The sequence below is a fragment of the Nannocystis bainbridge genome, from assembly GCF_028368995.1.
GTDB lineage: Bacteria > Myxococcota_A > Polyangia > Nannocystales > Nannocystaceae > Nannocystis > Nannocystis bainbridge.
This window is the reverse complement of record NZ_JAQNDL010000001.1, coordinates 803,253-860,256: the sequence shown is the minus strand read 5'-3', so window position 1 is coordinate 860,256 and position 57,004 is coordinate 803,253. Positions and strand designations below refer to the sequence as shown.

The 57,004-nt window shown below is 72.4% G+C and carries 50 protein-coding genes (2 of these 50 only partly in view); 18 read left to right on the top strand and 32 right to left on the bottom strand.

The features are described 5' to 3' along the window. Positions 1 to 2,155 carry the 5' portion of a serine/threonine-protein kinase gene (locus tag POL25_RS03415; RefSeq protein WP_272084359.1) on the bottom strand. The gene continues 1,652 nt to the left of window position 1, outside the view, so 2,155 of the gene's 3,807 nt are visible here — the first part of the coding sequence; its start codon is at positions 2,153 to 2,155; its stop codon lies off the left edge, out of view. Positions 2,156 to 2,381: 226 nt separating this feature from the next. Between POL25_RS03415 and POL25_RS03410 the strand changes: the two genes are divergently transcribed. The 3 genes from POL25_RS03410 (at position 2,382) to POL25_RS03400 (ending at position 5,322) form a co-directional block, all read left to right on the top strand. Next, on the top strand, positions 2,382 to 3,593 hold the full coding sequence (locus POL25_RS03410; RefSeq protein ID WP_272084358.1) for a thiolase family protein: 1,212 nt from the start codon (positions 2,382 to 2,384) through the stop codon (positions 3,591 to 3,593). Positions 3,594 to 3,689: 96 nt separating this feature from the next. Next, entirely contained in the window at positions 3,690 to 4,196 is a 507-nt protein-coding gene (locus POL25_RS03405; protein WP_272084357.1) for a hypothetical protein, read from the top strand. A 172-nt stretch (positions 4,197 to 4,368) separates the two neighbouring features. Then, complete coding sequence (locus POL25_RS03400; RefSeq protein ID WP_272084356.1) at positions 4,369 to 5,322, top strand: homocysteine S-methyltransferase family protein; 954 nt, start codon at positions 4,369 to 4,371, stop codon at positions 5,320 to 5,322. A gap of 91 nt (positions 5,323 to 5,413) precedes the next feature. On the opposite strand, the gene POL25_RS03395 is transcribed toward POL25_RS03400, so the two are convergent. Then, positions 5,414 to 6,175, bottom strand: coding sequence for an STAS domain-containing protein (locus POL25_RS03395; protein WP_272084355.1), 762 nt, complete (start codon positions 6,173 to 6,175; stop codon positions 5,414 to 5,416). Between the two features lie 236 nt (positions 6,176 to 6,411). Next, positions 6,412 to 7,185 carry a sulfite exporter TauE/SafE family protein gene (locus POL25_RS03390; protein WP_272084354.1) on the bottom strand — a complete coding sequence of 258 codons (774 nt, stop codon included), beginning with the start codon at positions 7,183 to 7,185 and terminating at the stop codon, positions 6,412 to 6,414. A 150-nt stretch (positions 7,186 to 7,335) separates the two neighbouring features. On the opposite strand from POL25_RS03390, the gene POL25_RS03385 reads away from it, so the two are divergent. Together POL25_RS03385 and POL25_RS03380 are read left to right on the top strand one after the other, a co-directional pair. Then, a complete protein-coding gene (locus tag POL25_RS03385; RefSeq protein ID WP_272084353.1) occupies positions 7,336 to 7,458 on the top strand; it encodes a hypothetical protein in 123 nt (40 codons plus the stop codon). Then, entirely contained in the window at positions 7,455 to 8,501 is a 1,047-nt protein-coding gene (locus POL25_RS03380) for a hypothetical protein (protein WP_272084352.1), read from the top strand. Before POL25_RS03385 ends, POL25_RS03380 begins: the two co-directional genes overlap by 4 nt. Positions 8,502 to 8,530: 29 nt before the next feature. On the opposite strand, the gene POL25_RS03375 is transcribed toward POL25_RS03380, so the two are convergent. After that, a complete protein-coding gene (locus POL25_RS03375) occupies positions 8,531 to 9,766 on the bottom strand; it encodes a hypothetical protein (RefSeq protein WP_272084351.1) in 1,236 nt (411 codons plus the stop codon). Between the two features lie 426 nt (positions 9,767 to 10,192). Between POL25_RS03375 and POL25_RS03370 the strand changes: the two genes are divergently transcribed. Then, a complete protein-coding gene (locus tag POL25_RS03370) occupies positions 10,193 to 13,801 on the top strand; it encodes a M36 family metallopeptidase (RefSeq protein ID WP_272084350.1) in 3,609 nt (1,202 codons plus the stop codon). A 147-nt stretch (positions 13,802 to 13,948) separates the two neighbouring features. Here POL25_RS03370 and POL25_RS03365 read toward each other — a convergent pair whose 3' ends face one another. Beyond that, a complete protein-coding gene (locus POL25_RS03365) occupies positions 13,949 to 15,151 on the bottom strand; it encodes an SDR family oxidoreductase (protein ID WP_272084349.1) in 1,203 nt (400 codons plus the stop codon). A 128-nt stretch (positions 15,152 to 15,279) separates the two neighbouring features. On the opposite strand from POL25_RS03365, the gene POL25_RS03360 reads away from it, so the two are divergent. Next, positions 15,280 to 16,620, top strand: coding sequence for an NTP/NDP exchange transporter (locus POL25_RS03360; protein WP_272084348.1), 1,341 nt, complete (start codon positions 15,280 to 15,282; stop codon positions 16,618 to 16,620). Here POL25_RS03360 and POL25_RS03355 read toward each other — a convergent pair. The 4 genes from POL25_RS03355 to rd form a co-directional block, all read right to left on the bottom strand. After that, the gene (locus POL25_RS03355; protein WP_272084347.1) at positions 16,599 to 17,669 is read right to left on the bottom strand and encodes a hypothetical protein; all 1,071 of its coding nucleotides are present in this window, start codon (positions 17,667 to 17,669) and stop codon (positions 16,599 to 16,601) included. The genes POL25_RS03360 and POL25_RS03355 overlap by 22 nt on opposite strands. Positions 17,670 to 17,976: 307 nt before the next feature. Then, entirely contained in the window at positions 17,977 to 19,341 is a 1,365-nt protein-coding gene (locus tag POL25_RS03350; RefSeq protein WP_272084346.1) for a glycine-rich protein, read from the bottom strand. A 142-nt stretch (positions 19,342 to 19,483) separates the two neighbouring features. Next, positions 19,484 to 19,900, bottom strand: a complete 417-nt coding sequence (locus POL25_RS03345; protein ID WP_272084345.1) for a response regulator — start codon at positions 19,898 to 19,900, stop codon at positions 19,484 to 19,486. A 314-nt stretch (positions 19,901 to 20,214) separates the two neighbouring features. Beyond that, on the bottom strand, positions 20,215 to 20,388 hold the full coding sequence (gene rd / locus POL25_RS03340) for a rubredoxin (protein ID WP_272084344.1): 174 nt from the start codon (positions 20,386 to 20,388) through the stop codon (positions 20,215 to 20,217). Positions 20,389 to 20,499: 111 nt separating this feature from the next. On the opposite strand from rd, the gene POL25_RS03335 reads away from it, so the two are divergent. Both POL25_RS03335 and POL25_RS03330 read left to right on the top strand, forming a co-directional pair. Further along, positions 20,500 to 20,697 (top strand): hypothetical protein, encoded by a 198-nt coding sequence (locus POL25_RS03335; RefSeq protein WP_272084343.1) that lies wholly within the window; start codon positions 20,500 to 20,502, stop codon positions 20,695 to 20,697. Between the two features lies 1 nt (position 20,698). Next, positions 20,699 to 21,232 carry a hypothetical protein gene (locus POL25_RS03330; RefSeq protein WP_272084342.1) on the top strand — a complete coding sequence of 178 codons (534 nt, stop codon included), beginning with the start codon at positions 20,699 to 20,701 and terminating at the stop codon, positions 21,230 to 21,232. A gap of 116 nt (positions 21,233 to 21,348) precedes the next feature. Here the strand turns inward: POL25_RS03330 and POL25_RS03325 are convergent, their stop codons facing one another. Both POL25_RS03325 and POL25_RS03320 read right to left on the bottom strand, forming a co-directional pair. Continuing rightward, positions 21,349 to 22,416 carry an MXAN_2562 family outer membrane beta-barrel protein gene (locus POL25_RS03325; protein ID WP_272084341.1) on the bottom strand — a complete coding sequence of 356 codons (1,068 nt, stop codon included), beginning with the start codon at positions 22,414 to 22,416 and terminating at the stop codon, positions 21,349 to 21,351. Beyond that, positions 22,413 to 24,527, bottom strand: coding sequence for a DUF4215 domain-containing protein (locus POL25_RS03320; protein ID WP_272084340.1), 2,115 nt, complete (start codon positions 24,525 to 24,527; stop codon positions 22,413 to 22,415). The genes POL25_RS03325 and POL25_RS03320 overlap by 4 nt, the downstream gene beginning before the upstream one ends. 191 nt (positions 24,528 to 24,718) lie before the next feature. Between POL25_RS03320 and POL25_RS03315 the strand changes: the two genes are divergently transcribed. After that, complete coding sequence (locus POL25_RS03315; protein ID WP_272084339.1) at positions 24,719 to 25,189, top strand: MarR family winged helix-turn-helix transcriptional regulator; 471 nt, start codon at positions 24,719 to 24,721, stop codon at positions 25,187 to 25,189. A 390-nt stretch (positions 25,190 to 25,579) separates the two neighbouring features. On the opposite strand, the gene POL25_RS03310 is transcribed toward POL25_RS03315, so the two are convergent. Together POL25_RS03310 and POL25_RS03305 are read right to left on the bottom strand one after the other, a co-directional pair. Beyond that, entirely contained in the window at positions 25,580 to 26,785 is a 1,206-nt protein-coding gene (locus POL25_RS03310; protein ID WP_272084338.1) for a DUF790 family protein, read from the bottom strand. A gap of 233 nt (positions 26,786 to 27,018) precedes the next feature. Next, complete coding sequence (locus POL25_RS03305; RefSeq protein ID WP_272084337.1) at positions 27,019 to 28,545, bottom strand: DEAD/DEAH box helicase family protein; 1,527 nt, start codon at positions 28,543 to 28,545, stop codon at positions 27,019 to 27,021. On the opposite strand from POL25_RS03305, the gene POL25_RS03300 reads away from it, so the two are divergent. Then, entirely contained in the window at positions 28,519 to 29,712 is a 1,194-nt protein-coding gene (locus POL25_RS03300; RefSeq protein ID WP_272084336.1) for a hypothetical protein, read from the top strand. The two genes, POL25_RS03305 and POL25_RS03300, sit on opposite strands and share 27 nt — an antisense overlap. Continuing rightward, entirely contained in the window at positions 29,709 to 30,857 is a 1,149-nt protein-coding gene (locus POL25_RS03295) for a hypothetical protein (RefSeq protein WP_272084335.1), read from the top strand. Before POL25_RS03300 ends, POL25_RS03295 begins: the two co-directional genes overlap by 4 nt. A gap of 40 nt (positions 30,858 to 30,897) precedes the next feature. Here the strand turns inward: POL25_RS03295 and POL25_RS03290 are convergent, their stop codons facing one another. The 7 genes from POL25_RS03290 to POL25_RS03260 form a co-directional block, all read right to left on the bottom strand. After that, the gene (locus tag POL25_RS03290) at positions 30,898 to 31,461 is read right to left on the bottom strand and encodes a GNAT family N-acetyltransferase (protein WP_272084334.1); all 564 of its coding nucleotides are present in this window, start codon (positions 31,459 to 31,461) and stop codon (positions 30,898 to 30,900) included. Positions 31,462 to 31,532: 71 nt separating this feature from the next. After that, positions 31,533 to 31,931, bottom strand: a complete 399-nt coding sequence (locus POL25_RS03285) for a hypothetical protein (protein WP_272084333.1) — start codon at positions 31,929 to 31,931, stop codon at positions 31,533 to 31,535. 4 nt (positions 31,932 to 31,935) lie between these two features. Beyond that, positions 31,936 to 32,790 (bottom strand): hypothetical protein, encoded by an 855-nt coding sequence (locus POL25_RS03280; protein ID WP_272084332.1) that lies wholly within the window; start codon positions 32,788 to 32,790, stop codon positions 31,936 to 31,938. Positions 32,791 to 32,930: 140 nt separating this feature from the next. After that, positions 32,931 to 33,581, bottom strand: coding sequence for an O-methyltransferase (locus POL25_RS03275; RefSeq protein ID WP_272084331.1), 651 nt, complete (start codon positions 33,579 to 33,581; stop codon positions 32,931 to 32,933). Continuing rightward, entirely contained in the window at positions 33,578 to 34,741 is a 1,164-nt protein-coding gene (locus POL25_RS03270; RefSeq protein WP_272084330.1) for a pyridoxal phosphate-dependent aminotransferase, read from the bottom strand. Before POL25_RS03270 ends, POL25_RS03275 begins: the two co-directional genes overlap by 4 nt. Before the next feature lie 149 nt (positions 34,742 to 34,890). Then, the gene (locus tag POL25_RS03265; RefSeq protein WP_272084328.1) at positions 34,891 to 35,946 is read right to left on the bottom strand and encodes an SPM autocatalytic domain-containing protein; all 1,056 of its coding nucleotides are present in this window, start codon (positions 35,944 to 35,946) and stop codon (positions 34,891 to 34,893) included. 265 nt (positions 35,947 to 36,211) lie between these two features. Further along, the gene (locus POL25_RS03260) at positions 36,212 to 37,273 is read right to left on the bottom strand and encodes a SprT-like domain-containing protein (protein WP_272084327.1); all 1,062 of its coding nucleotides are present in this window, start codon (positions 37,271 to 37,273) and stop codon (positions 36,212 to 36,214) included. A 66-nt stretch (positions 37,274 to 37,339) separates the two neighbouring features. Here POL25_RS03260 and POL25_RS03255 point away from each other — a divergent pair, with 66 nt between their 5' ends. Both POL25_RS03255 and POL25_RS03250 read left to right on the top strand, forming a co-directional pair. Next, on the top strand, positions 37,340 to 38,452 hold the full coding sequence (locus POL25_RS03255) for a hypothetical protein (RefSeq protein ID WP_272084326.1): 1,113 nt from the start codon (positions 37,340 to 37,342) through the stop codon (positions 38,450 to 38,452). Next, the gene (locus tag POL25_RS03250) at positions 38,449 to 40,806 is read left to right on the top strand and encodes a TonB-dependent receptor (RefSeq protein ID WP_272084325.1); all 2,358 of its coding nucleotides are present in this window, start codon (positions 38,449 to 38,451) and stop codon (positions 40,804 to 40,806) included. The genes POL25_RS03255 and POL25_RS03250 overlap by 4 nt, the downstream gene beginning before the upstream one ends. Here POL25_RS03250 and POL25_RS03245 read toward each other — a convergent pair. From POL25_RS03245 to POL25_RS03205, 9 genes are all read right to left on the bottom strand, one after another. Next, entirely contained in the window at positions 40,800 to 41,468 is a 669-nt protein-coding gene (locus POL25_RS03245; protein ID WP_272084324.1) for a HEAT repeat domain-containing protein, read from the bottom strand. The two genes, POL25_RS03250 and POL25_RS03245, sit on opposite strands and share 7 nt — an antisense overlap. Before the next feature lie 21 nt (positions 41,469 to 41,489). Then, positions 41,490 to 43,064: a hypothetical protein gene (locus POL25_RS03240; RefSeq protein ID WP_272084323.1), complete on the bottom strand. Its 1,575-nt coding sequence runs from the start codon at positions 43,062 to 43,064 to the stop codon at positions 41,490 to 41,492. A gap of 252 nt (positions 43,065 to 43,316) precedes the next feature. Then, positions 43,317 to 43,736, bottom strand: coding sequence for a hypothetical protein (locus POL25_RS03235; protein WP_272084322.1), 420 nt, complete (start codon positions 43,734 to 43,736; stop codon positions 43,317 to 43,319). Positions 43,737 to 43,947: 211 nt separating this feature from the next. Continuing rightward, the gene (locus POL25_RS03230) at positions 43,948 to 44,526 is read right to left on the bottom strand and encodes a hypothetical protein (RefSeq protein WP_272084321.1); all 579 of its coding nucleotides are present in this window, start codon (positions 44,524 to 44,526) and stop codon (positions 43,948 to 43,950) included. Positions 44,527 to 44,721: 195 nt separating this feature from the next. Beyond that, on the bottom strand, positions 44,722 to 46,638 hold the full coding sequence (cysN, locus tag POL25_RS03225) for a sulfate adenylyltransferase subunit CysN (protein ID WP_272084320.1): 1,917 nt from the start codon (positions 46,636 to 46,638) through the stop codon (positions 44,722 to 44,724). Positions 46,639 to 46,993: 355 nt separating this feature from the next. Next, on the bottom strand, positions 46,994 to 47,758 hold the full coding sequence (locus POL25_RS03220; RefSeq protein WP_272084319.1) for a PilN family protein: 765 nt from the start codon (positions 47,756 to 47,758) through the stop codon (positions 46,994 to 46,996). After that, positions 47,755 to 48,321, bottom strand: a complete 567-nt coding sequence (locus POL25_RS03215) for a MotA/TolQ/ExbB proton channel family protein (protein WP_272084318.1) — start codon at positions 48,319 to 48,321, stop codon at positions 47,755 to 47,757. The genes POL25_RS03220 and POL25_RS03215 overlap by 4 nt, the downstream gene beginning before the upstream one ends. Positions 48,322 to 48,324: 3 nt before the next feature. Continuing rightward, complete coding sequence (locus tag POL25_RS03210) at positions 48,325 to 48,702, bottom strand: hypothetical protein (RefSeq protein WP_272084317.1); 378 nt, start codon at positions 48,700 to 48,702, stop codon at positions 48,325 to 48,327. Positions 48,703 to 49,498: 796 nt separating this feature from the next. Further along, positions 49,499 to 49,798, bottom strand: a complete 300-nt coding sequence (locus tag POL25_RS03205; protein ID WP_272084316.1) for a hypothetical protein — start codon at positions 49,796 to 49,798, stop codon at positions 49,499 to 49,501. Positions 49,799 to 49,829: 31 nt separating this feature from the next. Here POL25_RS03205 and POL25_RS03200 point away from each other — a divergent pair, with 31 nt between their 5' ends. Beyond that, entirely contained in the window at positions 49,830 to 50,429 is a 600-nt protein-coding gene (locus tag POL25_RS03200; protein ID WP_272084315.1) for a hypothetical protein, read from the top strand. Between the two features lie 270 nt (positions 50,430 to 50,699). Here the strand turns inward: POL25_RS03200 and POL25_RS03195 are convergent, their stop codons facing one another. Next, positions 50,700 to 51,395, bottom strand: coding sequence for a hypothetical protein (locus POL25_RS03195; protein ID WP_272084314.1), 696 nt, complete (start codon positions 51,393 to 51,395; stop codon positions 50,700 to 50,702). A 291-nt stretch (positions 51,396 to 51,686) separates the two neighbouring features. On the opposite strand from POL25_RS03195, the gene POL25_RS03190 reads away from it, so the two are divergent. After that, the gene (locus POL25_RS03190; RefSeq protein WP_272084313.1) at positions 51,687 to 52,280 is read left to right on the top strand and encodes a hypothetical protein; all 594 of its coding nucleotides are present in this window, start codon (positions 51,687 to 51,689) and stop codon (positions 52,278 to 52,280) included. A 157-nt stretch (positions 52,281 to 52,437) separates the two neighbouring features. Here POL25_RS03190 and cysD read toward each other — a convergent pair whose 3' ends face one another. Together cysD and POL25_RS03180 are read right to left on the bottom strand one after the other, a co-directional pair. After that, positions 52,438 to 53,343, bottom strand: a complete 906-nt coding sequence (gene cysD, locus POL25_RS03185) for a sulfate adenylyltransferase subunit CysD (protein ID WP_272084312.1) — start codon at positions 53,341 to 53,343, stop codon at positions 52,438 to 52,440. Positions 53,344 to 53,353: 10 nt separating this feature from the next. Then, on the bottom strand, positions 53,354 to 54,331 hold the full coding sequence (locus tag POL25_RS03180; RefSeq protein ID WP_272084311.1) for an FAD-dependent oxidoreductase: 978 nt from the start codon (positions 54,329 to 54,331) through the stop codon (positions 53,354 to 53,356). 227 nt (positions 54,332 to 54,558) lie between these two features. On the opposite strand from POL25_RS03180, the gene POL25_RS03175 reads away from it, so the two are divergent. Both POL25_RS03175 and POL25_RS03170 read left to right on the top strand, forming a co-directional pair. Continuing rightward, complete coding sequence (locus POL25_RS03175) at positions 54,559 to 55,971, top strand: Ig-like domain-containing protein (RefSeq protein WP_272084310.1); 1,413 nt, start codon at positions 54,559 to 54,561, stop codon at positions 55,969 to 55,971. 325 nt (positions 55,972 to 56,296) lie between these two features. Continuing rightward, on the top strand, positions 56,297 to 57,004 hold the 5' end (the start) of the coding sequence (locus POL25_RS03170) for an Ig-like domain-containing protein (protein ID WP_272084309.1). 765 nt of this gene lie beyond the right edge of the window; the window shows 708 of its 1,473 coding nt (coding positions 1-708); its start codon is at positions 56,297 to 56,299; its stop codon lies beyond the right edge, outside the window.

Below are 57,004 nucleotides of genomic sequence, written 5' to 3'. Positions count from 1 at the left end.
CGCGCTCGCCGTGGTTCTCCATGGCGATGGCGAGGTCGCGGTGGCGGGCCTTGAGGTCGTCGGGCGGCAGCGCGGCGAGCACCAGCTCGCGCACGCGGTCGTGATAGGTCTCGATGATCTCGCTGTCGCCGCTGCGGGTCAGCACGAGGTGCTCGCTGCGCAGGGTGGCGAGCGCGGCGTGGGTCTCGGGCAGGCCGGCGGCGGCGCCGGCGAGGCGCAGATCGACGGGGCCGCCGGCGACGGCGGCGATCTCGAGCAGGCGCCGGGCGGGCGGAGGCAGGGCGTCGATGCGGGTGAGGAGGACGCGGTCGAGGGTGACCTCGCCGCGCTCGCCGGGGCGCTCGCCGGTGGCCAGCAGGTGGCGCACGAGCTCGCTGACGAACAGCGGGTTGCCCTGGGCCTCGCGCGCGAGCTGGCGGGCCCGCGAGCGCAGGTTGGCGGGCAGGAGCGACTGCGCGAGGTCCTCAGCGTCGACCTCGGACAGCGGGCCGATGTGCAGCTCGCGGAGATCGAGCTCGCCGCGGGCCGCCTCGCGCAGGGTCTTGAGCACCGCGCCGTTGTGGGCCTCGGTGCGGTAGCTGGCGATCAGCAGCAGGGCCGGCGCGTCGGGCGGGCGCAGCAGGTCGGCGAGCAGCGCGGCGCTGTCGCGGTCGCCCCACTGGAGGTCGTCGATGTGCAGCACCAGCGGGGCGCGGTCGGCCAGGCGCGCCAGCAGCTCCTTGAGCGCGGCGAAGGCCCGCCGCCGCAGCTCACGCGGATCGGGGATGTCGACCGAGCGGCGCGGGGCCTGCGTCACGGCCTTGACCCGCTGCAGCACCGGGAACACGCGGGCCAGCGCGTGGACGTCGCGCGGGATCAGCTCGGCGACCTTGGCCTCTTGCAGGCGCAGCAGGTGCTTGGCGAGCGCGTCGATCAGCGAGTCGAGGGCCTTGAACGACACCGACTCGCGCTCGTAGCAGCGACCGGCGAGCACCACCGCCGGGCCGCGCTGCAGGCGGGCCAAAAACTCGCGCACGAGGGCGCTCTTGCCCATGCCGCTGCGGCCGTAGACCTGGACCAGCGCGGCGCGGCCCTTCTGCGTGGCGGCGGCGGCGTCCTGCAGGGCGCGCAGCTGGCCCTCGCGGCCGACGAACAGGTCGCGCTCCTGGTTGGCGGCGGCGCGCGGGCGGATGCCGGTCGGGCCGCTGCCGACGCGCTGCAGCACCTCGGCGCTGCCGGGCCGGGCCTTGGGGTCGCGGTTCAGCAGCGCGAGGCACAGCTCCTCGAGATCCTTGGGCAGGCCCGAGACGATGCTCGAGGGGACCGGCGCGTCCCGCTCCTGCTTGGCGATCATGATCTTGAGGCCCCGGCCCTTGAACGGCAGCTCGCCGGTCAGCGCCTGGAAGACCATCACGCCGACGGCGTACCAGTCGGAGGCGGCCGACGCCGGCTGGCCGCCGGCCTGCTCGGGCGAGATGTACGCCGGCGTGCCGACCACGCCGCCGGCCTCGGTGCTGCGCACGGTCTCGGTGATCGAGTCGCTGACGAGGCCGAAGTCGAGGATGACGAGCCGACCCTCGCGGGTGATGAGGACGTTCGACGGCTTGATGTCGCGGTGCAGCTTGCCGGCGGCATGCAGCGCGCCGAGGCCGGCGGCCAGCTGGCGCAGCGCGGCCCGCAGGCGCTCCCAGCCCTGCTCGCGCTCGGCGGCCAGCGCCGCGGGATCGGCGTCGGTCGGGTCCTCGGCCTCGCCGCGCACGTACTCGACGAACTCGAGCCCGTCGATGTACTCCATCGTGAAGAAGATCTGCTCGCCCTCGAAGAACAGCTCGTGCAGCTGGATGACGTTCGGATGGGCGACGTCGGCGAGGGCCCGGAACTCGCGCTTGAACCGGTAGAGCGCGCCGGGGCTGACGTTGAGCAGGGTCTTGAGCGCGACCGGGTGGGCCCGCTCGCGATCGATGGCCTCGTACACCACGCCCATGCCGCCGGCGCCGACGCGACGGACGATGTTGAAGCGCTTGTCGGCGGCGAAGCTGACGAACTGGGCGCTCTCGCCCGGGTCGGGCTCGGGCGGGTGCGACGGCGGGTTCTCGCCGTCGCCCGTGAGGTCGTCGCCCGAGCGGAACGACATCGCCTCCTCGAGCGAGAGCTGCGTGTTGTCGTCGCGACTCACGACCCCGGGAGGGTAGCTCCGCCGCCGCCGCCGCGGAACCAAATCCGCCGCCGATGCGGCGCTCGGCCGCGGGCGCGGGCGTCACGGCGGGGGCGCGGCGAGCCGGGCGGGGCGTGGTTTCGCGGCGTGTGACCGTCCTCCGCACGGCGGGCGCGCGGTTCGCGTGAGCGAGCGCAACTGAAACGTGGCCTGAGCCCGCGGGCGGTCGTGATAACCCCCAAGGGACATGACCTCCGATGCTCGCACGCCCGTCATCGTCGCCGCCGTCCGCACGCCGATCGGACGGCTCCGCGGCGCGCTCGCGCCGGTACGGCCCGACGACCTCGCGTCTCACGTGGTCCGCCACCTCGCCGAGCACTACAGCCCGGCGATGGAGCAGCTCGAGGACGTGTACTTCGGCGCGGCCAACCAAGCCGGCGAGGACAACCGCAACGTCGCGCGCATGGCCCTGCTGCTGGCCGGGCTGCCGGTCGAGATCCCCGGCGTCACCGTCAATCGCCTGTGCGGCTCCGGCATGGAGGCCATCATCCAGGCGGCCAAGAGCATCATGGTCGGCGAGGGCTCGGTGTACATCGCCGGCGGCGTCGAGAGCATGACCCGCGCGCCGTACGTGATGCCGAAGGCGGGCGACGCGTTCGCCCGCGACGCCCAGCTGTTCGACACGTCGCTCGGCTGGCGCATGACCAACCCGGCGATGGAGCGCCTCTACGGCGCGGAGCCGCTCGGCATCACCGCCGAGAACGTGGCCGAGCGCTACCACGTCAGCCGCGCCGACCAGGACGCGTGGGCGCTCGGCAGCCACACCAAGGCCGCGGCGGCGCAGGACGAGGGTTGGTTCGACAACGAGATCGTGCCGGTCGAGATCCCGGGGCCCAAGGGCGCCGATCCGACGCGCGTCAGCGTCGACGAGAGCGTCCGCCGCGACACTACTCTGGCCGCGCTGGCCAAGCTCAAGCCGGTGTTCAAGGCCGGTGGCAGCGTGACCGCCGGCAACAGCTCGCCGCTCAACGACGGCGCCGCGGCGCTGCTGATCACCAGCGCCGAGCAGGCGCACAACCTCGGCCTGCGACCGATGGCCCGCATCGCCGCGTGGGGCCACGCCGGCGTGGCGCCCGGGGTCATGGGGATCGGTCCGGCGCCGGCCAGCCGCCGCGCGCTCAAGCGGGCCGGCCTGCAGGCGGCGGACCTCGGGGCGATCGAGCTCAACGAGGCGTTCGCGTCGCAGACGGTCGCCTCGATCCGCGCCCTCGACCTCGACCCGGCCAAGGTCAACCCCGGCGGCGGCGCCATCGCTCTCGGCCACCCGCTCGGCTGCTCCGGCGCTCGCATCACCACGACGCTGGCGCACGGCATGGCCCGCGCCCGCGTGCGCTGGGGGCTGGCGTCCATGTGCATCGGCGTCGGTCAGGGGATCGCGCTTGTGCTCGAGCGCACTTGAGCGAAAGCCGCCGCGCGCATGTTTGTTGGCGGCCTGCCCGCCGTGGCCTAACGTCCGGCTCCAATGCGCAAGAACATCGTAGCTGGCCTCGCCTGCATGCTCCTCGTCCTGCCCGCCTGCAACGGCGGCAGCGGCGACACCGACAACACGCCGAGCACCACCGAAAATCCGACGACCGACGGCACGGGCGCGCCGACCACCGGCGACACCGGCGGCATCGTCTGCGAGCCGGGCCAGGCCGGCGCGATCGGCGGGGTGATGGACGAGTTCGGGTTCCCGTGCAGCGCCGACGACGAGTGCGTGGCGGTCCTCGGCGAGGGCGGCGTGTGCCTCACCGACATCCTCGAGCTCTACGACCTGCCCTGCGGCTACTGCAGCAAGCTGTGCGAGCTGCCGCCGCAGACCGCCTACGTGCCCGACGACCCGATCTGCGGCGAGGGCGTGACCTGCATCGGCGCCGACATGTACTTCGAGGGCTGCGTCGTCGAGTGCACCGACAACGCGGACTGTCCGCGCGAGGGCTACGAGTGCCGCATCATGCCGACCATCGGCCAGCCGAACGACCCCAAGTTCTGCCTGATGAAGGACGAGTTCATGCGCTGAGCCGCCGGCCTTCGGCGCGCGGGCGCGGCGACGGCCGGGCGCGCGCGCGGAGGGGCGCAGGCCCCCGCGGCGAGTGGGCCCCGGGGACATGTCCTCTCGGGCATGCGCGAGGGGACATGTCTGTATGGGCATGTCTTTTAGGGCATGCGCGAGGGGACATGTCTGAAAGGGCATGTCCGTGAAGCCGTGGCCGACGCCGGCCCTGCTCGACGGGGCGATGGGCACCGAGCTGGAGCGCCGCGGCGCCCGCATGGACGCGCCGCTGTGGTCGGCGCACGCGCTGATCGAGGCGCCCGAGGTGGTGCGGCAGGTCCACCTCGACTACCTGCGCGCCGGGGCGCAGGTGATCACGACGAACACGTTCCGCACCCACGCGCGCAACCTGGCCGCGGGCGGACGGGCGCACGAGGCGGAGGCGCTGACCCGGCGGGCGGTGACGCTGGCCCGCGAGGCGCGCGAGCAGTTCGCGGCGGAGGACCCGACCGGCGCGAGCGCGGCGCGGATCGCCGGGTCGGTGAGCCCGCTCGAGGACTGCTTCCGCCCGGCCGAGTCGCCCGGCAGCCATGCGGGGCCGGAGCACCGGGTGATGGCCGAGACGCTGGCGGCGGCCGGCTGCGACCTGCTGCTGGTCGAGACGATGGGCCGGATCGACGAGGCGGTGGCCGCGGTGGCGGCCGGGCAAGGGCTCGGGCTGCCGGTGTGGCTGGCGGTGGTGTGCCGCGCCGACGGGCGCCTGCTGGCCGGCGAGTCGCTCGAAGCGCTGGTGGCCGGGCTGCGCGGGCTCGCGGTGCAGGCGCTGCTGATCAACTGCACGGAGCTGACGTACTTGCCGGCGGCGATCCCGGCGCTGGTGGCCGCGGCCGGTGCTTCGGACATGCTCCTCGGGACCTATCCGCACACCGGCCGCGCGGAGCCGGGGCGATTCGTGACGCACGCGGTCCCGGCCGCGGCGTTCGCCACCGAGGTGGCCGCGCTGGCGAGAGACGCGGGGCTGCACCTGGTCGGCTCGTGCTGCGGCTCGACGCCGGCGTGGACGGAGGCGCTGGGCGATGCGCTTTACGCAGGGGCAGGCGAGCGCGCGGCGGCCCGAGCGTCACTGGCGGCCGCGGTGCCACTTCGGGGGTGAGCGCCACGCACGGAGGGCGCGGGCTTGGGGAAAGGACATGTCTCTCGAGACATGTCCCTATAAAAACGCCCCGAAGGTGAAAGGCCGCGTCTCAGCCGGGCTGACGCACCTGGGCCAGCGCGTCCTCGAGGGTCGCGGCGGTCGTCAGGTGGGTGAGCGTGGCCGCGGAAGTGACGAGCAGCTGCGCGAGCGACGGGGACACGCCGGCCAGCACGCACTGCGCGCCGAGCAGGCGAGCGGCCGCGGCGGTGCGACCGAGGTAGTCGGCGACGCGCTCGTCGGCGTCGACGACCCCGGTGACGTCGAGGATCAGCGCGTGGGCCCGCTGCTCGCCGATCGCGGCCAGCACGCTCTGGTTGAGGCTCTGGACCCGGGCGGCGTGGTAGTGGCCGACGAGCGGCACCACCAGCACCCCGGCGGCGACCCGCAAGACCGGGGTCGGGTAGCTGCGCTCGACCCCGGCGGTGGTGGCGAGCCCGGCCGCGACGCTGGCCTGGGCGGTGAGATCGACGACGACGCCGATGCTGTAGCGGATGCCGGCGATCTGGGTGACGTGCACGGACATGTGGATCGGCGTGCGCTTGCCGGTCTCGAGGCCGATGGCGGAGAACTCGTAGTGCTCGGGCACGGGCTCGCCGGAGATCCGCCGGCGGTAGCGGTCGACGACGAACTCGCGGTCCTCGGGGGCGATGAAGCGGACGAAGTTCTGGCCCAGCGCGGCCTCCAGGGAGCACTCGCACAGGCGCAAGAACTTGTCGTTGCACCACTGCAGCACGCCGTCCCGCATCACGTACAGCGCGATCGGGAGGTGCTCAAGCAGCGCGAGGACCTGAGTCGCGTCCAGCGGGACCATGCCCGGACGTATAGCCGAGGCGCCCGCCGACGGCACCGCGTGGAACCGCGCAGCACCGCTTCGCGGCTCGGACCGCCCCCGAGGTCGCGGCCCACGGCGGTGGATGCGACTCCCGGTCACTGCTGCGGCGCACGCGGACCTTGACACCGGGCCTCGCGTGCGCGGCGTCCTTCAAGGACGTGGTGAGAAGGACATGTCCCGAGGGTCATGTACCTGGGTTCGAATCAACCTGTCCTTCAGACCAGCAAGGAAGCGCCGCTGACCAGCACCATCACCACGATCGTCCAGCGGACCAGCGGCGCGCCGGCGCGGATCTGCATGCGCGCGCCCAGCCAGCCGCCGAAGGTCATCCCGATCGCCAGCTGCCCCGCGCGCGGCCAGTCGATCTGGCCCGCGGCCGCGAACACGGCCACCACCAGCAGCGTGTACACGAACACCAGCGCCACCTTGGCCGCGTTGGCGCGCAGCAGGTCGTGGCCGAGGTGCGACACGAACAGGGCGATCAACGGAAAACCGACGCCGGCCTGCAGGAAGCCGCCGTAGACGCCGATGAGCAGCGCCAGCGCGTGGGCGGTGGTGCCGGGCGGGCGCGGCTCGGGCGGCGGCTTCGTCATGCTACCTGGCCGAAAGACCAGGAACAGCGCCCACGCGACAAGGACCCCGCCGATCAGCGGGCGCAGCACGGCGTCGCTGGTCTGCGTCGCCAGCCAGGCGCCGAGCAGGGCCCCGGCGCACATGGCAGGCGCCAGGCGAGCGACGAGACCGGTGTGCAGGGCGCGGTCGCGCGCGAAGGTGAGCGCCGCGGCCGAGCCGTGGGCGAGCACGCCGATCCGGCTGGTGGCGTTGGCGACCCCGGGCGGCAGGCCGAGGCCGATCAGGATCGGCAAGATGACGAAGGAGCCGCCGCCGGCGAGGGTGTTGAGCACGCCCGCGACCACGCCGGCGAGCACCAGCAGCGTCGGTCCGACCAGCGGGTCGGCCAGAAAGGCGCCGGTCGGCGAGGCGAGCACGCAGCGACGGTACGCGATCGCCCGCGCCGGCGCACCTCTCCGGGCCGCAAGGCGGTTTGGAGGAGAGCGAGCGGTCGCGTCGAACTCGGGCTCGCGTCGGCGCGCAGGCGCGTGCTTCCCGGTCGCGGGCGCGTGTGCCATCGTACCGGCATGACGCTGACCGCGCGCGTGGACATCCCGCCGGGCCCGCCGCCGAAGAAGGCCGGCTGCCACATCGCCGGCTGGCTGCTGGTGCTGGCGCTGTGGGCCGCGCGGCGGCGACGACGGGCATGACCACGAGCACGCTCCTCCACGGCCCGATCGGCGCGGCCGACTTCGTGCGGCGATGGTGGCTGCGCCGGCTCGGCCCCGTGGTGCGGCCGCTGATCCGTCGCCGCGATCTGCGGATCGCCGTGCTCGGCTCGACGATGGTGGGCACCGCGCTGGCGGCGACCTTGATCGCGCCGCTGTGGCTGCTGATCCTCGGGCCGCTGGTGTGGGGCGTGCCGCACCTCGTGGCTGACCTTCGGTACATGCTCGTTCGGCCAGGTTATCACCGGCGCCTGGCGCTGGTGGTCCTGGCCGGGCCGCCGCTCGCTTACGTCGCGCTCGGCGGCCACCTGCTGTGGGGCTTCCTCGCCGCCGGGCTGGCGGCCGCGGTCGCGCGGGCGAGCCCCGCTCGGCGCGTGCTCGGGGTCGTGATGGTCGCGGGCTTGGCCGGCAGCTTCGCCGCGCTCGGGCGCACCGGCGACGTCGTGTTCGCCCACCTCCACAACGCGATCGCCGTGCTGCTGTGGTGGGCGTGGCGGCCGCGGAAGTCGCGGCTGCACTGGCTGCCGCTGGCGCTGATGGCCCTGGCCAGCGCCTTCCTCGTCAGCGACGTCGCGCTGGCGGCCGTGCGCGCCAGCGGCGGGCTGCAGTGGTTCGGCGGCGGCATGGGCCCGCAGTACCAGGTGTGGCGGCTGTCGCCCGGGGTCGGCCCGGAGTGGGCGCTGCGGCTGGTGCTGCTGTTCTGCTTCGCGCAGACGATCCACTACGGCGTGTGGCTGGGCCTCTTGCCTGACGAGGACCGCGCGCGCGCGACCCCGCCGACCTACCGGGCCCGCTGGGCCGGGCTGGAGGCCGACATGGGCCGGCCGCTGCTGTGGGCCGCGATCGCCGTCGCCACCGCGCTGGCGCTGTGGGCCGCGCGCGACCTGATGGCGGCCTGCCACGGCTACTTCCGCATGGCCCGCTTCCACGGCCACCTCGAGCTGTGCGCCGCCGCGCTGCTGCTGATCGAGGGTGGCGCGAGGGACATGCCCCGGAGGTCAGGTCCCGAAGAACATGCGCCTTGAGACATGCCCCGGAGGGCATGTCCGATCGGTCACCCGGGGTTGACCGGGAAGCACTCGCAGCGGCCCCAGTCGCCGACGCAGCCCCACGGGGCCGCCTCGAGCTGGGTGAAGAACGCGTCGTAGTCGCTCTGGATCAGGGCCGGGTTGCCGACCGAGGAGAAGCCGCCCACGGCGCCGAGCTGCGGGGCGCCGGCCAGCGAGGCGAGCTGGTCGTTGTCGGCCAGCGCGAAGTGACCCACCGCGGCCAGGCTGTCCAGGCCGGCGAGGCTGGCCAGGTGATCGAGGCCGCCGTCGTCGCCGTGGGAGCAGTCGCCGAGGGTGAAGGTGCCGACGGTGACGAGCGACCCGAGGCCTTCGAGGTCGGTGAGCGCGGGCAAGGCGTTGAAGACGATCTGGCCGCCGCTGAGGAGGCCTGACAGCGGGGCGAGGTCGGTGAGCTTCGGCAGGCGCTCGAAGTGGAGGTCGGCCTGCAGCAGCGGCTCGAGGCCGACCAGCGAGGTCAGCTCGGGCAGGTCGAGCAGGGCGAGGTGGACCGTGCCGGCGCCGTTGTCGGCCAGGGGCCCGGCGAGCCCGGCGATGCTCGCCAGCGCCGCGTTGCTCTCGATGCGCAGCTCGAGCGGTCCGGCGGCGCCCCAATTGGCGGCGGCGTGGAGGTCGACGAGCGCGTCGTTGTCGCGCAGCACCAGCGAGGCGACGCCGGCGAACTCGGGGGCGAAGCTCGGCAGCGCGGTGATGCCGAGGCGCTCGAACTCGAGGCGCGGGGCGACGCGCAGGCGGGCCAGGGCGTCGAGATCGGCGAGCTGCGGCATGCCGGTCAGCTTCAGCGCCTCGATGTCGCGCAGGCAGGCGAGGCCCGACAGATCGGCGAGCGCGAGGTTACCGGCGATGGTCACCGCGCCCTCGACCCACTCGAGGTTGCCGAGGCTGGCGATCTCCTGCAGCGTCGCGTTGGCGCCGATGTAAAGGTCGCCGTCGATGTGGTTGACGCAGGCGAAGTTGGCCCCGCCGCCGCCGAGCGTCACGGTGCCTTCGTGCGCCGAGAAGTCGTCGCACGGCGGGCCGCAGGCGGCGGGCGGATCGAAGGTGGTCGAGCCGTCGCCGCCGCCGGTGCCGACGGACGTCGGGTCCACGGTGTCGCTGGTGGTCGGGGTAGAGTCGGGGTCGGTCGGCCCCAAAGTCGTCGTTGAAGCGTCGGACAGCCCAGTGGTGGCCCCCACGCTCGCGCTGCCGTCGCTGCTGGCGTCGGTGTCGAGGGGGCCGGGCACGGTGCTCTCGTCAGGACAGGCGCATATGACCAAAAGGCCAGGTAGGAATCGATAAGGGTGAAATCCAAGCACGCCGATCATGATGCCGCAGAACCGCCGCGGACGCGACGGTACCGCCAGTTGCACGCGCGGGCCGGGGTTGCGGGCGGTTAGGCGCGTTGTCCGCGGACGTGGGCAGGGCCGCGCGGCGGGCCGACTGTTCGGGCGTGGCGGTCGAGGCCACCGCGGCGACGCAGCGCGACCGTCGGGCGATGGGGTCACGCAGCATCTGTACGAACGGTCAGGTCGGTGCGCGTCGCAGCTCTGGCGCGCGGCCACGCCCGCGGCGGCTCGTACCGACGCGGCTCGACACGGGAGGTCCATTGGCTAAGCTCGGCGCCGATGCACCATCGATCGAGGATAGGCTTCGTCCCCTGCGGATATCTTTTGACACTGACGACCGCGCTCGCGCCCGTTTATGCGTCCGGGTCGCCGGCGCCGACGGTGGCCGGGCGGGTCGCCAGCGACGTGGTGGTCGCCTCGCGGCACGCCGGGGTGCCGTCGTTCGTGTGGGCGACGGGCCCGGCCCCGCGCGGGGCTTCGCCCGAGCAGGCCGCGCGCCACCACCTGGAGCGCCTGCGCCACGTCTATGCCGCGCCGCGGGCGGCCCTCGCCGATGTCCGCCTGGTCCACGTCCACGACACCGGCCGCGGCGGGATCGTGGTGATCCTGCGGCCGACGGTCGCCGGCGTCGATGTCCTTCACGGTGATATCAAGATCTTGCTGGGCCGCGACCTCGGCCTGCGCGCGATCGGGGGCAGCCCGCACCCGGCGGCGGTGGCCAGCAGCGCCCGCGCGGCGGCCGTGAGCGCGCCCGAGAGCGTGACGGCGGCCCTGCGCGACCTGTTCGGCGTATATGTCCCGGCGGACAGGTGGGTCGCGACCCGGGCGGCCGACGCCGCGGGGCGGGTGCCGTATACGCTGGCCAAGGCGCCGGCCGGGCTCACGCTGTCGCGGCCGGCCCGCGTGCGGCCGGTGTACTTCCCGGTCGGAGGATCGCTGGTGCCGGCCCACCGCGTCGAGGTCCAGGCCGCGACCGCGGGCGGCCAGCCGGAGGCGTTCCTCTACGTGATCGCGGCCGACGATGGGCGGGTGCTGGAGCGCCAGGACGCCAAGCAGCGCGACGCCTACGCGTACCGCGTGTGGGCCGACGACGACGGCGATCACCGCCCGCTCGACGGGCCGATGGAGGACTACACGCCGCACCCGCTCGGGGAGCCGACCGGCGCGCCGATGATCGGTCCGGCGCCGGTGCTGGTGACGATCGAGGGCCTCAACACCAACCCCGAGGGTGAGCCCGATCCGTGGCTGCCGCCCGGGGCCACCGAGACCGTCGGCAACAACGTCGACGCGTTCTGCAACCGCGCCGGCGACCAGAAGATCGGCGCCAAGGACTTCCGCGCGTCGGTCACCGCGCCCGGCGTGTTCGACCGCGCCTACGACCTGACGCAGGAGCCGGGCGCCAGCGAAGAGCAGTGCAAGGCCGCGGCCACGCAGCTGTTCTACGTCACCAACTACCTTCACGACTGGTGGTACGACTCGGGCTTCGACGAGGGCGCCGGCAACGCCCAGGCCGACAATTTCGGCCGCGGCGGGCAGGGCGGCGACCCGCTGCTGACGCTGGCCCAGGACGGCGTGTTCGACGGCCTGCGCGACAACGCGTACATGGTGACGCTCGAGGACGGCGAGCCGTCGCACATGCACATGTTCGTGTACAGCGCGGCCTCGACCGACCTGTCGCTGACGATCGAGGACGCGCCGTTCGAGGTCGGTCAGGCGGATTTCGGCCCCAAGATCTACGACGTCACCGCCGAGCTGGTGGTGGTCGACGACGGCGCCGGCAAGAGCCCGAGCGACGGCTGCGAGCCGCCGCAGAACGACCTCACCGGCAAGATCGCGCTGATCGATCGGGGCACCTGCGCCTTCGAGCTCAAGGCCAACCTCGCCGAGGCGGCCGGGGCGGTCGGCGTCATCTATCCCGACATCCTCGCCGACCAGCCGGCCTACCCGCCGGGGCCCGATCACATGATCGACGACCCGACGATCCCGGGCCAGGGCCTGTCGAAGAGCGACGGCGACGCGCTCAAGGCCCAGCTGCAAAACGGCCCGCTGACCGCCCACATGGTCGGCAACAGCCCGCCCGAGCGCGACGGCACGATCGAGAACCTGGTGGTGGCGCACGAGTGGGGCCACTTCATCCACAACCGCCTGGTCGAGTGCGTCAGCATGCAGTGCCGGGCCCAGGGCGAGGGCTGGGGCGATTTCCTGGCGATCCACATGGCCTTGCGGTCAGGTGACGATCTCGACGGGACCTACGCCGACGCCAACTACACCGGCCCCGACCCGACGCATTACTTCGGCGTGCGCCGGGTGCCGTATTCGGTCGACATCACCAAGAACGCGCTGACCTTCCGCCACATCGCCGACGGCGAGCCGCTGCCCGATCAGCACCCGATCAACGACGTGTTCGGCGCGCCCAACTACGAGGTCCACAACGCCGGCGAGGTGTGGGCGACGATGCTGTGGGAGGTCTACGTCGCGCTGCACAAGGTCAACGCGGGGCGCAAGAGCTTCGACGAGGTGCGGCGGGCGATGAGCGACTACGTCGTCACCGGCATGATGATGGCGCCGGTCGGGCCGACGTACACCGAGCAGCGCGACGCGCTGCTGGCGGCCATGGCGGTCGCCGACCCGGGCGACTTCGCGGCGGCGGCGACGGCGTTCGCCCGCCGCGGCGCGGGCACCTGCGCGGTCGCGCCGACGCGCGACTCGCTGCTGTTCGACGGGGTGATGGAGGACTTCGAGGTCCGGCCGCTCGGGGTGCTGGCGGCGGCGACGGTCGACGACGCGACGATGTCGTGCGACCAGGACGGGGTGGTCGACGTCGGCGAGCCCGGCCTGCTGACGATTGCCATCGAGAACCTCGGCGGCGCCGACCTGGCCGGGGCGCAGCTCACGATCTCGAGCTCGAGCCCGAGCGTGACGTTCGCCGGCGAGACGACGATCGCGCTCGACACCCTGGCGCCGCGCAGCTCGGCGACCCTGCAGCTCCCGTTCGCGCTGCCCGAGGCGCTGCCGGGGGTCGAGGCGGCGACGTTCTCGCTCAAGATGACGACGCCGGGCGGCTGCGAGGCCGAGGCGGTGCGCGAGCTGAAGGTGGTGCTGAACGGCGACCCGATGGCGGCCTCGTCGTCGGTCGACGACGTCGAGGCCGCGGACACGCTGTGGGCCGCGAGCGGGACCGGCGGCAAGGACCTGTGGGCGCGTCTGGCCAACGCTTCGAGCGGCACGGGCTGGCACGTCGACGACCCGGACGCCAAGTCCGACACCTGGCTGCTGTCGCCGACGATGAAGGTCGCGGCCGATCAGCCGCTCGTGATCTCGTTCGACCACGCGTACTACTTCGACTCGTCGCCCGACCAGGACGCCAACATCCTCGCGTGGGACGGCGGGGTGGTCGAGATCTCGAGCGACGGCGGCAAGACCTGGGAGGACCTGGCGAAGTACGGCGATCCCGCTTACTCGGGCACGATCGCCAGCAGCGACAACCCGCTGTCGAACCGGCCGGGCTATGTGCGCGTCAGCCCGTCGTACCCGCTGCTCGACCACGTCGAGGTCGACCTGGGCATGGCGTTCGCGGGCAAGGAGGTCCGCGTGCGCTTCCGTCAGGGCAGCGACTTCGCGACCGCGGCGCCCGGCTGGGACCTCGACAACCTCGGCTTCTCGGGCGTGACGAACACGCCGTTCCCCGGGTGGGTGGCCGATCCGGGCGACTGCGTCGGCGCGACGCCGACCACCAGCGACAGCGAGGGCAGCGCGAGCAGCACGACCGAGGCGACGGACAGCTCGAGCGGCGAGCCCGACTCGGGCACGACTTCGCCGCAGGCCGGGCAGGACGACGGCTGCGCCTGCCGCAGCGACGCGGGCGGCGGCTGGGCCGGGGCGGGGCTGCTGGCGCTGGTGGGGCTGATGCGCCGGCGCCGGCGCGGCGCCTGAGGCGAGGGCGGTGAGCCTCGCGCCGGCGACGACGCGAGGCGGTGAGCCGCGGCGACGCGGCTGGTCCTCAGGGCATGCTCGGATGGACATGCCCGGATGGACATGCCCCTTCGGTCATGTCTCTACGGGCATGCCCCGAGGGGCAGCCTACGCGGCTTTCTTCTTCTTGGCCTTGGGCTTGCCCGGGGCCGGGTGGGCGGCGTGCCAGGCGGCCAGCAGCTGGGCCTCGCGCTCGCGGGTGATGCCGGCCCGCATCTTGGCCCGGCGCGGCTCGGGCAGGGTGTTCCACCAGGCAACTGTAGAGGTCACGGTCTCGGCCAGCGGGCGGAACTTGAGGCCGATCGCGGTGGCGCGGTCGATGCGGAAGGTAGCCGCGCCCTCGAACCCGGGGTCGGGCGGGAGCCACACCGGCAGGTCGCTCCACGGCTCGACCTTGTTGTCGGCCAGGAACTGACGATCGACCCATGTGAACTCGGCGTTGCTGGCCAGCGCGGCCTTGCTGCCGGTCAGCAGCTCGCCCATCGGCAGCGGCGCGCCGTCGGCGTTGTAGACGCCGACGTGGCCGCCCTCGATCGCGGCGATGATGAACTCGGCGAGGTCGCGGACATCGATGAACTGCACCGGGGTGCTCGGATCGCCGGGCGCGAGCACCTCGCCGCCGGCGGCCACGCGCGCCGGCCAGTAGGTGAAGCGGTCGCTGCCGTCGCCCGGGCCGACGATGAGGCCGGGGCGAATGACGGTGGTGCGGCCGGGCACCGCGGCCTCGGCCGCCTGCTCACACAGGGCCTTGAGCGCGCCGTAGTGGGCCGGGATGTCCTCGGTCGTGGGATCGGGGGCGACGGCGACGGGGGCGTCCTCGTCGATGCCGAGCTTGCTGGTGTCGGCGTAGACGGAGATGGTGGAGACGAACACGTACTGGCGGACGTTCGGCGCCAGCAGCTCGGCCGAGGCCTTGACGATCCGCGGGACGTAGCCGGAGGTGTCGATGACGGTGTCCCAGGTGCGGCCCTGCAGCGCCTTGAGGTCGCCGTCACGGTCGCCGCGCAGCTTCTCGACGTCGGGGAACAGCTCGGGCCGGGTCTTGCCGCGGTTGAACAGGGTGACGCTGTGGCCGCGGGCCTGGGCGGCCTCGACGAGCTGCGGGCCGAGGAAGGCGGTGCCGCCGAGGATCAGGATCTTCTGCTTGGGCCCGCCGAGCAGGACAGGCTCGGGGCGCAGCGGCGGATCGGCGGGCGGCGGGGCGCCGTCCGAAGGGGGCGCGGCGGTCTGTTCACCGGGGCCGGGACGACAGGCGGCGAGGCCGAGGGCGGCGCTGGCGAGACGGAGGAAGCGACGACGTGCGAGGCTCATGCAGGGCTCGGTGGTGCTGGGACCCGCGGACCCGGGCACGGGTTTCGCATCGCCGACGTGAGGCGGTGACGGGCCCGCACGCTGCGCGGCCGGGGGCGGCGAGGGGGGCGTCCTCTACAATCGCGGCGATGGCAGATGTCGATGGCCGGGTGTGGCGGGTGGCGCGGGCGATCGCGCCGCTGCAGCGCGAGGAGTTGCCGGGGGCGCTGTGGTCGGCGGGGCTGCTGTTCTGCGCCCTGTGCTCGTTTTACATCCTGAGGCCGCTGCGCGACGAGATGGGCACGGCCGGCGGGGTCGACGGGCTGCCGTGGCTGTTCTCGGCGACCTTCGTGGTGATGCTGGCGGCGGTGCCGGCCTATTCGTGGGTGGTGGCGCGGTTCGGCCGGCGCACGATCGTGCCGCTGGTGTACCGCTTCTGCGCGCTGGTGCTGCTCGGGTTCGTCGGCCTGTTCGCGCTGGCCGACGGGCCCGTGCTGGTGTGGACGGCCCGCAGCTTCTTCGTGTGGGCGGCGGTCTACAACCTGCTGGTCGTGTCGGTGTTCTGGGAGCTGATGGCCGATCTGTGGCGGCGCGAACAGGGGGAGCGGCTGTTCGGGCTGGTGGCGGCGGGCGGCAGCGCGGGCGCGATCCTGGGCCCGCTGCTGACCGCGGCGCTGGTGCCCCACCTCGGCGCGCCGGCGCTGGTGCTGCTGGCAGCGCTGTTCCTCGAGGGCGCGATCGCGTGCGCGCGCGGGCTGATGCGGTCGCTTCGGACAGGTTCTTCGGAACATGTCCAGGAGGTCATGTCGATGGACGCCCGGCCGATCGGCGGCGGGGCGCTGGCGGCGTTCGTGCTGATCGCCCGCTCGCCGCGGTTGCGCGGGATCTCGCTGTGGATCCTGCTGCTGACCACGACGGCGACGTTCGCCTACTTCGAGCAGGCGCGCATCGTCAAGGCGGCGATCGCCGACCCGGCCGAGCGCACGGCGCTGTTCGCCAGGGCCGACCTGGCCGTCAACGCGATCAGCGTGGCGCTGCAAGGGCTGGCGGTCGGGCGCATCATCCCCAGGCTCGGGGTCGGCTGGACGCTGGCGCTGCTGCCGGTGATCTCGCTGATCGGCTTCGTGGTGCTGGCGACGTCGCCGGTGCTGGCGGTGCTGATCGGGTTCCAGGTGCTGCGCCGGGCGGCCGACTTCTCGCTGGCCAAGCCGGCCCGCGAGGTGCTGTTCACCCAGGCCGGGCGCGAGGCCAAGTACAAGGCCAAGCACCTGATCGACACCGCCGTGTACCGCGGCGGGGACGTGGCCGCGGGCTGGCTGTACAGCGGCCTGGGGGCGCTCGGGGCGGCGGCGCCGGGGGTGTGTGGGGTGGCGGCGGCGCTGTGCCTGCCGTGGGCTGTCCTTTCGCGCAGGCTCGAAAGAACAGGTGCGAACGAACAGGGCGAATCGGAAAGGTCCGAAGGGGCAGGTCACTCGCCGGCGAACACGTAGAGGCGCTCGCCGAGCATGGCGACGCCGCCGATCCGCTCGCCGGGCGGGGCGCCGGGGGCGGCGAACGGCGGGAACTGGGCGATCGGGCTCTGCGCGACCATCTCGAAGCAGAAGGCGAGGTCCTGGACGAACACGTCGGTCGGCGTCACCCAGGCGGCGTATTGGGTGAGAGGCAGGAGTTCGTCGACGCAGGTGGCGTAGAACTGGCCGCCCACCCACGAGAACGGCGGGGTGAGGTCGATGAAGAGGTCGCGCACCGCCGCGGGGGTGCCAGGGTTGACGAGCTGGGTGAACGAGCCGCAGCACGCGTCCTCGGTCGCGTACTCGGTCATGAAGCCGTCCGGCACGACGGCGAACGAGTAGAGCCGCGCGATCGGGTCACCGACGGCGTAGACGATGTAGTTATCGAAGTCGGGCTGGTAGACCGCGTACGACTGCAGCAGCGGGAACGGCAGCCCGGGGAACACGTCGGCCAGCGGCCCCGAGGCGAGCCAGCTGCCGTCGCTGCCGCGCAGCACGTGGTAGGTGGTCGCGGTGAGGACGAAGATCTGGTCGTGGGTGTGGAGATCGAAGGCGGCGATCGCCGGGGCCGCGGGGGCGTGGCGCGGGGGCGGCTGGGGCAGGGCGATCCGCTCCCAGCCGAGCTGGACTTCGTCGAAGTACCAGTAGGCGCACGAGGTGGGGTCGTCGAAGCACGCGTCGGCGCCCCAGGTGCAGTCGTCCTGACAGGTGCGACGCACGCGGCCGCACGTCTCGCACAGCGCCCCGGTGTCCATGACCTCGCCGGGGGTGCACTGCATCTCGCCGGGGCACAGCGGCGGCGCGGTGGTGCCGGTGGTGTCCGGGTCGGTGGTGGCGGTGTCGGGCTCGCCGCTGGTGGTGGTGGTCGGATCGATCGCGCCGGTGGTGCCCGTGGTGGGGCCGGTGCTGGTCGAGGTGCCAGGCTCGAGCGAGGCGGCGGTCTGGGTCAGGGCGGCGCCGTCGTCCCTGAAGCAGCCAGGCAGCAGCGGCAGGACGGCGAACGCAAGGGCGCGGCGGCGGACCGACATCGAGCGATGCTAACGCAGGCGATCCGCGCGAGGCGCCGCGCCGGCGTGCGCTCCCCCGCGAGCAGGGCCGCGAACGAGCTGGCCTTTCAGACAGGTAGAGCCGCGCGGAACTGCGCGGGCGGATCGAGGTCGAGCGGCCCGCGCGGATAAGATGTCCTGAAGGACATATCATCCCACGCGGGGATGTCCGCATGGACATGTCCATCAGGACATCCGCGGCGCGGCGACGGCCGGGTGGTCTCAGGATGTCCTGAAGGACATGGCTGTCAGGACATCCGTGCAGTCTGTCCTGGCGGACAGGATCGGCTCAGATCAGCGGGGTGACGACGATCTTGCCGTCGCCGGCCTGCAGGCCGGGGGTGGTGCTGGCGTTCGTGAGCGTGCCGAGGAACGACGAGCCGCCGCCGCCGTGGCCGTCCTGGCCGCCGCCGCCGCCGCCGAACCAGCCGCCGCCGCCGCCGCCCGCGTGCAGGCTCGTGGCCCCGTTGCCGCCGACGCCGGCGGCGCCGGCGGTGCCGTTCTGGTTGCCGGCGCCGAGGCCTCCGGCGCCGCCGGCGAGCTGCGTGCCGCCGGGGGCGTCGCCCGTGACGAAGTCCCCGCCCAACCCGGCCGCGCCCACGAGACCCCCGCCGGCGCCGCCGCCCTGGCCACCGCATGAGTGTTCGGCCCCGCCGCCGCCGCCCGCGACGAGGACGCGCGAGGCGAGGTCGGCCGCGGTGCGCACGTCGGAGGCGCCGCCGCCGCCCGAGCAGGTCGAGGGATCCCCGCAGCTGCCTCCGCCGCCGTTCCAGCCGGGTGCGTTGCCGAGGCCGCCGGCGCCGCCGACGTGGATCTTCAGCACGTCCCCGGGCGTGACGGTGAGCTCGCCGACGGCGTAGCCGCCCTTGCCGCCGTTGTCGGGGTTGCCGTTGCAGACGGCGAGGTTGTTGGTCGGGGTCGCGCCGGCGGCTCCCCAGGCCTCGAGCTTCACCTGGGTGACGCCGGGCGGCACGAGGTACTCCTGGATCGCGCCCGTGAACTCGAAGGTGACGGGCTCGATCGGCTCGAGCTGGCACTCGGGGTCGCAGCCGTCGCCGCCGTCGACGTTGCCGTCATCGCACTGTTCGTCGGGGCCGACGATGTTGTCGCCGCAGACCGGGAGCGCGCAGGCGTTGGTACAGGCGTCCTCGTCGATGGCGTTGCCGTCGTCGCACGCCTCGTCGCCGTTGACGATGGCGTCGCCGCAGACGGGGAAGATACACGCGTTGGTACAGGCGTCCTCGTCGACGTCGTTGCCGTCGTCGCACTCCTCGCCGCCGTCGACCACCCCGTCGCCGCACACGGCGTCGCCGGTGGTGGTGGTGGTGGTCGTCGTCTCGTCCGTGGTGGTGGACGTCGAAGTCTCGTCCGTGGTGGACGTGGTCTCGGTGGTGGTCGTGGAAGTCGTCTCGTCGGTAGTGGACGTGGTGATATCGGTCGTCGACTCGCCGTCGGTCGCCGTGCCGCCGGTGGTCGGATCGGTGGTGGTCGGCAGCGGCTCGCTCGTCGAGTCGTCGGTGGTGACGGTGGACGTGGTGCTCGTGCTCGTCGCGCCGTCGGTGACGGTCCCGACGCCGAGGTCGTCGCCGCAGGCGGCGAGCAGCAGGGAGAGGGCGCAAATTCGCGATGTGAACCGCAGGGCAGGCAAATGCATCCGCCGAGATTCATGGCGCGCGCCGCTCGCCACAAGCTCTATCTACACGGCGGCGAGCTCGCGGTCGCTCTTCGGATGTCTCTTGGGACATGCCAGGAGAGACATGTCCTTACAGGCAGCATGGGGACGGCCGCCCGGCCGGTCAGGTAGCGGCCTCGGGCTTGCGATCCTTGCGCGGCCACGACAGCAGCTGGCACAGGCGGTCGACGATGGTGTCGAGCGAGGCCGGCTTCTGGATGCAGCCCACGGCGCCCAGGTGGCCCTGGATCTCCATCAGTTGCTCGATCGGCATGCCGCTGAGGATGACCACCGGCAGGGTCTTGCCGCCGACGTTGGTGGCCCGCCGGACCATCTTCATGGCCGTGTCGCCCCGCATGTCCGGCAGGTTGAGGTCGAGCACCACCATGTCGGGCTGGAACCGCATGACGACGGCGACCAGCAGGAAGCCCTTGTCCAGGGTCTCGACGACGAACCCGGCCTCGGTCAGCGCGCCCTTGACCACCCTGGCCGTCGCCGCGTCGTCCTCAACAACCAAGACCCGTGGAGCACGTGTCGTCACGCCCTCCAGGGTGCAAGGTTTACGGTTCCTCGTCCAGAGCAAACTCGGACGGACGTGCGCCGCGTTGGGGTCTCGAAGCCTGTCGTGAAACCCTGCAGGCTGGCGAACGGCGGCCGTCCGCGATGGCTGGGGGAGTGTGGACCCATGCATCGGCGCGCGCCCGCGCAGGCGGCGCTCGGCTCGCCCGACGACGATCGAAGCGCGCCCCGGGGCGCGCCTGAACAGCGTGACGAGGGCCGCGCCCGCAGGTCTCGGCGAGCTCATCCGGACAGGTCCCAAGAGCCAGGTCCGGACGCGGGCGGCCTGCCCCGGACTCACCCCTCGATGGGCTCGAAGTCCGCCTTGGTGGCGCCGCAGTCCGGGCAGTACCAGTCCTCCGGGATGTCCTCGAACGCCGTCCCGGGGGCGATGTTGCTCCCGGGATCGCCTTCCACGGGGTCGTAAATGTGCTCGCAGACGAGGCAGCGGTACTTCTTGGGCGTGGCCACGGTGCGCCGAGCGTACACCCGCAGCGATGTGGCCGAAAGCACGGCGCGTCGCGCGGGTGGACCGGCGGGGCGGTCACGGTAGCGAGGCTTCGGCGCTATGATGCAGAGCCCATGTCCGCGGCGCCGCCCGAGCTCGGATCCACCGTCGAGACGCGACGCGGCGGCATGTCCGTGACCGCGCCGTCGGGCTCCGAGCGCACGCCCGGCGCCGCGCCCGGCGATGCGTCACGTTACACGTCCGTGACCTGCGCGCGCGTCGCGACGATGCGCGCCCCAGCCCCCGCCGATCCGGGCGGCGCCGCCGCGTGAGATGGAGACGCTCTTCATCGCCGCGGTGACGGTGCTGCTGGTCGGCTACGGGTTCATCCGCCTGCGCCGCGCCGACGCGGCGGCCCGCCGCTACCTCGAGTCGGGCCAGGACAAGCCGCTGCAGCTGGCCCACCTGAGCGAGACGCTGGCCCGCGTAGCCCGCGAGACGCGGACGCTGCGGATCTGGCTCGAGTCGCCGCTGCAAGCGGTGCGCGACCAACTGGCGACCGACCTGACCCGCACCGACGACGATGTCGAGGGGTTCGACGCGGTGCTGCTCGACGCCAGCCGCGAGGTCGGGCTGTGGCTGGCGATGATCGAGGGGCTGCAGCCGCACGAGCGCCAGGAGCTCGAGGCGCTCGGGGCCGGCGCTGGGGCGATCCGCGGGGCGATGGAGGCCGAGAACGGGGCGTTCGAGCGCGCCCGCTTGAAGCTGCCCGGACGGCCGACGCTGGATGTGCGCATCGAGGCGATCCTGCGCGAGCTGACGCGCATCGAGGCCGCGCTGCAAGCGCAAGGGCACGTGTACCGCTGAGGCGCGGTGCCGACAATGTCCCGAGGGACATGTAGGGCTATTGATTCAGGGGATGTGCATCAGGACATGTGCAAGAGGCCATGTCCTCATGCACATGTCCTGACGCGCAGGCCGGCTCAGAACTCGGTGGCGAGTCCGATCATCCAGGTGCTGTCGCCGAGGTTCATGCTGTCCTTGCGCCCGAAGTTCGAGAGCCGGGTCAGCTGCCACTCGCCGATGATGTAGGTGTGGTTGATGCCGGAGATCCGGTCGAAGGTGCGGGCGGTGCCGGGGTCGAGGAAATCGAGCCGCAGCATCATGCCGAGGTTGATCTGGTAGCCCCACACGCCGCCGCGGCCGCGGTCGACGACCTCGGTGCCGTCCTTGATGACGGCGATGTTGCCGTTGCCGTTCTTGGTCCACCAAAAGGCATAGGCGACGCCGGCCTTGACGTAGGGGACGAACGGGGCCCAGCGGACCTTGTCGGCCAGCAGTTCGAAGCGGTAGACCGCCTGGAAGGCGATCGGCATGACGGTGAAGCGCACGGTGTCGGCGCGGCTGCGGGTGGGGCCCTCGTCCGGGGGCTCGGCGAGCGGGGCCTGGGCCTTGTCGCGGGCCATGGTCCACTGAATACCGATGCCGATCGGGCCGGCCAGCTTCTTGGTGATCTGCCACTCGAAGGCGAGACCTCCGTAAATGCTCTTTTTCGGCGGGCCGATGGTGATGCCGCGCGAGTCGGTCTCGCCGAAGACCTTGGCGTAGGGGCCGAAGCCCTCGCCGCTCCAGTTGCGGTCGACGTCGGGCAGATACGGGCCCATCTTGACCTCGAGCGCGAACCGCTGCCGGCTCTCGCCGGTCGGTGGGGCCTGCTTCTTCTTGCTGAGGCTGTCGGTGAGGTCGGGGTTGCTCTGGCCAGTGACCGCCGACTCGCTCGGGACCGGCTGCTTGTCGTAAGTGGGGCCCTCGATCGGCCGCCAGACCTCGCCCTCGCGCTTCTCGCCGACGCGCGAGCCGTAGGGCGGGCCGAACAGCTCGCCCTGGCGGGTCTCGCCGGGGGTCGTGCCGGGCGAGCTGGACTCGGGGGCAGGCGCGGGCGGGACGCTCGCGCCCTGGGCCGGCGGCGGCGGAGGAGTGCCGGCGTCGCCGGTGATCGTCATGTCGGCCGGCGCGGGCGCGGCGACCAGGGTCAAGGCGAAGGCGATCACGCGCGGTTCCTTCTCCGGTTGGCGACGCCGAGGCCGCCGATGCCGAATGCTGCGAGGGCGGTGAACAGGGCCAGGCCGCCGCCCGATTCGTCGCTAACGTTGCAATAGCCGGAGGCGCCGCAGATGCCGCCGTCCTCCTCGCACTGCTCCCACAAGTCGTAGGTAGCGACGGGGATGGCGCGCACGATGTTGTCGACCGGCGCGGGGTTGCCGATCAGGTCGTACGGGACGAGCAGGAAGTTGTACTCCTTGCCGTTCTCGAGGCCGCGGATCCGGTAGCTCTTGGTGCTGAACGGGATGTGGTCGCTGCAGACGTAGCGCCAGTCGAGGTTCAACATCCCCGGGCTGGCGGTGAACTTGCAATCGGGGCTGCAGCTCGAGGTGGCGCTGTTGTTGACGCCGTTGTCGCACTCTTCGCCGGACTGGACGATGTTGTCGCCGCAGGCGGGCTCGCGGCAATTGTTGGCGCAATCGTCGTCGTCGATGTCGTTGCCGTCGTCGCACTGCTCGACGCCCGCCCACAAGAAGCCGTCGCCGCAGACGGCCCGCAGGCACTCTTTCGTGCAAGCGTCGGTGTCATCGTCGTTGCCGTCGTCGCACTCCTCCGGGATGCCGCCGTCCGGCGGGTCACTGAACACGAAGCCGTCGCCGCACACGTTCCACGTGCAGTCGTTTTTGCAGGTGGCGTGGTCGGAGTTCAGCGGGCCGTCATCGCAGTTGGGAGCGACCAGGACGCCGTCGCCGCATTCGGGGCAGCCGTTCATCATGCTGGCGCAGTCGACGACCTGGCACTCCGTGTTGCATGGGGACGCGCCGCCGTCGGCGTTGACAGCGCCCATGTCGCAGTTCTCCATGCCGACCCAGAGGCTGCCGTCGCCGCAGATGGCGTTCTTGCAGGCGTTCGTGCAGGCGTCGCCGTCCTCGTCGTTGCCGTCGTCGCACTCCTCGACGTCGGCCTGGACTCGACCGTCCCCGCAGCGACTGCGCGTGCAGTCGCTGCCGCACGCCGCGTCATCGGCGTTGGCATCGCCGTCGTCGCACTCTTCGCCGGCCTCGATGATCTCGTTGCCGCACTCGGTGTTCGGTTCGCTGCCGTCGGTGTCACCGGCGGAGTCGCCGACCGAGTCGGTGCCGCCAATGCCGTCGGTGTCGCTGTCGTCACCGTCGCTGGTGGTGCCGAGCGGGTTGTCCTCACCGGAGTTGAAGGTGCTGAAGGGGCCGTTCGGGCAGAGGTTGTCCTTGGTGAAGTAGAACTGACCGTTGGGGATGGTCTCGTACGGGTGGGCGAAGGGCTTCGCAAGACCCGCGACGGGCTGGCCGGTGGCGGCGTCCTCGCACAGGATGCGGAAGCCGTTGACGTCGCCCGAGCCAGCCTGCCAGCTGAGGACGACGGCGTTGTCACCCGGCTCGGCAGTGAAGTTCGTGATCTTGAGCAGCGGCGGCTGAAAGTCGTACTTGATGCCGCCGGTCCTGCTCGGCAGGTTGATGTTCTGCGCGCCCTGGACGAAGAACTCGTCGGCCTGGCAGTTGCCCATGTTGTTCATGTTGGGCGCGCACATCCACACGCCGGCCTCGCCGGTGACGTTGGCGTCGCACTTGCCGGCGGTGAACGCCTCGCCCGGATTGCGCGAGGGCGTGTCGGGATTGACGCCGTTGGCCAGCCAGATCGGGTGGAACGAGGTGGTGATGCCCTGCTGATAGGTGGACACCAGCTCGGCCCCGAACTGGGCGCAGCGGCGGAACTGGCCGGCGAGCGCGGTCTCGGCGGTCGAGCACTGGGTGCCGACGAAGCTCTGGAGCTGTTCGCCGGTGGAATAGGCCGCCATCGTCTTCTTGAGGCGGATGATGACGCCGATCTGCTGCCCGCACTGGCAGCGGGCCCGGTTGATGAACTGATTGAAGTACTTCTCCGTCAGCGGCCGGAGGAAGTTGCCCTTCTCGTTGACGAGCCAGTACTGGATCGTGAACGCGTCGGCCGGCGGGAACGAGGCCCCTGAACCGGTGCCGCCGCTCGGGGGCGGGGTCTGGGCGGTGGCTTCGGCGGACGGTCCGAGGGCGCACAGGCCGGCGAGGAGGAGAGCAGCAGGACGCGAAAGGTCGTGCGGACGCATAGGCGGTGGCAGCGCTCGACGGCTGTGCAACCAGGATGCCACACGTGAAGACCTCGCGGGAGTTTGACGTGGCGCGGCTTGCCACACGTGGACCGGTGCGTAAGCGTGACATTTTGTCAGCTCGCGCGCGCCGGCGGTGACGATCGGACGCGCAGCCTGCGGCGCCGCGGCTCTGGTAGAAAGCGCGGTCGATGGCGACGACCGGGTCCGAGCTGCGCCTGCGGCGGCTGCAAAGCGAGGCGTACCTCAACCTGTCGCGGATCCACCGCGAGCTCGAGCGCAAGGTGGCGGACCTGCTGGTCGAGTCGGGGCTCCAGGACGTGACGCCAGCGCAGCTCGGCGTGCTCATCCACCTGTTTCAAGAGCGCGCGCCGCAGACGGCCCGCCAGCTAGCGAACCTGATGGGCCTGTCGGAGGTGACGGTCGGCCGCTTCGTGCGCGCGCTCGAAGGCGTGGGCTGGGTCGAGCGCACGTCCGACCCGACCGACAGCCGTGCGATCCTGGTGCGACCGACCCGCCGCGCCTACGCGGCGCTGCCGAAGCTGCTCGAGGTGTCGAACGCGCTGCTCGACCGCGCGTTCGCCGGGTTCTCGCCGCAGGAGATCGAGGCGATCGCGCGCACGACCGAGATGGTGCGCGACAACCTCGACCCGCAAGCGTGAGCGCGCCAGGGTGAGCGCGCTAGCGCGGTCCGGGGCGAGATGGCCGATCGGGCATGTGCGCCAGGACCGACGAATCCGGGGTCTGGTGACGGCTCGCGGCGTCCTGCGGACTATGGAGCGACGACGACGAGCTCGGGGGCCTGGTGATGGGTCGCGGCGTCATGCGGACCCATCGAGCGACGACGACGAGCTCGGGGACTGGCGACTGCTCGCGGCGTCATGCGGACCATCGAGCGACGACGACGGGCTCGCGTGCCTGAGCGCGGCGCGGACCGCGAGGAGCTCGGCGATCCTTGAACATGTCCTATTGAACATGTCCTATTGAACATGTTCTAAACGACATGGGCGAATGTGCATGTCGTTTAGAACATGTCCCGAGGGGCATGGCGTTCAGAGCAGGCTGCCGAGCGGCTCTAGCAGCGGCTGCAGGCGCTTCCAGGTCGGAAACTTATTAAATGTGAAGACCTGGGGGGCGGCGGCGAGGCGGGCGGCGAGGGCCTCGTCCTTGGCGAGGGTGAGGTCGACGCCGACGAGGAAGAGCGGGTCGGGGCGGGCGGCGAGCTCCTCGAGGCGGCGCAGGAGGGCGTGGCGGTGCCAGCGGTGGAACAGCTCGACGGCGACGCACTTGCCGGTGGCGGCGTCGCGCAGGCCGAAGTCGGGCACGCACATGCCGGCGGCGCCGACGTGGCGCAGCTCGGGCATCGGCTCGAGGGTCCAGCGGGCGTCGCCGAGGCTCGCCATGCCGAGCTCGATCTCCGGCGGGATGTGGCCGAGCGGGCCGTCGTCGAGCGCCCGGAGCGGGTCTTTGTGATCGAGGTAGAGCCGGCCGCGAGACTGGCGCGGCAGGTCGATGTCGGCCTCGACGGTGAACTTGCCGAGCACCGGGACGGCGCCGAGGAAGGTAGCGAGCTGCAGGCCGTACTTCTTCTGCATGTCGAGCTGCGCGGCCGGGCCTTCGATCCGCAGGTGCCAGCCGTCGCCGTCGCGGCGCACGTCGGCGACCAGGCGTGAGAAGCGGAGCCAGCGCAGCAGCTTGCGCAGCTCGAGCGGGCCGGGGCTGGTGGTCCGGACGTCGAGGCTGCCGGCGTAGAGCACGAGGCCCTGGGCCAGCGCGAGGTTGTAGCGGGCCAGCAGCGCGGCCGGGGTCGGCAGCTTGGCGGACAGCAGGCGCCGGTGCTCGGCGAGGTCGTCGTAGAGGTGGGCCCGCACGTCGGCGAGCGGGCGCGGCAGGCCGGCGGCGATGGCGGCCAGGTAGTCGGACAGCGAGGACGCTTCGGACAGGTCGCGCAGGACCTCGGCGCTGCGGGCGAAGGCGACGGCGCGCAGGCTCATGGCGGTGTCGCCGGGGTCGTCCCACTCGCAGCGGTCGGTGAGCAGCTTGTAGAGGCCGCGCGCGACCTTGACCTTGCGCGCCTCGCCGCAGATGGCGTCGGCGGCCTCGTCGACGGCGCCGCGCGGCTCGCCGGCGCCGTGGCTGAGGAGCTCGATCAGGGCGCCGGCGGTGGCCAGGTGATCGTCGTCGTCAGGGTCGACGAAGGTGGGGCGCAGGCGCTCGCCCTTGACCCGGCGGAACACGAGGAGGTCGCGGGTCAGCATTCGGCCTCCGGGGTCTGGCGAGGCGAACCGGCGGCGAGGGGGTCTCGCGCGAGCGAGGGCGGCGGAGCGGAGGTCAGCATTCGCCCTCCGGGGTCTGGCGAGGCGAACCGGCGGTGAGGTGGTCTCGCGCGAGCGAGGGCGGCGGAGCGGAGGTCAGCATTCGCCCTCCCGGGTCTGGCGAGGCGAACCGGCGGTGAGGTGGCCTCGCGCGAGCGAGGGCGGCGGAGCGGAGGTCAGCATTCGCCCTCGGCGGTCGAGCGGGGACGGGGTGGCGCTTCGGACATGTCTTCGGAGACATGTTCTGAAGGACCTGGTGCATCGGCCATGTCGCCGGGGATCTGGTCGAGCGGGCCGGGGCGCAGGACGGCGGGGCCGCGGCGGGGCTGCGGCTCCTTCTGGTAGGCGCGGTGCTGGCGGCGGCGCTCGCTGACGCCGTGCTCGGCGGCGACGGCGGTGCAGAGCTCGTAGAGGGTGGCGCGCTTGCCCTCTTTCTTGCGCAAGATTCGCCCGAGGCGCTGCACGTGCTCGCGGACCGAGCCGCTGCCGGAGAGGATGATGCCGACGTTGGCGTCGGGGACGTCGACGCCTTCGTTGAGGACCTTGGAGGTGAGCAGCACCGGCAGGGCGCCGGAGGCGAACTGGGCCAGCAGCGAGACGCGCTCCTTCGGCGGGGTCTGGTGGGTGATGACGGGCAGGAGGAACAGGCGCGACAGGCGGTGGACGGTGTCGTTGTCCTCGGTGAACACGAGGATCCGGTCGCGGCGGTGACGCAGGAGCAGGCGCCACATGGCCTCGATCTTGGCCTCGGCGGTGAAGGCGATCCGCTTCTGCTCGCGGTAGGCGGCGAACGCCTGGCGTCCGTCCTCGCTGCGGTGGCAGACAGCGATGAACTGGGCCCAGCCGCCAGGGCGATCGAGGCTGACGCCGCTGCCGCGCAGGAAATCGATGTAGAGGGCGCGCGCCTCGTCATAGCGGGCCTGCTCTTCTTCGCTCAGGGCGACCGCGAGTGACTTGACCTCGTAGGGGGCGAGGTAGTCGCCCTCGAGCTCGTCGATGTTGGCCCGATAACAGACGGGGCCGAGGAGGTCGGCGGCGACGCTGTGGAGGCCGTCGGGGCGCTCGAAGGTGGCGGTGAGGCCGAGCCGGAACGGGGCGAGGCAACCCTGGGCGATGAAGCGGTAGGCGGGCGCGGGCAGGTGGTGGCACTCGTCGCACACGAGGAGACCGTGGCGGTTGCCGTGAAACTCGGTCTGGGCAGCGGCCGAGTCGTAGGTGGTGACGGTGATCTCGCGGGCGTCGCTGTTGCCGCCGCCGAGCAGACCGATGGGGCGCTGCAGCCAGTGGCCCAGGACCTGTTGCCACTGCAACATCAGGTCGATGGTGGGCACGACGATCAGCGCGGGCCGACCGGTGTGGACGATGGCGAGCACGGCGAGGATGGTCTTGCCGGCGCCGGTCGGCAGCTCGACGACGCCGACGCCCCCGGCGGCCCGCCACGCAGCGAGAGCGTCGCGCTGGTGCGGGAAGGGATCGAGCGGGCCCGACAGCGCGAGGTCGAGGCGATCGTAGATGCGAGCTTTGTCGACGTAAGGAATGTGGGCGTTGTGGAGATGCGAGACGATGGCGCGGTATCGGTGGGCAGGTGCCCGATGCGTGCCAGTGCGCTTGTCGAGGCTCACGAGCGCAGCCAACCGCGCGTCACCGTCGGGGACCCCGAGGATGATGAGCGTGCCGTGATCGAAGTGGAGCTCGACGGGCATTTCGCGGCGCGGAGGGTAGCAGCAAATGCCGCGATGCGCGCCTGCGCGCGCCCCGCTCGCCGGGCGTGTATATTCGGCACGATGCCCGAGTGGCGAGACAGCACGAGCAGCGCGACGACCGGTGAGACGACGCGCGGACCCGTTGCGGGCGCCGACGAAGACGACGGCGCGGCGGCGCATGAGGCGGGCGAGGCGGGCGCGCGTGCGAGAGCTCCGGCGAGGCGTGGGGTCGGCGCGGGCGACGGCGAGGCGGATGCAGGGGCGGTCGCGGCGGCGATGCTCCGGGCCCCGCGAGATCTAGCTCCGCGCGAGCCGGCGGCGGGCGACAGCGACGCGGGGATGTCGACGATCCGCGAGGCGCCACGGACGACGGGGTCGACGACGCAGGGCCGAACGCCAGGGTTCTCGGCCGCGGTGGCGCGCGCCGGCTCGCAGGCGCGGCGATCGTTCGCCCCGGGCCTTCGAATGGCTGTCCTCGGGGCCATGGTCGTCGGGACATGTGCGATGGTTTATGTCGTTTCGCGCATGTCCGAAACGCCAGGTGCGGAGGCGGGCCCGCGGGACGGCGAGGAGCGGGGGCCCGATGCGGAGGGCCGCGGAGCGGTCGGTGGCGAGGAGCGCGGCGCTGCGGGGGCGGTCGGTGTCGAGGCGCGGGGGGCTGCGGGGCCCGGCGCTGAAGCTGTCGAGGGTGAGGCTGCGAGTGCCGTCGAGGGCGGAGCTCCGGGGGCTGGTGACGTTTCCGCGGCGGGTGACGGCGGGTGGCGTGCGGCAGAAGCGGGTCCGGCGGATGCTCCGGCGGACTCGCAAGCGGCGGCCGGTGACGCGAGCGGCGCGGGGTCGTTGTGGGTGCCGGTGGCGCAGGCCGATGGCGAGGCGGCCGAGCGGCGGCGCAAGATCGCCGGGCAGGCGCGGGCGCTGATGGCCGAGCCGCGAATATTGGCCTGTCTCTTGGGGCATGTCACGATCGGCGTCGGTCGGCGCACCGCGCTGACCGGCAGCCTGGTGGTGGCGAGCGGGGGCGAGGTCGTGCGGGCGAGCGTGCGGGCGGGCGATGGGGCGGTGCCGGCGGCGGCGCGGGCCTGCGTGGCGGACGAGCTGGGGAAGTCGCGGTTCTTGCCGGGGCCGCAGGCGCAGCTGGTGGTGCCGTTGCGGCTGGAGATCCAGTGAGCGCGCTCGGGCTGTCGTTGTGGATGGTCCTGGTGCCGGCGCCCGACTGCGTGCGCGCGGCCGGCGAGGCGCTGGGGCGCGGGCAGGTCGAGGGCGCGGCGCGGCGCGGCGAGGCCTGCTTCCGCGCGGGGGGGCACCCGCAGGGGCTGCTGCTGGCGAGCCAGGCGTGGTTGCAGGCGGGGCGCATGGCGCACGCGCGGCTGGCGGCGCGGCGTTACCTGGCCTTGCGGGCAGCTCGAGATCGGACCGCGCGCAACGTGGCCGAGCTGGTGGCGGCGTCGGCGGTCCGCGAGTCGGGCACGCTGCATCTTGCGGTCGACCCGACGGTGGCCCCCGACGAGGCGCTGACGCTGACGGCCCGTCGCGACGGCGACGGCGAGGCGCTGACGCTGCGGGCGCGCTGGGACGAATTGCTCGAGGGCGGCGCGGCGACCCTGGTGCTCGATCCGGGCCGCTGGGTGGTGACGATCGCCCGCCCGGGCTTCGCGGAGGCGCGGCTCGAGGTGACCAGCGCGAAGGGCCAGGCGACGACGCTGGCGGCCGACATGACGCGGCTGCCGCGGGCGACCGAGGGCGCGCCGGACGAGCGTCGGCGCCGGCGCTCGTGGGCGATCGCCACGCCGCTGATCGGCGGGGCGGGGATCGTCAGCGGGGCGGCGGTCACGGCGATCAGCCTGCGCGGTGCCGACAATGTCCTGCAGGACATGTCCTGCGGGACAGGCGCGAGCGCGGCCGGCTGCCGGCGTCCGCTGGCGATCTGGACCGAGCGGGGCGGCGGTGGGGCGGTGGCGCTGGGGCTCGGCGCGGGGGTGTTGGTGGCAGGATTGACGGGGCTGGCGCGCGACGAGGGGGTGCGGCGCCGGCTGTGGACGGCCGAGGCGATCGCCGGCGGCGCGGTGGCCGGGGCGGGGGTGGCGACGCTGGCCTACGGGACGACCTTCTTCGTCACTGCCAACGCGGCCGAGGCGTGGGTCGGCGAGGCGGTCGAGCGCGGCGAGGTGCTTTACATGACCGGCTTCGGCCTGATCGGCGCAGGCCTCGGCCTGGCGGCGACGGCCGCGGGCGGGCTGGTGGTCGACGCGCTGCAGCACCGTCGCGGGCGGCGGACGGCGTGGGAGTTCGTGGGCGGGGCGCTGCGGTTCTGAAGCCGAGCCGGGCGCGAGGAGCTCGTGGGCGGGGCGGGAATCAGCCGCCCACGGCGTCGAGCGGGTACGTGAAGAACACGGCGGCCTCCTCGGGCGCGACCGTGGCGGGGTCGTACAGGGCGGTGTGCACGCCGCAGAATTGGAAGCCGGCGCGCTGATAGAACCGGATCGCGGGGGCGTTGGTGCACTGCGTCTCGAGGGTCAGGCACCGCACGCGCTCGCCGCGGGCGAACTCGATGGCGGCGAGCATGAGAGCCCTGCCGAGACCCTGGCCGCGACTGTCGGGCGCGACGAAGAGGGCGCTCAGCTCGGCGCTGCGGTTCCACGGCCGCAGCTGGACCGCCGTGAATCCAGCGAGCCCGCCGGCCGCCGCTTCGGCGACCACGGCGAAGGAGGCGGTCGCGGCGGCTTCGAGCAGGGTCTCGGCGGGGTAGGTCTTGGCGAAGGGGACGCGCAGCCGGGTCTCTCGCAGGCGCACGCCGAGGCCGTCGACCTCCGGCACGAAGATGGCCGAGGTGCTGTAGGCGGCGGGCAGATCGCGCAGCGCGTCGGCGTCGGCGGGCCAGCGGAGGGGGCGCAGCTTCATGGCGACGGTTTGGGACATGTCCCTCGGGGAATGTTCGTAAGGATAGGTCCCATCGAACATGTCCCTCGGAGCATGTCCCTCGATACCGGTCAGGAGCCGGCCTGGAGGCGCAGGCGCAGGCCGAGCTCGCCGTCGACGGTGAGCAGGTCGACGGCCTCGCCGGGGGCCAGGGCCGGCGGCGGTTGCACGGTGTTGTTGAAGACGCGGCCGCCGAGGCGGAAGTGGCCGATGTGGCCGGTGTGCTGGACCTCGACGCGGCCGTCGTCGCGGCGCACGAACACGTAGGCGGTCTGGCCGCCGAGCAGGGCCTGGCGGGTGAGCGGCAGCTGGATGTGATCGGCGGGGCGCTGGCCGATCGTCAGCCGAATGCCGGCGGGGACCGGCCAGCGCGAGGCCGGGTCGAGGCCGCGCTGGCGCAGGGCCGGGTGCACGTCGTCGAGCACGAGCCACAGGTCGGCGAGCTGGGGGTCGGGGGTCGGCGGGCGCATGCGGCTAGACGATCGGGCCGATGACCCAGGTGAGCAGGTCGAGGATGAAGAACACGAGCATGCCGGCGGCGAGGCTCGAGAGCACGGCCTGGCCGAGCGGGGTGCGCTTGCCCGCGGGGTCGAGGCGCTCCAGCAGCGGCAGGCTGACGAGGAAGTAGCAGGCGTAGAACAGCGAGCCGTACTTGAGCATGCGCGCCTTGTCGGCGTAGCGGAAGTATTCGCTGATGGCGTCGCTGGCCATGAACCAGGTCTCGGCGAACGAGACGGCGTAGGCGAGGCCGACCACGACGCAGGCGAGGGCGAGCCGGCGCACGAACCGGGTCGATCTCGGGGACATGTCCTCGGCGCCAGGTTCGGCGAGGCCGAGCAGGCCGCGGACGCGGCGGATGCAGACCAACATGACCACGTGGTAGGTCACGAAGTAGGCCTGCGTCAGCGGGTACATGAACAGCGGGATCTCGCCGCGCGAGCGGCCGACCAGCGCGGCGCCGCCGTTCCACTGGGTCGGGAAGGCGTAGCGCATGCCGAGGACGTCGAAGAAGTAGTGGGTCAGGAAGTACGTGCCGACGAAGACGAACAGGAAGATCCAGGCGTTGAACTTGAACCAGTAGCTGTCGTACCACGGGGTCGCGCGCAGGGCCGGGTGGCGGCGGTGCAGCAGCGCGGGCACCAGCACCGGCGGGGCGCCGACGAGCAGGCCGAAGCCCATGAAGGTGAGGTCGTCCCAGGCGAGCACGGCCCGGCTGAGCAGGGCCCAGCCGACGAGGGCGATCCAGATCGGGCTGTAGAGCAGGATGAACCGCTCGGTCCAGGCCTTGCCCGGGTCGGCGGAGAACCATGAAGAGGGCGCTTGGGACATGGCTTTCAAGTCAGGTCAGGAGCGAGAGAGGGGCGGGGCTCGGCCGGGGTTGGGACCTGGCCGAACGGCGGAGGAGGCCGCGGACATCGGCGGGTGTTTGGGACATGTCCGAAGGGCGGGGGATGTCCCGAGGGACATGTCTAATCGCGCAGCTTGCGGGCGAGCATGACGCCGTCGCGCACGGACAGGAGGACGTGCTCGACGCGCAGGTCGGCGGCGACGTGGCGGTTGAAGGCGACGATGGCGTGGTCGCTGTCTTCCTTGGGGGCGACGACCTTGCCGCTCCACAGGGTGTTGTCGGCGACGACGAGGCCGCCGACGGGGACCAGCGGGAGCACGGCGTCCCAGTAGTTGATGTAGTTGTGCTTGTCGGCGTCGATGAAGACGAGGTCGAAGCGGCGGCCTTCGCGGGCGAGCGCGGCGATGGTGTCGAGCGCGGGCGCGAGGCGGAGGTCGATCTTGTGGCCGTGGCCGGACTCGGCGAAGTAACGGCGGGCGACGGCGGTGGCGACGGGGTCGATGTCGCAGGTGACGAGCTTGCCGTCGTCGGGCAGGGCGCTGGCCATGGCGAGGCCGGAGTAGCCGCTGAAGGTGCCGATCTCGAGCACGTCGCGGGCGCGGCTGACGGCGACGAGGATCCGCAGGAGGGCGCCCTCGACGTGGCCGACCTGCATCTGCGGCGAGGCGAGGTCGGCCTGGGTCTCGGCGCGCAGGCGGGCGAACAGCGGCGACTCGGCGGTGGTATGGGCGTCGACGTAGGCGGCGAGGTCGGGGCCGATCAGCGAGATCATGGGGCGGAGGCTAGCACGTGCGCGACATGCTCCGTGATGCGTTCGAGGCCGTCGGCGAAGTCGGGCTCGGGGGTGATGAGGGACAGCGCGAGGTGGGCGGGGGGCAGCTCGTAGAGCTCGCCGGGCTGGGTGAGCACGCCGACGCGCGCGAGCTCGCGGGCCCAGCCGTGGCCGCCGTCGTCGAGCACGTGCGGCATGCGGACGAGCGCGGTCCAGCCGGCCTCGACGTCGAGGACGCCGAGCGCGGTGCCGATGCAGGCGCGACGCAGGCGGTCGAGGTTGGCGCGGACGCGCCGGCAGATCGCCGCCTGCATGGCCGGGGCGGCGGCGAGGAGGGTAGCGGCCGCCCGCTGCACCGGAGTGGCGAGGCTGAGGTAGGTGTCGGCGACGAGCTCGAGCCGGCGCATGGCCTCGCGCACGAGCGCCTGCGGGCCGCGGGCGACGGCCCAGGCGAGCTTGAGCTGCGGCAGGGCGGCGACCTTCGACAGGCCGGAGAGCACGAAGGTGAGGGCCTGGCGCGGGGCGTCGAGGGGGCTGGCCCCGGGGACATGTCCGATGGGATAGTCGAAGAAGACCTCGTCGACGAGCACGCCGAGGCCGTGAGCGGCGGCGAGGGCGTCGACGGCTGCGAGCTCGTCGGCGGCGAGGTAGTTGCCGGTGGGGTTGTTGGGGGCGACGAGGACGATCGCGCGGGTCCGCGGGCAGACGGCGGCGGCGAGGGCGGCCTGGTCGATCGACCATGTCCCGTCGTACAGGAGCGGATAGGGCCGCAGCTCGACGTGGGCGAGGTCGGCGATCATCGGCAGCAGCGGGTAGCCGGGCTGGGGCACGAGGACGACGTCGCCGGGGTCGCAGAGCACGGCGAGGAGGTGGGCGTAGGCCTCGCTGGTGCCGGCGAGCAGGCAGATGTCGGCGAGGTCGAGGGCGAGGCCGGGGGCGCGGGCGCGGTAGTAGTCAGCGACGGCGGCGCGCGCCTGCAGGAGGCCGAGCGGGTCGGGGTCGTAGGCGGCGCTGCCGGGATCGCCGAGGCTGGCCCAAAAGTCGGGTGGGTGCGAGAGGCCGACGGCGGTGGGGTTGGAGACGGTGAGGTCGAGGGCGCCGGGCGGCGCGACGAGCGGGGCGTCGTCGACGGGCGGCCAGGCGGTGCGGCGCGAGAACACGGGCGAAACATGCCGCGGGGGCGCCGGGGAGGGCAAGCGCCGCGTGAAGGGGCGCCGACCGGAGCGGCGGCAGGAGCACGAAGGACCGCGCGCGACCGCCTGTAGAGGCGACCGCGCGCGGGGGGTTGATGGAGGACGAGGGCGGAGGCTCACTGGCAGGCGAGGTAGACGTCGACGACTTCGCCGCTCTGGACCTCGCCGGCGAGGTTTCTGTACTCGAAGCGGGCGCGCTCGCGGCCGCAGTTGCCGCGGTCGTCGCACTCGGCGCGCACTGCCACGTCGAGGTGGATGGCGACGAGATCGACGTGGGCGACGGGCACCAGCTCGGACAGCTCGCCGCGGCGATCGCCGTCGCCGTCGGACCAGAGCACGAGCTCGGCGAACACGGGGTCGGCGGCGTCGATTTTGCCGTCGCGGTTGAGGTCGTGCTCGGCCAGCGCCTCGAAGCCGTGGCCGGCCCGACGACCGCTGCGCAGCACGGTGCCGCTGCCGAACAGCTCGCGGCCGCTGTCGATCGCGCCGTCGCGGTCGCGGTCGAGCGCGAGCCACGGGAGGGTCGGCCAGTCGGTGCTCAGGCACTGGCCGACGCCGGAGATGTCGAACGAGGCGGCGGAGGCGGCGTCGAAGCGCAGCGGGGCGCCGTCGAAGTTGAGGACGAGCGGGGTGTCGCAGCGGTCCTCGGCCCACGAGTAGAGGTACAGCTCGGCGCCGTCGAAGGCGCAGAACTCACCCATGCAGCCCAGGTCCCAGCCGTCTTCCGGGAGGCAGGCGGGCAGCTCGTCGCTGTCGCACTCGGTGTAGTGCTCCTGGCCCTCGTGGACGAAGCAGACCTGGACGCCGATCTGGCCGTCCTCGGTGTCGCACTCGCGCTGATGCGGCCACTCCCAGCCGTCACAGGGCTGGACGGCCTGGGGGCGCGGCGCCGGCGGGGGCGGCTCGGGCTGGTCCTCGCCCTCGCTCTCGCCCTCGCTCTCGCTCTCGCTGTCGGTGCCCTCGGGGACTTCGGGGCTGCTGGTGGCGCCCTCGCCCTCGGTGGTGTCGGGCTCGGGCGGGCCGTCGGGGACGTCGGCGGTGCTGCTCTGGCCGTCGGTGGTGGTGTCGTCGGTCACGTCGCCGGTGCTGGGGCCCTGCTTGTCGTCGCACGCAGGCGCGAGGGCGAGGGCGGGCAGGAGGGCGAGGCTGAGGACGATCCGCGGGCTGAGCATGATGCGAGGGGACAAAGCAGGAGGCGTGCCAAGGCGGTCTGAGGGCCTCCAGCGGCCGTTCGGGCCCAAATGCGCGGATCGGGCCGGGGCCGCCGCGACATCGCTGTCACTGACGGGGCGAGGCTGTCGGGGCGCGCCGCCGTGTGCGAAGCGGTGGCAGGTGAGCGCGGCCCGGCGTGGCCCCATTTGCGACATGGGCTTTGGGATATGCTCGATGGGACATGCCCTTCAGGGCATGGTCGAGAGGACATGTCCCAAGGGTCGGTCAGTCGTCGCGGCCGCGCGGGAGGGCGAGGCCGCGGCTGGCGTGCTCGCGGACCGGCTTGTGCAGCGTGAGGCCCTCGCCGGCGGCGCGGCCAGCCGCGTGGGCCCGGCCGCGCTGGACGGCGGAGGAGCCCATGCTGCGGATGTACGGGTGGCGGCCGCGGAGGTAACGGTCGAGGTCGACGTCGCCGAGCCACACGAGGCCCTGCTCTTCGTTGCGCTGGCGCTCGCCGCGGAGCTTGTCGCGGAAGCCGGTGAGGAGGCCGGCGCTGAACTCCCGGCGGCGGTTGGCGGGCAGGCCCATGTCCTGCTTGGCCTGCTGCCACAGGCGCTTGGTGGAAGCGTGCAGGAAGTCGTGGACGTAGGCGGCCATCTCGAGGTTCTCGGCGGTGCCGAGGACCTCGAGCACGCGCTCGGTCCGGAGCCGGCGGGCGTTGTAGGTGGTGACCCAGATGCACTCGACGAAGAAGAACTCGCTGAGGATCGAGCTGACGAGCTTGGCCTCGAGGCCGATCGCGGCGGCGCTGTCGCCGAGGCGGCGCGCCTCGTAGTCGCGCGGCGGGCCGTCCTGCGGCAGGTCGAGGTTGTAGCGCAGCAGCAAGGTGTTGGCGGCGGCCATGGCCGCCTCGGCCTCGTGGCGGTTGGCGCTGGTGGCCAGCGCGAGCAGCTTCTGCACGCGCTTGAGCACGCGCGCGGCCGGGTCGTCGCTGGCGCGCGGATTGCCGGTGGCGTCGGGCCGGATCTCGAGCAAGGCGCAGGCGCGGGCGAACTGCGGGCCGTGCGGGCGCACGTCGCCGCCGAGGACCTCGTCGACGTACTGGTGGGCCATCTCGTGCTTGAGGGTGTCGAGGACGTCGTCCCATCGATGCGACAGCAGGTGCTCGTGGGCCAGGCCGAGCGTCCGCGTCTCGCGCTGCCAGTGACCGAGGCGCGCGGTCGAGAGATCGATCTGCAGCACCGGCGGCTTGAGGGCGCCGCCGAGGTGCCGCTTGTTGAACTCGTGCCAGCTGCGCAAGAGCTCGGTCAACCAGGGCCGGTGGAGTGTCTCGTGCAAGGAGACCATGCGGGCCGGAGGATCGCGGAGGCGGGCGCGGTCGACAACGAGAATCTGAGCGGTTAGGCTCCCCCGGTGCCGCTCCGCGCATGGCTGCGCTCCCGGGCCCGCGAGGGCGCCGCGGCGCCGATCGGCGCGAGCCTGGTGATGGTCGCGGCGGCGCTGGCGGGCGCGAGCTGCTTGCCCGAGGAGCGCCCGTATTGGGTGATCGATCACACCGACGCGCTGGCGATGCGCTTCGAGGTGATCGAGCCGGGGCCGTGGGGCGCGGACCCGCCGCCCGGCGGCGGCCCCGTGGTCGAGGCGATGCCCGGCGACCGCGTGCGGGCCACCGCGTTCGTGGCCGGGCCCGAGGGGCCGGTCGATGTCGCGGCGCTGCAGCCGCGATGGTTCGTGTGCGGCGGGATCGGCTGCACCGGCGGCCAGGTGGTCGACCTTACGGAGGCGCTGCCGTGCGGCCCGGTCGCGCTGCCGAACCTCGACACCTGCGCGCTGGATCCGGGGCCGGCGGCGACGTTCGAGCTCGGGCCGCTGCGCGACGTGGTCGACGCGGCCAGCATCGGCGTGATCGTGATGATGGTGGCGGGCACGCCCGAGGGGCCGAGCACGCAGGAGTGCCTGCGCCGCGCCGACGCGCTGGCGACCGCGTCGTCGTCGCTGCGCGACTGCCTGTTCTTCGTCCGCACGCTGCGGATCGGGCCGACTTGGCGCACGGTGGTGGCGGGGGCGGCGATGGGGGCGACCTCGCCGGTGGGGCCGTCGGACCTGCCGTGGCAGATCAGCCAGGTCGAGCCGGACGTGGCGCCGGCGATCGCCCACTTCGCGGCGTGGGTGCCGGCGCCGGGCGGCGGCGAGTACTTCCTCGAGGCGCAGTCGGGGGCGACCCTGTCCGTTGGGACAGGTGACGAGCTGACGCTGTCGCTGGTCGAGGCGGCGCCGCCGCAGACGTACTACTCGGTGTCGGTCGACCAGTCGACGCTGGCGGTCTCGGTGTCGCCGATCGTCGAGATCCGCGGGGCGGCGTGGTTTGCGACGGTGCCGGCGCCGTTCGAGGCGACCGCCGGGCCGGGCTTCGAGGTCGAGTGGCGCGCGCCCGAGCAGCCGGGCACGCACCACCTGTACGTCATCCTCGCCGACGGCCGCAGCGCCACGACGGCGTGGCTGCGGGTCGAGGTCGCGGGGCGATGAGCGGCTGGCGCCAGGGACATGTCGCTCTGGTCATGTACTTTGGAGCATGTCTGAAGGCGCATGCCGCCCCACCGCCGCGGCCGCCGCCGCAGGTCAGCGAGCCGTGCGCCGGGCGCGACGACTGCGGCACGCTGCGGGCGCGGGTGCGGGCGGCCGGGCTGCGCACGGCGCTGGCCGAGGCGCGGGTGGTGCTGGTGAGCGCCGGCGGCGAGACGACGATCGTCGAGACCGACGCGGCGGGGCGGATCGCGGTCGACCTGCCGCCAGGGAAGCTGCGGCTGGTGATCGCTACGCCGGGGTTCGAGCGGCTCGAGCAGACGCTCGAGATCCTCGCGCGGGCGACGACGGAGCGGCAGCTGTTCCCGCGGCCGACCGAGTGGAACCCGTATCGCACGGTGGTCCGCGACGCCACGGAGAAGCGGCCCGAGGCGGGGGCGCGGTCGCTGTCGCGCGAGGAGATCGCGACGATGCCCGGCAGCCAGGGCGATCCGCTGCGGGCGCTGCAGAACCTGCCCGGGGTGGCGCGCACGCCGGGCGGGCTGGGGCTGCTGGTGCTGCGCGGGGCGAGCCCGCTGCAGTCGGGGGTGTTCGTCGGCGAGCACCCGGTGCCGCGGGCGTTCCACGCGCTGGCGCTGGCGAGCGTGGTGCCGGGTGATGTGATCGAGCGCCTCGATTTCGTGCCGGGCAACTTCGACAGCCGCTACGGCAACGCGTCGGGCGGGATGGTGGTGATCGAGCCGCGCCGCGGGCGACGCGACGGGGTCCACGGGCACCTCGGGGTCGACCTGCGAGCCGCGAGCGCGCTGGTCGAGGGGCCGCTGGGGAAGCGCGGGTCGTTCATCGTCGGGGCCCAGCGCGGCTACCTGGACGCGGGCCTGCGCGCGTTCATGTCGATCACCGACTCGAACGGGACGGTGCTGCCGACCTATTACGATTACCAGGCGATGGTCGACTTCCCGCTGAAGCAGGGGGCGTCGATCTCGGCCCGCGTGCTCGGGGCCGGCGACCGCATCCGGTTCCGCTTCCGCGACTACGAGAAGGAGGGCGGCTACGAGGACGCGGTCGACTACCGCTCGAGCTTCCATCGCGTCGACTTCACGTATCGCAAGAAGATGGGGGCGTGGTCGACGATGGTGTCGCCGGCGCTGCGCTTCGATGTCGGCCGCCAGCTGATCCCGGTCGAGGAGCGCGAGCAGTTCCGCCGCGACTACGTCGGGTCGCTGCGGGCGGAGCTGCAGCGCTCGATGTCGAAGCGGTTCGACCTGATCGTCGGCGCGGACCTGATCGTCGATCACTACCGGGCCCGCGGCCAGGTGCCCGACGGGGTCAGCTGGCCGCCGCCGGAGCAGTCGGCGCGCGGCGAGCAGACGTGGCTCGGGCTGTACTCGTCGGGGCGACTGCGCCTCGGGTCGCTGCTGCTGGTGCCGGGCTTCCGCGCGTCAGGGTTCGCGCTCGGGTCGGAGCGGGCGTTCGCCCTCGACCCGCGCATCAACGGGCTGTGGGAGGTGAGCGACGCCTGGCGCCTGCGCTTCGGCGCGGGCATCTACTCGCAGTCGCGGCAGTCGGAGTTCGGGGTCGACGCTCGCATCGTGCCGAGCTCGGGGCAGATCGGGACCAATCAGGTGGTGCTGCCGGCGTACTTCGCCAACTTCGAGCCGGCGTTCGCGGTGCTGCCGGGGCAGAACACGCTGCGGGTGATCCGGGCGCTGCAATTGTCGGCAGGGGCGTCGCACGACCTGCCGGCCGACATGACGATCGACGCGACGGGGTTTTATCGCGATCAGGACAACGCGGTGCCGCCGGTGAGCCTCGGCGGGTTCGCCACGCGGATCTCGTACGGGCGCACGTACGGGCTCGAGCTGCTGCTGCGCAAGCCGCTGACGCGCCGGCTGTACGGCTGGCTGGCGTACACGCTGATGCACAGCGAGCTGCTGTTCGCGCAGCAGCACGGCGATCCGGGCGGGCGCCGCCCGGGGGACTTCGACCAGCGGCACAACCTGACGATCGTGGGGTCGATCAAGCTGGGGCGCGGCTGGCAGATCGGCGGCCGGTTCCGTCTGGTGTCGGGCCAGCCGTACACGCCAGTGGTCGGCTCGCTCGAGTACGAGGGCGGCTTCCTGCCGATCCGCGGGCTGCAGAACTCGGCCCGCTTCCCGCCCTTCCATCAGCTCGACATCCGCGTCGACCGGCGCTGGATCTACAAGCGGGTCAGCTTCCTCGCGTACCTCGACATCCTCAACGTGTACAACCATCAGAACGTCGAGATGTACGTGTACAGCTATGATTTCCGCGACACGGTCGGCGGCTTCGGGCTGCCGATCTTCCCGTCGCTGGGGCTGCGCCTCGATTATTGATCGGGGCGCAGGGCCTGCAGGCGTCGCCGGGCCTCGGCGAAGCGCGCGAGGTCGTCGGCGGTCGGGACGGTGTCGTCGTCAGGGCCGCGGATCAGCGCGAACAGGGCCGGATGATCGCTGATCCGGCGCCGCCGGACGCCCCAGCGGTGCAGCAGCGAGTCGCAGGCGTGGCTGCGGACGAGGTAGCTGGGATCGGCGACGGCGTGGAGGAGGGCGGCCTCGTCGGCCGGGCCGGCGAAGACGCGCAGGGCCATGGCGGCGTCGACCCGCGCGGACCATGGCTGTCCTTTGGACCAGGTTGATTGGAGGATGGCGACGAGGTGATCGGCGAGCCGCGGGTCGGGCGCGACGTCGTGGAGGGCGCGGACGAAGCGGACGCGGGTGGACGGATCGAGGGGAGGATCGCCGCCGTCGAGGCGGACCCGCATGGCTTCGAGGGTCGGTGGGTCACGCATGGCGGCGAGGGCCTCGGAGGCGTGGTCGTCGCCGAGCGAGCGGCCGAGCTGCAACATGGCGAGGGCCCGGGTCCGCGCCTGTCCTTTGAGCCTGGTGACGGCCGCGACGTCGAGGCCCTCGTGCCAGATGTGATAACCAGTGCCGAAGGTGTCCTCCTTCCAGCGGCTCCAGGTGGCGGCGAGGTCGTTCATGAGGGGGGGCGTCAACGGCAGCATAGGGCTCCGCGGTCAGGGCAGGAAGCGACCGGCGTAGACGTCGAGCGCGCCGGCGGAGACGACCTGCAGGGGGTCGTGGGTGAGCTCGGAGGCGAATGCGCCGGCGATGGCGATCTCGCCGGCAGGGCCGACGCCGAGGCCAGGACCGGCGGGCGCGAGGGCGCCGACGAGGTGCCGACCCCAGACGAAGTTGCCGCCGCTGGTGAGCTTGACGAGCAGGGCCCCGGGCGCGTCGCCGAGCGGGCCGCTGCCGAGATCGATCGGCTGGGCGCCGAGCGGCAAGTAGGCGAGCACGCGGCCGGTGGGATCGACGGCGAGGCCCGGCGGCTCGGCGCCGAGGATGAAGCCGCTGCGGGCCCAGAGCAGGTCGCCGTCGGGGTCGATGGCGGCGAGGTAACCACCGAGCTCGCCAGCGGCCGGGGTGGGCAGCGGTCCGTCGCCCAGGTCGAGGCCGCCGCCGTGGATGCCGGCGACGACGAAGCTGCCGTCGGGCGCGGCCGCGAGCGCGCGCACGCGATCGTCGCCCGGACCGCCGAGCTGGGCGCCCCACTGCGGGACACCCTCGACGTCGAGGCCGGCGAGGAAGCCGTCGCGGCCCTGACCCAGGAGGTTGATGTCGGCGATCTGCAGGCCGCTCTCGAGCTCGCCGGCGAGCAACACGGCGCCGGTGGGCGCGACGGCGACGGCGTGGGCGGTCTGATCGGCGGGCGCGAGCGGCAGCCAGCTCCAGGTCGGGCCGGCGACGGGATCGAGGCCGATGGCGAAGAGGTCGCGATCGAGGCTGCTGGTCTTGTCGCCGGCGATGACGATGTCGCCGTCGTGATCGCCGACGACCACGAGGTCGTCGGCGGGCGTGCGCGCGAGGTCGAGGGCCTCGACGTCGTCGCCGCCGATCGGGTGGAGGATCGCGGTGGCGCCGTCGGGTTCGAGGACTGCGACAAAGGCGGGCCGGGAGCCGAGGCCGTCGAGCTGATGCGGATCGAGCAAGAGCTGGCCGGTGAACGAGCCGGCGACGGCGATCCGATCGTCGGAGAGCGCGACGACGGCGCTGATTCGCTGCAGGCCGGCGCCGGCGAAGTGACGGATCCACAGCGGCTCGCCGGCGGGATCGAGGCGCAGGACGAAGCTGTCGCCCGCGAGCGGATCGGCAGGAGCGACGATCACGTCGGGGGCGGTGCCGAGCTCGCCGGTGAACTCGCCGACGACGACCACGCTGCCGTCGGACAGCACGGCGACGTCGGTGGCTCGCTGGATCGCCGCGTCGCCGCTGCGGCGCAACCATTCGAGCTTGCCGGCGCACTCGAGGGCGTCCTCGCAATCGTCGGCGGGCGCGGGGCAATCGTCGGTGCAGGCGCCTTCGCTGGTCGTCGAGGTCGTCGAGCCGGTGTGATCGGGATCGTCGGTCGAGGCGCTGCCGGTGGTGACGCCGGTCGTGGGGCCGCCGCTGTCGCTCGGGGCTTCGCCGTCGTCAGGGCTGTCGTCGTCGTCGTCGACCGGCGCCGGATCGCCCTCCGAGAGCGCGAAGTAAGGGTTGGGCCGGGTGCACGAGACCGTGGCGGCGACCAGCAAGACGACGCGACGTGACATGCGTCCGAAGATACGAATGAACCACCGGCCGGCGAATCATGGCAGGCCGCGCCGGGGCGACGGAGCGCTGGAGAGACCGGCTGCGGCCGGGCTCGCGGCGATCTGGAGATGTCCTTCGGGACATGCGACGTCGGCGGGGCGTCCGCGCCGCGGGGGGAGCGCCTGCGCGTGGCCGCAGCCCGGTGCGTCGATTCTGCGATCCGGATCACACGCGCGGCGCATCCTCTCGGGGCGAGAATTTCGGACGCGGTCTCAGCGAGCCTTGAGCGCCGCGATCTTGGCCTCGTGCGCCGCGATGGCGTCGTCGAGGTTCTGGATGGTGTTGCGGATCATCTGGCGATCCTGCTCCGAGCCGGAGTCCAGGTAGGGCTCGGCGTCCTTGCGGGACTTCTTGAGGCCCTCGAGCTCTTTCTCGAGGACCTCGAGCTCGTCGCCGCCCGCCAGCTTGGCGCGCTCCGCCGCGACCTCCTGCTGGGCCTCCTGGAGGCGCTTCTGGTGCTCCTGGGCCTTCTTGCGGGCCGCGTCGACGGGGCCGGAGAGGGCAGGGTCGGCGCAGACCGAGAGCACACAGGCGAGGCCGTCCTTGCAGTCGGCGTCGGCCGAACACTGCGAGCCCGCGGCGCCCCGGGATTCGCAGGCGGTCAGCGCGAGGACGAAGAGGAGTCGGATCACGGCCCCAGGGTCGACGGCGAGGGCGCCGAAGGCAAGCGGCTTCGGCGGGCGATGTCACGCGAGCGGCGCGGCCCCGGGCGCGATGGCGGGCGCTGGCTGTCTCAGAGGACAGGTGGCAATGCGGCGGTCCGGGGAACTGGCGCGTGCGCGGGGAGCGACCACTGGCGAAGCGCCAGTCGGGATCGCGAGTCGCTGGGTGACGATCGCGGCGCTACGCGCTCGCGGGCTCGCGCGGGGTGGTGGCGGCGAGCAGGAACGCGGCGGCGAGGATGACGTGAATGGCGAGGCCGAACGGGCGGTGGCCGAAGGTCTGGAAGTGCATCCAGAGCGTGGTGCCGGTCAGCACGACGCCGCCCCAGCGGGTCAGCCAGCGCGCGCCGACCGGGCGGTCGGAGGCCTCGGCTTCGGCCTTGGTGTAGATGTAGTAGATGCAGGCCACGGCGGTGAAGCCGATGAACGACACCCGCATCGGGATGCCGGGGGCCTGGATCAGCGCGATGGCGTGGAGCGCCAGGAGGGCGTGGGTCAGCGACAGCGGGAGCTCGATGATCCTGGCGGCGCGCTGGCGATCGCGCATCAGGCCGGCGGCGGCGACGGCGAGGCCGAACAGGAACGGCGAGCCGAAGGTGATGAGGCTGAACACGGCGGCGACCGGATCGCGCGCGCCGATCGCCAGCAGCCAGTCGAGCAGGCTGGCGTCGCCGATGATCGGCAGGGCGATGGCGGAGAACAGGGTGAGGCCGAGGGCGGCGCTGTGGCGCGGGAGGACGGGCGAGCCGGGATCGACCATAGTCTCAGGATAGCAGGATCGCTGCGAGGCGGCGAGCCTGTCCGAAGGGGCAGGTCGCAAGGGACAGGTGTGACGCCCGGCGTGGGCGCGCTCGCCGGGCTCCATGCCTGGGTCCGGCGCGCTCGCCGGGCCCCGCGTTCGGGCCTGCTGTCGCAGGCCGCGCGCGAGCGTGACGCGAGGGTCCCGACGCGCAGGTCAGCCGAGAGCGCCGCGCGAGCGCAGCAGCTCGACCAGAGCGTCGACGCAGGCGGCCTCGTCGAGCTCGTGGGTCGGCAGGACCAGGTCGGGGCGGGCGGGGGCCTCGTAGGCGGCGCTGACCCCGGGGAAGGCCTTGAGCTCGCCGGCGTCGGCGCGGGCGTACATGCCGGTGCGGTCGCGCGCGCGGCAGACTTCGAGCGGGGCCGAGAGGTGGACCTCGAGCACACGGCCGTCGCCGATGACCTGGCGGGCCCGGGCGCGCACGGCCTCGTGCGGGGCCACGAAGGCGCAGATGCACAGCAGGCCGGCCTCGTTGAAGAGGCGAGCGACCTCGGCGGCGCGGCGCAGGTTCTCGCTGCGGTCGTCGGCGGTGTAACCGAGGTCGCGCGCGAGGCCGCGGCGCATGGCCGGGCCGTGGAGCACGGTGACGGCGCGGCCGGCGGCGAACAGCCGCTGCTCGAGCGCGTAGGCGAGGGTGGCCTTGCCGGAGCCGGGCAGGCCGGTCAGCAAGAGGGTGACGGCGCGCTGGCCGAAGCGGGCCTCGCGGGCCTCACGCGCGACCGCGCTGCGAGGATCGCGGCCGCCCTCTTCGACGCCGGGCGCGGCCCACGAATCGCCGATGCCGCCGCGGTCGCCTCGATCACAGAGCATGCCGGCGCCGACGGTGCCGTTGGTGGCGCGGTCGATGAGGATGAAGCCGCCGGTGGCCTGATTGACGGTGTACGGATCGAAGTCGATCGGGCGGTGCAGGCCGAGCCGGCAGCGGCCGATCTCGTTCATCGCCAGGCTGTCGGCCGGGCGGCGATCGAGGGTGGCGATGTCGACGCGGTGAAGGACGGCCTCGAGCTCGCCGGGCACGGTGCGGGTGTTGTGCTTGACCAGGTAGCTGCGCCCGCGCACCAGCGGCCGCTCGTCCATCCACACGATCATGGCCTCGACCTCGCTGGCCTGCTGCGGCTCGCCGCCGGGGCGGACGATGACGTCGCCGCGGCTGACGTCGACCTCGTCGGCGAGCACGACGGTGACGGCCATCGGCGCGTAGGCCTCGTCGAGGTCGCCGTCGAAGGTGACGAGCCGCTTGACGGTCGAGCGCGCGCGCGACGGCAGGACGACGACCTCGTCACCGACGCGCAGGACGCCGGAGGCGATCGAGCCGGCGAAGCCGCGGAAGTCGTGGCTCGGCCGCAGGACCAGCTGCACGGGCAAGCGGAGGTCGCGGAGGTTGCGGTCGCTGGCGATGTGCACGGTCTCGAGGTGGGCCAGCAGCGGCGGGCCCTGGTACCACGGCATGCGCTCGCCGGCCTCGACGACGTTGTCGCCCTCGCGCGCGGACATCGGGATGAAGGTGATGTCGTGGATCTGCAGGCCGGCGGCGAAGTCGGTGTAGGCGCGCCGGATGTCCTCGAAGACGGCCTCGTCGAAGCCCACGAGGTCCATCTTGTTGACGGCGACGACCAGGTGCTTGATGCCGAGGAGGCTGCAGATGAAGCTGTGCCGCCGGGTCTGCGGCATGACGCCGTGGCGCGCGTCGATCAGGATGATGGCGAGCTGGCAGGTGCTGGCCCCGGTCGCCATGTTGCGGGTGTACTGCTCGTGCCCGGGGCAGTCGGCGATGATGAACTTGCGCCGGTCGGTGCTGAAGTAGCGGTAGGCGACGTCGATGGTGATGCCCTGCTCGCGCTCGGCCCGCAGGCCGTCGGTCAGCAGCGCCAGGTCGAGCTCGCCGCCGGTGGTCCCCTGGCGCACGCTGTCGCGCCGGATCGCCGCCAGCTGGTCCTCGTAGATCGCCCGCGTGTCGTGCATCAGCCGGCCGATCAGGGTCGACTTGCCGTCGTCGACGCTGCCGCAGGTCAAGAGACGCAGGAGCTCCTTCTGCTGGTGGCGCTCGAGATAGGCGTGAATGTCGTCGGTCATGGCGGCGGCGGCCACGAGCTTGCGCGGCCAGGGGGGCCGCTGGCAACGGTCCACGGGCCGTCGCGCCGTCGCCGCTGACGGGCCGCGAGGGCGCCCGCGTCGCTGCCCGGGGCCTGGTCGCCGCTGGCGCGGAAGGTTGAGTTCGCGCACGCGCTGCGGGCGCGGGGATCGGGGCTGTCTTGGGGCCCGACGCTCCGGCGGGCTGGCGCGTGGCCGCGAGGCGCTGCGCGGCGGGTCGGCAGGGTCGCGGCGATGGGATGGCCTTTGGGACATGCTCAGGAGCGCATGTCGTATCGGGCATGCTCGAAGGGGCATGTCCGAGAAGACATGCCTCTTGGGCCATGTGCGCGGTGGCTCAGCGGGGGCAGGCGAGCGAGTGGGTCGCGACGCCCTCGCCGTAGATCTTGTGCTCGGGGAAGCGCTCGCGCAGGTGCTCCTCGAGCTTGCGGGCGACCCGCCAGGTCGCGGCCTCGTCCTGGCGCACGATCGTCATCGCGTTGCCGCCGCGAGTCCGGCGCAGGGCGTCGACCAGGCCGGCGCCGCCGTCGGCGAGCCAGTCCTGCAGCTCGCCGAGCGCCGCGGGCACCACGCCGCACGGCTTCCAGGCCCCGGCGAGCGGCTCGGTGCGGTAGCAGCAATGGTTGACGACGGCGTCGCCGACCAGCTCGCCGTCGACCTCGATCTCGAACACCGAGAAGTGATCGAGCAGGCGCGCCAGGACCTCCTGCCGGCGCAGGACTTCGGCGCCGGAGGTGGTGGCGGTCGCGGCGGCCTGCTCGGTGGCGGTGCGCAGCGCGGCGAGGGCGGTCCGCAGCTCGGTCTGGGCCTCGCTCGCGCGCGCCAGCTCGGCCCGCGCGGCCTCGGCCTCGGCCCTGGCCGCGGCGTGCTGCTGCCGCAGCTGCGCCAGCTCGGTGGGGTCGTCCTGCTGCCGTAGTCGCGCGAGCTCGGCGGGGTCGACCTGCTGCGCGCGCAGCTGCTGCAGCTCGGCCTGCAGGGCCGCGGTGGTGGCGGTCGAGGCGTCGAGCTGGCCCTCCTGAATGGTGGCGAACACGAACAGCACGACCATGAAGACGTCGAGCAGCGGCAGCAGGTCGAGGGCGTGGCGACGGCGGCGCTTCACGGCTCGGGCCTCGCGGGCGGGTGCTCGAGGCCCTCGAGCAGGGCCTCGCGCACGTGCTGCGAGGCGCGCTCGAGCAGGGTCTCGCAGGCGCCGGCGACCAGCGACAGGGCGATCGCGCCGATGAGGCCCCAGAAGGTGGTGCCGAGGGCCATCGGCAGGCTGGCGCGGAAGCCCTCGAGGTCGGTCGGATCGGAGCTTACCAGCGCGAACACGGTGCCGAGGATCCCGAGGTGCACCGCCAGCTGGGCGAACCGCTCGATCCACGAGATCCGCTCGCCGAGGCGGATCAGCGCGCGCGCGGCCGGCTCGACCTGCTGGCCGCTGAGGAGGCGGGCGAGCTCTTCGAACGAGAGGTCGACCACCGGGGCCGATTCGAGGCGGCGGCGGATCGGGTGGTTTTCGGCCAGCTGGGCGCCGATCTTGCGCAGGACGACGAGGCCGCCGGCGAGCACGTCGCGGTGACGGGCCGCGCCGGCCAGCCAGCCGAGCGACAGGGCGGTCATCGCCAGGACGGCGGCGAGGACGACGATGCTGAAGGGGTCGAACAGCGCCTGCCAGAACACGCGCTACTCCGATACGACCTGGGCCTTGGCGCCGCGGCCCTGCAGGCAGGCGCGCAGGGCCTCGACGGCGCGCTGCGAGCCGGCGGTGGCCTCGATCTCGACGGTGGTGCCGGCGGCCTGGTCGGCGCACACGGCGTCGCAGGCTCGCGCCTCGCTGGCCTCGCCGAGGCGGCACTGCTCGCCCTGGACGACGACGCGGACCCTCGTCTGCGCCGGGGTCGCGGCGGGCTTGGCCGACTCGGCGGCCGGCGCAGGCGAGCCCGCGTTCGGGGACAAGCCGAAGCCGACGAAGCAGTCGTTGAGGTAGCCGGCGACGAGGGCGACGAGGGCCGCGAGGAGGACGACGAAGCCGGCGCGGGCAGGACGGGAACGGCCGCTCACCCTGCGACGATGACGTACGGCGCCGCCTCGCGCAACCGCGTCGGCGTGGATCGCCGGGTCATGACAGCGCTGCAACGGGGCGATGCGGGCCCGCGGCCCCGGGGTCCTACCCCCGTGCGAGGCCGTGCACGGGCCCGCGCGCCGCTTGCGTCCGGTTCTCCGCGACAGTGCGGCGATCGAGGGCTGATTCGCATCCGTGACTGCAAGACGATTCGTGTGTGCCTCGGTCTGCTCGCTCTGGCGGCCAGCGGCGACAGCGGCGGCCGCAGCGACGCAGCTCGGCGACCGCGGCGGTGACGATGACCGGTGATCTTGCCGGACCCCACCACCACGACCACCACCGGCGAGCCCGACGGGGTGCACGAGCTGACCGGCGACCAGGCGTTCGTGGTCGCCGGGCTCGTCGACGACGCGCCGCAGGCGACCTTCGAGCCCGTGCATGCGCCGACGGTCCTGCGCGACGTCGACGGAGACCCGAGGTCACAACCTTCGCTATGGCACCAAGATGGTGTTCGCCTGTCCCGGCGCGCAGTTCGACGTCGTCGCGCTCGGGCGCGAGGAGGTCAGTGCACACCTCGTCCGCCCGACAGTCAGCCGGGGTGGGCCGCCCCTCTCGTCGTGTTCTCCGGGCCCGCGAGGGCGTTCGCCAGCGCGGACCTCGACCTCGACGACGTCGACGCCGATGGCCGAGCCGACATGCAGAGCGAGCTGTCCATTGCCTACGGTTACCGCCGAGCCCCGCCGCTACGAAACCCTGGCAGCCGATTGCGAGCGTACCCGGTGGGACGACGCGGCCTTACACGTCGGCGACTTCGACGGCGACGGCCGCCTCGACTTCGTGATCGATCCGGTGTCGGGCTCCGCCGTGCTCGTACGGAACGTCGAGGCCCGCGTGTGGGGCGAGCCGGAGGTATTGCCCGGTGAGCTGGCGATGTTCAGCGGCGCCGACACGGGCGGCCGCGTCGACCTCGTGACCCGGGACGGGCCCCCACTCTATCGCCACCTCGACAGCGATCCCGACCGCCGCGCCGCGCTCGTCACCGACGAGGAAAACTCTTGCTGCGCTGGCGTGATTCGCCAGGTGCGATCTTGCCACGCGTACCGGGAGTCGGGTATGTCGCCCGCGCATGCAGAAGATTCACAGCTTCCTCGCCCTCCCTCTCGTCATCGCGCTGGCCGCCTGTGGTGGCGACGCCAAGAAGACCGACGTCAAGGCCGACGCCAAGGCCGAAGCGCCGAAGGCCGACGCACCGAAGGCCGACGCGCCGAAGGCTGACGCGCCGAAGGCCGACGCGCCGGTCGAGATGATCGAGCACGACCTGGCGAGCGCCGATCCGGAGTGGGCCGGGTGGGTCGCCAAGGGTCCGAAAGAGGGCAAGGTGATGCAGGATGGTATCAAGGGGGCGCGCATCGCCGCCGGCCGCGCCGCTGGCTTCGACCTCGCGTTCGCGCCCAAGCACACCGACCTCGCCACCCTCAAGGAGAGCCTCGAGAAGGGCGCCAGCGCCTCCGAGGGCAAGCTCAAGCTGACCTTCACGACCGAGACCCCCGAGGCGCTCGAGTGGACCGCCGACGGCTACGGCGCGGTGAAGTACAACTTCGTGCGCAACATGAAGGCGGGCGACCGCGAGGTCACCTGCAAGAACAACTACATGGTCGGCATCGCCTCGCAGGAGTCGCTCGCGCGCCACAAGGAGGCCTGCGACACCCTGCAGAAGAAGGGCTGAGGGCTCGGCCGCGAGCGTGCCGCTGCACGCTCGCCCTGCGCCGCGGAGGGCGTGCGTGCGCGCGCCCGTCCGCCGACGCTGGGCCGAGGACTCTCTGACCGCGGGGGATGTCTTGCAGGCCAGCTTGATGACCGAGGGTGAGCGCCCCTGCCGGGCGAGCGTTCACCCTGGGTCCGCTGCAGATCCGCGAGGTGCTGCACAAGAACGGCTTCGTGCCGGTCGGCGGCGATGCGCTGCCGTTGCAGGGCGACGCTCGCTGTGAGCGCCAGGTCACTCGCGCGCCAGCTCGAGCACGCGCTCGAAGCCGCCGCTGCGGCGCAGGGCGATGACCTCGCCGACCTTCAGCTGCTCCCACAGCGCGGCGGGCAGCTCGATGCGCTGCTCGCCGAGAGTGACGAACTGCTGCGCGGCCTGCTGCGCGGTGGCGCCGGGCACCCGCTCGAGCGCGGTGATCGGGCCGCGCAGCACGCTGGCGGGCAGGATCACGTCGAGCAGCAGCGCCGGTCCGGCGAGCAGCGTGAAGGGCAAGAAGATCAGGAAGATCTTGGCGAGGAAGCCGACCGGCGTGAACATCTCGGGGTCGAGCAGGCACCCGCCGGCGAACAGCAGGCTCACGACCGTCAGCGCGAAGCCGAGGCGCGCCCGCGCGCCCTCGCGCATGCGGGTCCACTCGAGCCGCGGCCACGCGGGCATCGCGGGCATCGACCTGGCGTTGCGCACGGGACCGACGCTGATCGAGATCAGGCCGAGCGGGCCGAACAGCGCGCACAGGGTGCAGAACCAGGTGAGGGCGAAGGTGTACTTCAGGCCGTAGCGGCCGTCGTCCCACACCGCCTGCAAGCGCATCAACGTGTATGCGGGCTCGAGCGGCGTGTCGGTCATCTGGGCGACGATCGCAAATGCGATCGTGCCGAGGAACACGAGGATCACGAACACGGCAATCAAGACCGACACGACGCGACGCATCGCGGCGAGCCTAACACTTCGGTCGCGGCGCGGCCGGAGCGCGGTGGGCGAGGGGCGACGAAGGGGGGCGCGCCCGAGCGTCACCCGGCCCACGTGCGGGCCACCCTGGTCCGCCCGCTGGCCTCCGCCGCGCTTGACGGCCGGGTGAGGCCGGGGGAGAGCGCGGGGATGGGGGTTCATTTTCTGACCGCCGCGTTCGATGCTACCGTCGGGCCGTACGCAGGAGGCAGCGATGGGCATCGACACCGAACAAGCGACCGAAGCGCGGCGCGCACATCGTGGAGAAATGCCGTGTTGACGCTCTATGTGGTCGATCCAGACGACGAACGCGATGCATTTCCGCCGCCGAGTGCAATGACGCTCGCGGCGTTTTTGCGAGACCGGCCGCCGTGGACGCCGCGGCTCGATCGCACGGTCTTGATGTTCGACATGCTGCCGCCCGTCTTCAACGACGACATCAACAGCTTTGGCTATCTCAGCCACATCGTGTTGCAACTCGAAGAAGTCCGTGCGCGCCTCACCGCCGGCAAATACGCACTGTTGTGCACGAATGGCGGTGAGCAGCTGTTTTTGCTCCTCGAGCCCGCCGAGGGCGGCACGGAAGTGTCGGTCCTCGGCACGTTCCCCGAGCCGTACAATGGATATTATGCGGCGTCAAGGTCACCGAATTACTTCGAAGGTGTCGATCAGGCGCAGGCGCTCTACGGCTATGTCGACGACAACTTGGCCAGCATTCGCCAAAAATATCGCGACACCCACACCATTCGAACGCAGGGCATCTTGATCCCGACGGTAGACTTGATCACCGCGATCGATACGCAGATCGCGCTCGGCACCGAGGTGTTCAACTTGGTGGCACGGCGACCGCCCGGCACGGCGTTGTAGGTCGGGCGGCGCCCCTGAAGCCGCCATACGCCATCGGCGTGGCACCGTCATCCCGCGCTCCGTGTCCACGAGCATGCAGAGGGACAATTGTCGGGACATGTCCGAAAGGGCATGTCCCGGGGGGCATGCCCGCTTGGACATGCCCCGGAGGACAGGGCTAGAAGTAGCCCTCTTTCTTCTTCTGCTCCATGCTGCCGGCCTCGTCGTAGTCGATGAGGCGGCCCTGGCGCTCGGAGTGGGTGGCGACCAGCATCTCCTCGATGATCTCGGGCACCGTGGCGGCGGGGCTCTCGACGGCGCCGGTCAGCGGGTAGCAGCCGAGGGTGCGGAAGCGGACCGTGCGCGGGCGCGGGACCTCGCCGGGCAGCAGCCGCATGCGGGCGTCGTCGACGGCGATGATGGCCCCGTTGCGCTCGATGCAGGGCCGCTCGCTGGCGAAGTAGAGCGGGGTCAGCGGGATCTGCTCGAGGTGGATGTACAGCCACACGTCGAGCTCGGTCCAGTTCGACAGCGGGAACACGCGGATGCTCTCGCCCGGGTTGACCTTGCCGTTGTAGGTGTTCCAGAGCTCGGGCCGCTGGTTCTTCGGGTCCCACTGCATCTGCTTGTTGCGGAACGAGTAGACCCGCTCCTTGGCGCGGGCCTTCTCCTCGTCGCGGCGGGCCCCGCCGAACGCGGCGTCGTAGCCGCCCTGGCGCAGCGCCTGCACCAGCGCCTGCGTCTGCATCGCCGCGCTGTACTTGGGGGTCGGCGTGTCGAACGGGTTGATGCCCTCGGCCAGCGCCGCCTCGTTGGTGTAGACGATGAGGTTCATGCCGTGGGTGGCGGCGAACCAATCGCGGTACTCGAGCAGCTCGCGGAAGTCCCAGGTCGTATTGATGTGAAGCAGCGGGAACGGCAGCGGCGCGGGGTGGAACGCCTTGCGCGCGACGTGCAGCATGCAGGCCGAGTCCTTGCCGCCGCTGAACAGGAGGACCGGCCGCTCGAACTCGGCCGCGACCTCGCGGATGATGTGGACGCTCTCGGCCTCGAGCTGGCGCAGGTGGGTCAGCGTTTGCGACATGGCTTGAAGGTCAGGTGTGGAGGATCAATTGAGCGGCCGCCTCGGCGCAGCCCCACGAGAGGGTGACGCCGGCGCCGCCGTGGCCGTAGTTGTGGACGATGCGGCCGCCGGGGCGCGCCTCGGCCTCGAGGCGGACGGTCGGGCGCACGGGGCGGAGGCCGACGACGACCGAGACCACCTCGGCGCCGCGCAGCGCCGGCTCGAGGCGAGCGCAGCGCTCGACGATCGCGGGCGTGCGGCCGGGGTCGGGCGTGGTGTCTTCTTCGTGCTCGTCCGCGGTGCCGCCGAGCACGACGTCACCGCTGCGCGGCACGATGTAGGTGATCCCGTCGCCGCTGTGCTCGTCGATCCACACGCGAGAAAGCCCGGGGTTTTTGACCCTCACGACCTGACCGCGCACCGCGTAGACCGAGGGATCGGGGACGAGCTCGCGGGCGCCGAGGCCGGTGCAATCGACGACGTCGGGGCAGTCGGCGACGGCCTCGTCGAGGTTCGCGTAGGCGCGGGTCGTCAGCTCGCCGCCGGCCGCCTCGACCTGGCGCATGAGCCAGGGCAAGTAGATCGTGGTCTCGATCACGAAGGTGGTGAATCGATAACCCGCGCCGTACCCGGGCGGGAGGGCGGCCGCGGGCAAGGTCTCGAAATCGGGCAGGTCGAGGGCCCAGGCGGGCGGCGAGGCCGGCTGCGGGAACACCTCGACGGTCTCGCGCCGCAGCACGCCGGCCTCCGGGGTGGCGCGCGTGAGCTCGGCGAAGCGCGCGTAGCTGACGCGGGCCCACGGTGCCACCATCGCCTCGGGATAGGCGCGATAGGGGTACCAGAAGGCCGCGGCGACGGCCGAGGTGGTGCCGGCGAGGTAGGCCCGGGCGGCCACGCGGACGCGCTTTCCGGCCCGCAGCAGGCACAGCGCGGTGGTCAGGCCCGCGACGCCGCCGCCGAGCACGAGGACCTCGGCGGGGGTGGATTGCGCGCTGGGGCGGGCGACCATGCGGGCCGTGAATGTAGCCGACGCGCGCGAGTGCGGGCAGTGCCAACCGGGTGCGTCAGGCCGCGGGGCATCGTTGCATGCGCAGCGTCACGCGCCTGGCGAGCGCCGTGGGGGCCCCGGACCGCTGTCCGGGCGTCCGCGGGCGCAGATTCTCTGCAGCCGTCCGTCGAAATTAGCGCTTGAAGGCCAGGCGAGGGATTGCCTAGGGTGGAACTTGGACAAACCCCATGATCCTGCCGTTCGCCGCCTTCCGATCGCAGTCCGTGGCCGTCGCCGCCGGGGTGTGCCTGTTGACTCCGAGCGCATTCGCCGCTCCGTTCGTGCAGCCAACGGCTGCGCCGGAGGCGCCCGAGCCGGCGGCCTGGCGGGCGACGCCGATGGTCCCGCCGGCGCAGGACGGGCTCGACCTGGCCGACCGCACGCGCGCGACCGCGGCCGGGCACGCGCAGGCCAACGTGTTCTTCCTGAACTACGACGGCGTGACGCTGCAGCAGGGCGGGCAGGACAATTCGGCGACCAACACCACGGTGTTCGCCGAGTTCGCCGCCAACTTCCAGCCGTACGGGGCCGGCAACAAGCGCACCGCCTCGCTGCAGGCGGTCAAGTCCGACTGGGCCCCGTACGACGTGACGATCACCGACGTGCGGCCCGGCGGCGGGCTCTACACGATGTGCGTCAATTCGCCGACGAACGTGTTCGGCGGCGGCGTGCTCGGGGTGGCGCCGCTCGATTGCAACGACAACATGGCGGCCAACATCGTGCTGGCGTTCCACAGCGCCAACGATCAGTTCTCGGCGGCGACCCAGGCGACGACGATGAGCCAGGAGATCGCCCACGCGTACGGGCTCGAGCACGTCAATCAGCCCAACGACATCATGAACCCGTACAACGCGGGCGGCGATCCGAGCTTCCTCGACCAGTGTCTGAACCTCGACGGCGGCGGCAACCCGATCCAGTGCGGGGCCCAGCACAACCAGTTCTGCAACAACGGCCAGCAGAACTCGCACCAGGAGCTGTTGTGGCTGTTCGGCAGCGCGACCCCGGACGCGGCGCCGCCGTCGGTGACGATCACGAACCCGAAGAACGGCGATCAGTTCGTCGCCCCGGCGACGATCACGATCACCGCCGAGGCCAACGACAACATCGGGGTCGCCGAGGTCAACCTCTTCATCGACGGCGCCAATCAAGGCGTGCCCGACTCGACGCCGCCGTATCAGTGGTCCGACGCGGCCTTCCCCGAGGGGACTTATTGCGTGGCGGCCCAGGCGATCGACGACGAGCCCAACTCGACGATGTCGGCCGAGGTCTGCTTCTCGGTGGTGAAGCAGAATGAGGGCACCACGACCGGGCCTTCGAGCACCAGCGGCGAGCCCGACCCGACCACCGGCGAGCCGCCGACCACCGGCGGCGAGACCGGTGGCCTCGAGACCGGTGAGCCGGAGCCCGAGCCGGAGCCGGGCAGCGACAGCGGCGACGACGGCGGCCTGCTGCCGTCGTCCGACAGCTCGGCGCTGCCGCCGGGGTTCGGCCAGGACGGCGGCGACACGGGCTGCGGCTGCGCCCAGCCGGCCCGGCCGGGCGCGGCGGGGCTGCTGGTGCTGGTGGCGCTCGGGCTGGTCCGGCGGCGCCGGCGCGGCTGAGCGCGGCGAGGAGCGACCGCCCGGGCCTGCCGCGCAGCCGCGGCGGGCCCGAGTTTTTGCCGGCTTCAGGCGCGCCGTGCGTGGTTGACGTTGTCAACGCGCGTGCGGCGCGTTGACTGTGCGGAACTTGCCGTGCGCGGCGAGCGGCGCGCAAGAACTTGCGCAGCCTCACACGGATGCATCAATTCCCTCCAACACGCCTCGGGGCTCGCGGTGCGCCGGCGGAATGTCCGCACCGCGCGAATCGTCCATGCGCCGCTGAAAATAAGGCTTGAGCACGGTGGCATGAATTGCCTATGTGAAATGTCGTAACGGAGTGAGGCACATGACATTCACCACCGATCGCCGGAAGCGCATGTTCGTCCTGTCCTTTGCGACATGTCTCGTGAGCAATGCTGCGGGGGCGGCGCCGTATGTGCAATCCGCCGCCGCGGAGCCGGAGCCGACCGGCGTGCGCGCCGCTCCGCTGCTGCCGCCGGCCTCGCAGGGGACGACGCGCCTCAAGGCCAACGTGCCGCCGAGCGCCGTCGGGCAGGCCCAGACCAATGTGTTCTTCCTGAACTACGACGGCGTGACCCTCAAGGCCACGGGCAAGGACGACGCCAAGAAGGACGAGAGCGCCTTCAAGGAGTTCGCGGGGGAGTACGCGCCGTACGGCGAGGGCAGCAAGCGCGCGGCCTCGCTGCAGGCGGTCAAGGCCGACTGGGCCAAGTACAAGGTGGTGATCACCGACGAGCGGCCGGACCAGGGCGAATACACGATGTGCGTCAATTCGCCGACCAATGTGTTCGGCGGCGGCGTGCTCGGGGTGGCGATGCTCGATTGCGAGGACAAGAAGGTCGCCTCCAACGTCGTGCTGGCGTTCCACAGCGCCAAGGACAAGTACTCGGCGGCGACCCAGGCGACGACGATGAGCCAGGAGATCGCCCACGCGTACGGGCTCGAGCACGTCAACGAGCCCGACGACATCATGAACCCTTACAACGCCGGCGGCGACCCCAGCTTCCGCGACGAGTGCCTCAAGCTCGACACC

Bases quoted from the DNA above. Each gene is read 5' to 3' on its own strand.
- POL25_RS03320 (WP_272084340.1), bottom strand. From the start codon at position 24,527: ATGCGTCCGCACGACCTTTCGCGTCCTGCTGCTCTCCTCCTCGCCGGC.
- POL25_RS03285 (WP_272084333.1), bottom strand. From the start codon at position 31,931: ATGCGCCCGCCGACCCCCGACCCCCAGCTCGCCGACCTGTGGCTCGTG.
- POL25_RS03195 (WP_272084314.1), bottom strand. From the start codon at position 51,395: ATGCGTCGCGTCGTGTCGGTCTTGATTGCCGTGTTCGTGATCCTCGTG.
- POL25_RS03265 (WP_272084328.1), bottom strand. From the start codon at position 35,946: ATGCTCAGCCCGCGGATCGTCCTCAGCCTCGCCCTCCTGCCCGCCCTC.
- cysN (WP_272084320.1), bottom strand. From the start codon at position 46,638: ATGACCGACGACATTCACGCCTATCTCGAGCGCCACCAGCAGAAGGAG.
- POL25_RS03400 (WP_272084356.1), top strand. From the start codon at position 4,369: ATGTCCGTGAAGCCGTGGCCGACGCCGGCCCTGCTCGACGGGGCGATG.
- cysD (WP_272084312.1), bottom strand. From the start codon at position 53,343: ATGTCGCAAACGCTGACCCACCTGCGCCAGCTCGAGGCCGAGAGCGTC.
- POL25_RS03310 (WP_272084338.1), bottom strand. From the start codon at position 26,785: ATGCTGACCCGCGACCTCCTCGTGTTCCGCCGGGTCAAGGGCGAGCGC.
- POL25_RS03405 (WP_272084357.1), top strand. From the start codon at position 3,690: ATGCTCCTCGTCCTGCCCGCCTGCAACGGCGGCAGCGGCGACACCGAC.
- POL25_RS03290 (WP_272084334.1), bottom strand. From the start codon at position 31,461: ATGTCCCAAACCGTCGCCATGAAGCTGCGCCCCCTCCGCTGGCCCGCC.
- POL25_RS03275 (WP_272084331.1), bottom strand. From the start codon at position 33,581: ATGATCTCGCTGATCGGCCCCGACCTCGCCGCCTACGTCGACGCCCAT.
- POL25_RS03335 (WP_272084343.1), top strand. From the start codon at position 20,500: ATGTCCGCGGCGCCGCCCGAGCTCGGATCCACCGTCGAGACGCGACGC.
- POL25_RS03200 (WP_272084315.1), top strand. From the start codon at position 49,830: ATGCAGAAGATTCACAGCTTCCTCGCCCTCCCTCTCGTCATCGCGCTG.
- POL25_RS03230 (WP_272084321.1), bottom strand. From the start codon at position 44,526: ATGGTCGATCCCGGCTCGCCCGTCCTCCCGCGCCACAGCGCCGCCCTC.
- POL25_RS03180 (WP_272084311.1), bottom strand. From the start codon at position 54,331: ATGGTCGCCCGCCCCAGCGCGCAATCCACCCCCGCCGAGGTCCTCGTG.
- POL25_RS03260 (WP_272084327.1), bottom strand. From the start codon at position 37,273: ATGGTCTCCTTGCACGAGACACTCCACCGGCCCTGGTTGACCGAGCTC.
- POL25_RS03175 (WP_272084310.1), top strand. From the start codon at position 54,559: ATGATCCTGCCGTTCGCCGCCTTCCGATCGCAGTCCGTGGCCGTCGCC.
- POL25_RS03350 (WP_272084346.1), bottom strand. From the start codon at position 19,341: ATGCATTTGCCTGCCCTGCGGTTCACATCGCGAATTTGCGCCCTCTCC.
- POL25_RS03305 (WP_272084337.1), bottom strand. From the start codon at position 28,545: ATGCCCGTCGAGCTCCACTTCGATCACGGCACGCTCATCATCCTCGGG.
- POL25_RS03280 (WP_272084332.1), bottom strand. From the start codon at position 32,790: ATGTCCCAAGCGCCCTCTTCATGGTTCTCCGCCGACCCGGGCAAGGCC.
- POL25_RS03380 (WP_272084352.1), top strand. From the start codon at position 7,455: ATGACCACGAGCACGCTCCTCCACGGCCCGATCGGCGCGGCCGACTTC.
- POL25_RS03395 (WP_272084355.1), bottom strand. From the start codon at position 6,175: ATGGTCCCGCTGGACGCGACTCAGGTCCTCGCGCTGCTTGAGCACCTC.
- POL25_RS03250 (WP_272084325.1), top strand. From the start codon at position 38,449: ATGAGCGGCTGGCGCCAGGGACATGTCGCTCTGGTCATGTACTTTGGA.
- POL25_RS03315 (WP_272084339.1), top strand. From the start codon at position 24,719: ATGGCGACGACCGGGTCCGAGCTGCGCCTGCGGCGGCTGCAAAGCGAG.
- POL25_RS03410 (WP_272084358.1), top strand. From the start codon at position 2,382: ATGACCTCCGATGCTCGCACGCCCGTCATCGTCGCCGCCGTCCGCACG.
- POL25_RS03360 (WP_272084348.1), top strand. From the start codon at position 15,280: ATGGCAGATGTCGATGGCCGGGTGTGGCGGGTGGCGCGGGCGATCGCG.
- POL25_RS03385 (WP_272084353.1), top strand. From the start codon at position 7,336: ATGACGCTGACCGCGCGCGTGGACATCCCGCCGGGCCCGCCGCCGAAG.
- POL25_RS03365 (WP_272084349.1), bottom strand. From the start codon at position 15,151: ATGAGCCTCGCACGTCGTCGCTTCCTCCGTCTCGCCAGCGCCGCCCTC.
- POL25_RS03355 (WP_272084347.1), bottom strand. From the start codon at position 17,669: ATGTCGGTCCGCCGCCGCGCCCTTGCGTTCGCCGTCCTGCCGCTGCTG.
- POL25_RS03330 (WP_272084342.1), top strand. From the start codon at position 20,699: ATGGAGACGCTCTTCATCGCCGCGGTGACGGTGCTGCTGGTCGGCTAC.
- POL25_RS03240 (WP_272084323.1), bottom strand. From the start codon at position 43,064: ATGTCACGTCGCGTCGTCTTGCTGGTCGCCGCCACGGTCTCGTGCACC.